General features: G+C 46.1%; 45 protein-coding genes, 1 tRNA gene and 1 riboswitch. Of the genes, 24 read left to right on the forward strand and 22 right to left on the reverse strand.

From position 1 onward, the window contains the following. Both QUA88_RS20550 and QUA88_RS20555 read left to right on the forward strand, forming a co-directional pair. The coding region (locus QUA88_RS20550) for a zinc ribbon domain-containing protein (RefSeq protein WP_333212279.1) at positions 1-306 on the forward strand (306 nt) is incomplete at its 5' end. Positions 307-321: 15 nt separating this feature from the next. Continuing rightward, positions 322-1,143 (forward strand): MBL fold metallo-hydrolase, encoded by an 822-nt coding sequence (locus tag QUA88_RS20555; RefSeq protein WP_333264031.1) that lies wholly within the window; start codon positions 322-324, stop codon positions 1,141-1,143. 357 nt (positions 1,144-1,500) lie between these two features. Here QUA88_RS20555 and hcp read toward each other — a convergent pair whose 3' ends face one another. From hcp to acsF, 4 genes are all read right to left on the reverse strand, one after another. Then, entirely contained in the window at positions 1,501-3,168 is a 1,668-nt protein-coding gene (hcp, locus tag QUA88_RS20560) for a hydroxylamine reductase (protein ID WP_333264028.1), read from the reverse strand. 111 nt (positions 3,169-3,279) lie between these two features. Continuing rightward, positions 3,280-4,677 carry an oxygen-independent coproporphyrinogen III oxidase gene (gene hemN, locus QUA88_RS20565; RefSeq protein WP_333212273.1) on the reverse strand — a complete coding sequence of 466 codons (1,398 nt, stop codon included), beginning with the start codon at positions 4,675-4,677 and terminating at the stop codon, positions 3,280-3,282. An 86-nt stretch (positions 4,678-4,763) separates the two neighbouring features. Next, a complete protein-coding gene (locus QUA88_RS20570) occupies positions 4,764-5,510 on the reverse strand; it encodes a heme oxygenase (biliverdin-producing) (RefSeq protein ID WP_333212271.1) in 747 nt (248 codons plus the stop codon). A gap of 11 nt (positions 5,511-5,521) precedes the next feature. Continuing rightward, positions 5,522-6,598, reverse strand: coding sequence for a magnesium-protoporphyrin IX monomethyl ester (oxidative) cyclase (acsF, locus tag QUA88_RS20575; RefSeq protein WP_333273523.1), 1,077 nt, complete (start codon positions 6,596-6,598; stop codon positions 5,522-5,524). A 177-nt stretch (positions 6,599-6,775) separates the two neighbouring features. On the opposite strand from acsF, the gene QUA88_RS20580 reads away from it, so the two are divergent. Further along, positions 6,776-7,171 (forward strand): helix-turn-helix domain-containing protein, encoded by a 396-nt coding sequence (locus tag QUA88_RS20580; RefSeq protein ID WP_333212269.1) that lies wholly within the window; start codon positions 6,776-6,778, stop codon positions 7,169-7,171. A gap of 562 nt (positions 7,172-7,733) precedes the next feature. Here QUA88_RS20580 and gcvP read toward each other — a convergent pair. After that, positions 7,734-10,727, reverse strand: coding sequence for an aminomethyl-transferring glycine dehydrogenase (gene gcvP, locus QUA88_RS20585; RefSeq protein ID WP_333273526.1), 2,994 nt, complete (start codon positions 10,725-10,727; stop codon positions 7,734-7,736). A 362-nt stretch (positions 10,728-11,089) separates the two neighbouring features. Next, on the reverse strand, positions 11,090-11,479 hold the full coding sequence (gene gcvH, locus QUA88_RS20590) for a glycine cleavage system protein GcvH (protein WP_333058470.1): 390 nt from the start codon (positions 11,477-11,479) through the stop codon (positions 11,090-11,092). Positions 11,480-11,538: 59 nt separating this feature from the next. Between gcvH and QUA88_RS20595 the strand changes: the two genes are divergently transcribed. Continuing rightward, the gene (locus QUA88_RS20595; protein ID WP_333212264.1) at positions 11,539-12,363 is read left to right on the forward strand and encodes an alpha/beta hydrolase; all 825 of its coding nucleotides are present in this window, start codon (positions 11,539-11,541) and stop codon (positions 12,361-12,363) included. A gap of 188 nt (positions 12,364-12,551) precedes the next feature. Here QUA88_RS20595 and gcvT read toward each other — a convergent pair whose 3' ends face one another. From gcvT to QUA88_RS20610, 3 genes are all read right to left on the reverse strand, one after another. Further along, the gene (gene gcvT, locus QUA88_RS20600; RefSeq protein WP_333233811.1) at positions 12,552-13,703 is read right to left on the reverse strand and encodes a glycine cleavage system aminomethyltransferase GcvT; all 1,152 of its coding nucleotides are present in this window, start codon (positions 13,701-13,703) and stop codon (positions 12,552-12,554) included. Positions 13,704-13,896: 193 nt separating this feature from the next. Then, positions 13,897-13,969: transfer RNA gene (locus tag QUA88_RS20605), tRNA-Ala, on the reverse strand. A 153-nt stretch (positions 13,970-14,122) separates the two neighbouring features. Then, positions 14,123-14,326: a hypothetical protein gene (locus QUA88_RS20610; protein ID WP_333058474.1), complete on the reverse strand. Its 204-nt coding sequence runs from the start codon at positions 14,324-14,326 to the stop codon at positions 14,123-14,125. A 201-nt stretch (positions 14,327-14,527) separates the two neighbouring features. On the opposite strand from QUA88_RS20610, the gene QUA88_RS20615 reads away from it, so the two are divergent. The 5 genes from QUA88_RS20615 (at position 14,528) to QUA88_RS20635 (ending at position 19,538) form a co-directional block, all read left to right on the forward strand. Continuing rightward, positions 14,528-14,677 (forward strand): hypothetical protein, encoded by a 150-nt coding sequence (locus QUA88_RS20615; protein ID WP_333212026.1) that lies wholly within the window; start codon positions 14,528-14,530, stop codon positions 14,675-14,677. 53 nt (positions 14,678-14,730) lie between these two features. Further along, a complete protein-coding gene (locus tag QUA88_RS20620; RefSeq protein ID WP_333273529.1) occupies positions 14,731-15,318 on the forward strand; it encodes a Uma2 family endonuclease in 588 nt (195 codons plus the stop codon). 54 nt (positions 15,319-15,372) lie between these two features. Then, positions 15,373-18,753, forward strand: a complete 3,381-nt coding sequence (locus tag QUA88_RS20625; protein ID WP_333273532.1) for an Eco57I restriction-modification methylase domain-containing protein — start codon at positions 15,373-15,375, stop codon at positions 18,751-18,753. Positions 18,754-18,852: 99 nt separating this feature from the next. Continuing rightward, a complete protein-coding gene (locus QUA88_RS20630) occupies positions 18,853-19,122 on the forward strand; it encodes a type II toxin-antitoxin system VapB family antitoxin (protein ID WP_333058477.1) in 270 nt (89 codons plus the stop codon). Beyond that, positions 19,119-19,538, forward strand: a complete 420-nt coding sequence (locus QUA88_RS20635; protein WP_333058478.1) for a type II toxin-antitoxin system VapC family toxin — start codon at positions 19,119-19,121, stop codon at positions 19,536-19,538. The genes QUA88_RS20630 and QUA88_RS20635 overlap by 4 nt, the downstream gene beginning before the upstream one ends. 224 nt (positions 19,539-19,762) lie before the next feature. Here QUA88_RS20635 and QUA88_RS20640 read toward each other — a convergent pair whose 3' ends face one another. Next, positions 19,763-24,490, reverse strand: a complete 4,728-nt coding sequence (locus QUA88_RS20640; RefSeq protein ID WP_333273536.1) for a glutamate synthase-related protein — start codon at positions 24,488-24,490, stop codon at positions 19,763-19,765. Between the two features lie 1,338 nt (positions 24,491-25,828). Here QUA88_RS20640 and QUA88_RS20645 point away from each other — a divergent pair. Further along, positions 25,829-31,321, forward strand: coding sequence for an AAA family ATPase (locus QUA88_RS20645; protein ID WP_333273540.1), 5,493 nt, complete (start codon positions 25,829-25,831; stop codon positions 31,319-31,321). Positions 31,322-31,436: 115 nt separating this feature from the next. After that, complete coding sequence (locus tag QUA88_RS20650) at positions 31,437-33,569, forward strand: phosphodiester glycosidase family protein (RefSeq protein WP_333212185.1); 2,133 nt, start codon at positions 31,437-31,439, stop codon at positions 33,567-33,569. 117 nt (positions 33,570-33,686) lie between these two features. Here the strand turns inward: QUA88_RS20650 and QUA88_RS20655 are convergent, their stop codons facing one another. The 3 genes from QUA88_RS20655 to QUA88_RS20665 form a co-directional block, all read right to left on the reverse strand. Then, on the reverse strand, positions 33,687-34,094 hold the full coding sequence (locus tag QUA88_RS20655; protein WP_333055959.1) for a hypothetical protein: 408 nt from the start codon (positions 34,092-34,094) through the stop codon (positions 33,687-33,689). Beyond that, positions 34,084-34,299: a hypothetical protein gene (locus QUA88_RS20660; RefSeq protein WP_190739384.1), complete on the reverse strand. Its 216-nt coding sequence runs from the start codon at positions 34,297-34,299 to the stop codon at positions 34,084-34,086. Before QUA88_RS20660 ends, QUA88_RS20655 begins: the two co-directional genes overlap by 11 nt. A 204-nt stretch (positions 34,300-34,503) precedes the next feature. Beyond that, positions 34,504-34,719, reverse strand: coding sequence for a plasmid partition protein ParG (locus tag QUA88_RS20665; RefSeq protein WP_333055961.1), 216 nt, complete (start codon positions 34,717-34,719; stop codon positions 34,504-34,506). Positions 34,720-34,946: 227 nt separating this feature from the next. Between QUA88_RS20665 and QUA88_RS20670 the strand changes: the two genes are divergently transcribed. The 3 genes from QUA88_RS20670 (at position 34,947) to QUA88_RS20680 (ending at position 36,660) form a co-directional block, all read left to right on the forward strand. Continuing rightward, positions 34,947-35,159, forward strand: coding sequence for a hypothetical protein (locus tag QUA88_RS20670; protein ID WP_333055962.1), 213 nt, complete (start codon positions 34,947-34,949; stop codon positions 35,157-35,159). 142 nt (positions 35,160-35,301) lie between these two features. After that, positions 35,302-36,153, forward strand: coding sequence for a 3-deoxy-7-phosphoheptulonate synthase (gene aroF, locus QUA88_RS20675; RefSeq protein ID WP_333212182.1), 852 nt, complete (start codon positions 35,302-35,304; stop codon positions 36,151-36,153). A gap of 306 nt (positions 36,154-36,459) precedes the next feature. Beyond that, on the forward strand, positions 36,460-36,660 hold the full coding sequence (locus QUA88_RS20680; RefSeq protein ID WP_333055964.1) for a heavy-metal-associated domain-containing protein: 201 nt from the start codon (positions 36,460-36,462) through the stop codon (positions 36,658-36,660). Between the two features lie 2 nt (positions 36,661-36,662). Here QUA88_RS20680 and QUA88_RS20685 read toward each other — a convergent pair whose 3' ends face one another. Further along, on the reverse strand, positions 36,663-37,070 hold the full coding sequence (locus QUA88_RS20685) for a metalloregulator ArsR/SmtB family transcription factor (protein WP_333056029.1): 408 nt from the start codon (positions 37,068-37,070) through the stop codon (positions 36,663-36,665). Between the two features lie 128 nt (positions 37,071-37,198). Between QUA88_RS20685 and QUA88_RS20690 the strand changes: the two genes are divergently transcribed. The 3 genes from QUA88_RS20690 (at position 37,199) to QUA88_RS20700 (ending at position 39,249) form a co-directional block, all read left to right on the forward strand. Beyond that, the gene (locus QUA88_RS20690) at positions 37,199-38,368 is read left to right on the forward strand and encodes an RNA-guided endonuclease TnpB family protein (RefSeq protein WP_333056030.1); all 1,170 of its coding nucleotides are present in this window, start codon (positions 37,199-37,201) and stop codon (positions 38,366-38,368) included. A gap of 163 nt (positions 38,369-38,531) precedes the next feature. Then, the gene (locus QUA88_RS20695) at positions 38,532-38,699 is read left to right on the forward strand and encodes a metallothionein (protein ID WP_333055965.1); all 168 of its coding nucleotides are present in this window, start codon (positions 38,532-38,534) and stop codon (positions 38,697-38,699) included. A 289-nt stretch (positions 38,700-38,988) separates the two neighbouring features. Then, positions 38,989-39,249, forward strand: coding sequence for a DUF7219 family protein (locus QUA88_RS20700; RefSeq protein ID WP_333055966.1), 261 nt, complete (start codon positions 38,989-38,991; stop codon positions 39,247-39,249). Between the two features lie 113 nt (positions 39,250-39,362). Here QUA88_RS20700 and QUA88_RS20705 read toward each other — a convergent pair whose 3' ends face one another. Next, positions 39,363-40,463 carry a metal ABC transporter solute-binding protein, Zn/Mn family gene (locus QUA88_RS20705; protein ID WP_333055967.1) on the reverse strand — a complete coding sequence of 367 codons (1,101 nt, stop codon included), beginning with the start codon at positions 40,461-40,463 and terminating at the stop codon, positions 39,363-39,365. Between the two features lie 66 nt (positions 40,464-40,529). On the opposite strand from QUA88_RS20705, the gene QUA88_RS20710 reads away from it, so the two are divergent. Then, positions 40,530-41,249 carry a metal ABC transporter ATP-binding protein gene (locus tag QUA88_RS20710; RefSeq protein WP_333055968.1) on the forward strand — a complete coding sequence of 240 codons (720 nt, stop codon included), beginning with the start codon at positions 40,530-40,532 and terminating at the stop codon, positions 41,247-41,249. 256 nt (positions 41,250-41,505) lie between these two features. Continuing rightward, on the forward strand, positions 41,506-42,342 hold the full coding sequence (locus QUA88_RS20715) for a metal ABC transporter permease (protein WP_333055969.1): 837 nt from the start codon (positions 41,506-41,508) through the stop codon (positions 42,340-42,342). A 158-nt stretch (positions 42,343-42,500) separates the two neighbouring features. Here QUA88_RS20715 and QUA88_RS20720 read toward each other — a convergent pair whose 3' ends face one another. From QUA88_RS20720 to cynS, 7 genes are all read right to left on the reverse strand, one after another. Then, entirely contained in the window at positions 42,501-43,607 is a 1,107-nt protein-coding gene (locus tag QUA88_RS20720; RefSeq protein WP_333055970.1) for a WD40 domain-containing protein, read from the reverse strand. Next, on the reverse strand, positions 43,592-43,837 hold the full coding sequence (locus QUA88_RS20725) for a hypothetical protein (RefSeq protein ID WP_333273547.1): 246 nt from the start codon (positions 43,835-43,837) through the stop codon (positions 43,592-43,594). The genes QUA88_RS20720 and QUA88_RS20725 overlap by 16 nt, the downstream gene beginning before the upstream one ends. A 98-nt stretch (positions 43,838-43,935) precedes the next feature. Beyond that, positions 43,936-44,907, reverse strand: coding sequence for a GTP-binding protein (locus QUA88_RS20730; RefSeq protein WP_333055972.1), 972 nt, complete (start codon positions 44,905-44,907; stop codon positions 43,936-43,938). A 238-nt stretch (positions 44,908-45,145) separates the two neighbouring features. Continuing rightward, complete coding sequence (gene cobW / locus QUA88_RS20735; protein ID WP_333055973.1) at positions 45,146-46,180, reverse strand: cobalamin biosynthesis protein CobW; 1,035 nt, start codon at positions 46,178-46,180, stop codon at positions 45,146-45,148. Between the two features lie 266 nt (positions 46,181-46,446). Further along, positions 46,447-46,857: a DUF1636 domain-containing protein gene (locus QUA88_RS20740; RefSeq protein WP_332960812.1), complete on the reverse strand. Its 411-nt coding sequence runs from the start codon at positions 46,855-46,857 to the stop codon at positions 46,447-46,449. Positions 46,858-46,879: 22 nt separating this feature from the next. Further along, positions 46,880-47,026: riboswitch (cobalamin riboswitch) on the reverse strand. A gap of 148 nt (positions 47,027-47,174) precedes the next feature. Beyond that, complete coding sequence (clpX, locus tag QUA88_RS20745) at positions 47,175-48,554, reverse strand: ATP-dependent protease ATP-binding subunit ClpX (protein WP_333055974.1); 1,380 nt, start codon at positions 48,552-48,554, stop codon at positions 47,175-47,177. 359 nt (positions 48,555-48,913) lie between these two features. Further along, positions 48,914-49,357: a cyanase gene (cynS, locus tag QUA88_RS20750; RefSeq protein ID WP_333055975.1), complete on the reverse strand. Its 444-nt coding sequence runs from the start codon at positions 49,355-49,357 to the stop codon at positions 48,914-48,916. Between the two features lie 553 nt (positions 49,358-49,910). On the opposite strand from cynS, the gene QUA88_RS20755 reads away from it, so the two are divergent. The 5 genes from QUA88_RS20755 to QUA88_RS20775 all read left to right on the forward strand — a co-directional run bounded on the left by QUA88_RS20755 (position 49,911) and on the right by QUA88_RS20775 (position 57,364). Beyond that, positions 49,911-51,179 carry a transposase gene (locus QUA88_RS20755; RefSeq protein WP_333055976.1) on the forward strand — a complete coding sequence of 423 codons (1,269 nt, stop codon included), beginning with the start codon at positions 49,911-49,913 and terminating at the stop codon, positions 51,177-51,179. Between the two features lie 17 nt (positions 51,180-51,196). After that, positions 51,197-51,541 carry a slr1659 superfamily regulator gene (locus QUA88_RS20760; RefSeq protein WP_333056031.1) on the forward strand — a complete coding sequence of 115 codons (345 nt, stop codon included), beginning with the start codon at positions 51,197-51,199 and terminating at the stop codon, positions 51,539-51,541. A gap of 147 nt (positions 51,542-51,688) precedes the next feature. After that, positions 51,689-53,827, forward strand: coding sequence for an ATP-binding protein (locus QUA88_RS20765; protein ID WP_333055977.1), 2,139 nt, complete (start codon positions 51,689-51,691; stop codon positions 53,825-53,827). Between the two features lie 544 nt (positions 53,828-54,371). Beyond that, positions 54,372-54,647: a hypothetical protein gene (locus QUA88_RS20770; protein ID WP_333212169.1), complete on the forward strand. Its 276-nt coding sequence runs from the start codon at positions 54,372-54,374 to the stop codon at positions 54,645-54,647. 131 nt (positions 54,648-54,778) lie between these two features. Then, on the forward strand, positions 54,779-57,364 hold the full coding sequence (locus QUA88_RS20775) for a PAS domain S-box protein (RefSeq protein ID WP_333273553.1): 2,586 nt from the start codon (positions 54,779-54,781) through the stop codon (positions 57,362-57,364). The last annotated feature ends 95 nt before the right edge of the window (positions 57,365-57,459 follow it).

Raw genomic sequence — 57,459 nt, forward strand, 5'->3', positions numbered from 1 at the left:
GGTAAAGTATTCGGAAGGATTACAATTGCCGTGCCAGCCCACGGGACGAGTCAAGAATGTTCTAGCTGCGGAACCATTGTTAAGAAAAGTCTATCAACGCGAACTCACGCTTGTCGGTGTGGATGTGTATTAGATCGCGATCACAACGCAGGTAGAAATATCCTAAGTCGGGGATTGAGTACGGCGGGGCACGTCGGAACTTGGATCTTAGATCCGAACGCTTGTGGAGAGTTGACCGCTACCGATGTTGAAGTAATTCTGCATCGGCAAGTCGATTCTGCGAATCAAGAATCCCCTCGGCTTTAGCCAGGGGAGTGTCAAGTGGACAGTACCTGCATTGACTGCGATACTTGTCGGTGGATGGCACCTGAAGTATTTACTCAAGCGGGAGAACAGTCTGCGGTTTACCGCCAGCCAACTAATGAAACTGAAGAAATGCGATCGCTCGCGGCTCTTTTGTCTTGTCCCACAAGTTCGATCGGCACTGTAGAAAAACCCAAAAGCATCAAACAAGCTCAGCAACTGTTACCCGCACTCGTAGCAGAAAATGTCTATCACTGCGGCTACCACTCAGAGAAATCCTACGCTGCAGCCAGCTATTTAATTGTCCGCCCTGAAGGAAACATTTTAGTTGATTCTCCCCGTTTTGTGCCGCCGCTAGTCAAAAACATAGAAGCAATGGGTGGCATTCGCTATATGTACTTGACTCACCGCGATGATGTCGCAGATCATCAACAATACCGCGAGCATTTTGGGTGCGATCGCATCATTCATTATGACGAAATTAACGCTGATACTTGCCGTGTAGAAATGCAATTGTCGCCCACAGAACCGTATCAACTAGCAGATGATTTGTTGATTATATCGGTGCCCGGTCACACGAAAGGTCACACAGTTTTGCTTTACAATAACAAGTTTTTGTTCACCGGCGATCATCTTGCTTGGTCGGAAAGTTTGCAGGAGCTAGTTGGCTTTCACGATGTCTGTTGGTATTCTTGGCCAGAACAAATCAAATCTATGCAGAAGTTGGCTAATTACTCGTTTGAATGGGTGTTGCCGGGACACGGCCGCAGGTATAATGCCGATCGACAAACAATGAGCAATCAAATGCAAAAGTGTATTGCTTGGATGCTCGATGCTTAGTGCGATCGGGTTCATAACTCCGACTCAGCGAGATTCATTTGACTCCGGTAGCCTGTGAAAATCCGACTGCCATCTTTGAGAATATGAATCTCCATCCTATCTCTATTCTCGACAAGCGCGTGAATCTGCGTCAATCCCTTGTCCGGGGCGGTTAATACATTCTCTTTTTTTCACCGCAGATAAACACAGATTAACGCAGATGAATCCCTCTGAATAGACTTAGGATCGCGAATTAAATAATTTACACTCTTGAAAGTGGGGAGTAGGGGTTGGGCTTATAGCCCGCCATTTCTGGACGGGCGGGACGCCCATCCCACAAGAACCATCACGCATTCTAAGTTATTTAATTCTCATTCCTTAGCGAATGACTGCTAATGGGCTCAAGCAAGCTGCTAGATCGGCATCAGGGGTGGTAATGGCCTGCAAGTTATATTTCTCCGACAGAAGCTTGAATACATTGGGAGAAATAAACGCCGGTAATGTCGGCCCTAAACGAATGTTTTTAATCCCCAAATGCAAGAGAGTTAGCAAGACGGCTACTGCCTTTTGTTCATACCACGACAGAATCATGGAAAGGGGTATATCGTTGACACCTACCTCAAAGGCATTGGCTAGGGCTACAGCAATCTGAATCGCTGAGTAGGCATCGTTGCACTGACCAACATCCATCAGGCGGGGTAGTCCGTCAATGTCGCCCATTTGTCGATCGAAGAAGCGAAACTTACCGCAAGCTAGGGTGAGCACGACACAATCATCAGGCACTTTTTCTACGAACTCGGTGTAGTAGTTGCGATCGGGTTTGGCTCCATCACAGCCCCCCACCAGGAAGAAATGGCGGATTTTACGCTGTTTCACAGCCTCAATGATTTTATCTGCCACCCCTAGGACTGTATTGTGGGCAAAACCAACTGTGACTTCCCTGGGGGGTGCATCTTCAGTAAAGCCGGGAAGTGCCAGTGCTTTCTCAATAACGGGAGTAAAATCGGGTGTGTCATTGTCGATCGCACTCAAGTTAATCAGACCCGGATAGCCGACGGGGCCAACGCTAAAGAGTTTATCTTCATAATAGGAATGGGTTGGCATTAAGCAGTTGGTCGTAATCACGATCGCACCGGGGAACTTGCCAAAATCCTTGGTTTGGTTCTGCCAAGCAGTGCCGTAGTGACCGTAGAGATGGGGATACTGCTGTTTTAGTTTGGGATAGCCGTGGGCTGGTAGAAGTTCGCCGTGGGTGTAAACAGTAATTCCCGTGTCTGCTGTTTGCTTGAGTAAGCCTTCGAGTTGTTTGATGTCATGTCCTGAAACCAGAATCGCCTTCCCTTGCCGTGGATTGAGGGGAACAGGCGTGGGAATTGGGTGCCCATAGGTACCGGTATGTCCGGCATCCAATAGTTCCATAGAGCGCAGATTGATGGCTCCCACCTCAAGAGCAAGATTCACCCAATCCTGCAAGCTCAAAGTCTGGTTATCGAGGGCGACAAGTGCCTCATAAATGAAACGATACACCCGCTCGTCTTCCTGGCCCACTTCGTAGGCGTGGAAGGTGTAGGAGGCAAGACCCTTAACCCCATATAGCACTGTGAGTTTGAGTGAGAAAATATCCACATTCAAGCCAGACTGACTGAGGAACTGAGACGAAATCAGCTCACCCTGCTCAACCAGGCTATCCTCAAAGTTGGGTTCAAAGTCGGAAATTGCAGCCCAGGTAGGTGGAGTGTCTGTTGCTTGCTGCACTTGAGCCTTGAGGTTGGCGCGATGGGCGATCGCTTCTTGGAGATACTCAACAAACCGCTTTTCGGAAAAGTTGACATTCGTCATCGTGGCAAAGATCGTTTCGCAGGTGAAGACATCCACTGCATGAGTATCAATGCCTAACTCCTTTGCTTTCAGGGCAATCGGAGCCAACCCGCGCAGATAATAAATCAGCAAATCTTGGATAGCATTCACCTGGGGACTTTTCCCACAAGCACCAAACTGATGGCATCCTTGTCCGCTTGCTGTTTGTTCGCATTGTTCACAGAACATTGATTTTTTCCTTGTTGAATTGGTTAGAATTTACGCAAAAACTCGGTTATGAAAGTATTTATCCGTCCCTGACTATGTTAACTAATCTGAGTTAACAAATCTGACGCTGATTCATAGGGACTTGGAAAACCGTTTGCTTGAGTGGGGGATGAGATAGCTATCAAACACCGATGCAATATTGCGAATTAGCAAGCGCCCGATCGCAGTTACTTCAATGCCATCGCCCCAACGTTTGATTAACCCATCGGCTTCTAAGGCATCAAGTTGTGGCAAAACCTGAGCAAAATAGTCATTAAAATCTAGATCGAATCCGAGATGGTATTTTTCTTCCAAATCCTGCACCGACAGTTGGAATTGACACATCAATTCCATGATTACTGTGCGCCGAATCAGATCGTCATGATTAAGTCTAACACCTTTTTCGATAGGCAATTCACCCCCATCGATCGCCAGATAAAAATCTTTCAATCCCTTGTGGTTTTGGGTATACACATCCTGCAACATACTGATGGAAGTCATGCCAAAGCCCAACAGATCCGATTCTGGCTTAGTGGTATAACCCTGAAAATTCCGATGTAGTTGCCCAGCTTGTTGCGCGATCGCCAGTTCATCATTAGGCTTGGCAAAGTGATCCATACCAATAAACACATAGCCACTTTGCGTCAGTTGGTCGATCGTACTTTGCAGAATTTTCAGCTTTTCCCCCGCAGTGGGCAAAGCAGATTCCGGCATTCGTTTCTGAACCGGTTTGAGCCAGGGAACATAGGCAAAATTAAAGACGGCAATGCGATCGGGATTTAATAGCAAGGTCTTCTGTACAGTTTCCTGGAATGTGGCTTGTGTCTGGAAAGGTAAGCCGTAAATCAAATCTACATTTACACTTTCAAACCCAGCTTCCCGCATCCAATCCATCACATCAAACAACATCGCTTCCGGCTGCACCCGATTGATCGCTTGCTGCACGGTGGGATTAAAGTCTTGAATGCCAAAACTAATCCGATTGAAGCCTAATTGTCGCAAAAATAGAATATATTCGCGATCGATATAGCTAGGGTTGACTTCGATCGATATTTCTGCTGCGTCATCGAACCGAAAATATCGATTTAACTGGTTCCAGAGAAACTCTACCTGAGTGCGATCGAGATAGTTGGGCGTGCCGCCGCCCCAGTGCAACTGATGCACCAGCCGATCGGCATCCACCAAACTGGCAACTTGGCGAATTTGGCGATCGAGATAGCCTAAATAGGGTTCTACCACCTCCTTGCGCTGGGTAATGATGGTATTGCAGCCGCAGAAATAACAGGGCGTTTCACAAAAGGGGATGTGGCAGTAAAGCGATAAGGGGGTTCGTTTGTGATTGCCGACGGCGATCGCGGTTTTAAATGCGTTGCGATCGAAGTCAGTGCTTAATTCTGTGGCGGGTGGATAGCTGGTATAGCGAGGTAAAGGCTGGTTGTATTTATTCAACAATGCAGCATCAAATTCAACCGTTTGTGATAACTGTTTCATTAACTGATGTGTCCTTCTTTTGTTTTGTAGATTCAGAACCCCGGCATATTTTAGAGATACGATCGATCTTGTTTTCCTTGGGCGAGTTATTTCGCGACAGATTCTCGCTTGGCATGAGGGCTGCGGCCTTCTGTGCTACCGGGGCGATCTTGCCGAGTCAGCAAATCAAAGGTATGGTCTCCAATCGCCGCTTTTACATCGGCTTCGAGTTCGTGCATTACATCCTGGTTAAGGGTAAATGCCGTATTTGCTTCGGCGACAATTCGCTCGATCGTGTCAGCATCCACCGGAAACTCATCAAAGGTTTGGCGATAGCGTTCCTTAAATACTCGCCTTGCTTCTGGTGTCGATATTTGGGAAAATTCATAGAAATTTGTTCCCCGATCCGGCGGCAGAGACAACGCCGATCGAATCACGTTTTTCAAGCTTTGTCCGCCGGATAAATCACCCATGTAGCGGGTGTAGGCATGGGCAATCAGCAGGACTGGATCGGTTTTTGAGAGGGTTTGAATGCGATCGCGATACACAGAACCCGCTGGCGAAGCCGTAATTTCCTCCCGCCAATTTTCACCGTAATAAAAAGCTAGATCGCAAGCCAGATTCTCAGTGCGATTTAACTCAGGGAAATAGAGGGTTCCGATTATCGGGTGGTTGACATGGCTCTGCAAAGCCGTTTCTAAGGCGCTGTAAACAAAGTACAAATCGGCAAATAGTTTACGCAAAGGTTCCCGTTCCACAATGCCTTTCATAAAGCATTTCATAAATGCCGTATTTTCGGCTGTGGTGTGGGATTGCATCGTGCCTTCTCGGAGGCGTGTGGATAGATTAGTCATGGCAATATCTCCTAATTAATAGCGGTTCTGGACGATTCAGCATTAATCGAGGGCAGTAAATAAAGGCGCAACAACTGCCACGCGATCGCAGCAATCCAGGGTAATTTTTGGCAAAATTGGATGGCGGCAGGGCGCTGATTAGTTGAGATTTCTGCTAGCTTCTGATTGGCGATCGCACATCGATCCAAACGAGGAAAGAATTCTGGATGGTGAGTATCTAAAATACTGGGAAACGCCCGTTTTGCCGTTTCATTGGTGTGATGAATCACCTGCTTGTTATATTCATCGGGGTCGATGCCGATCGAGTCATAAAATGTGGAGCGTTCCAACACCGTCATTGTGTGGGTGGCAAACACCGTCAGTAGGAAAAAGCGCGCCCAGAGTCTTGCCTTCCAGCTATTCCAAAGCTTAGGCTGCGATCGCAACAAAGCCTTAAAGAAATCCCCATGCCGATTTTCGTCTTGGCACCAATTCTCGAAGTAGCGAAACAGGGGATAAATTTGATGTTCTGGATGTTGTTCTAGATGGCGATACACCAAAATATAGCGCCAGTAGCCAATTTTTTCCGACAGATAAACAGTATAAATTACCCATTCTGGAGGGAAGAATGTGTAGGTACGATTTTTTGTTAAATAGCCCAGATCGAGAGACAACCCAAAATCTGCCATCGCCTTATTCAAGAAACCGGCGTGACGCGCTTCATCCCGTGCCAGTAAGCTAAAGGCTTCCGATAACAACGGTTGGCGATTCTTAAGTTTGCGGGAGAGTTCTTTGAACAACAGAAAACCCGAAAATTCTGAGGTACAGGAGCGCTCTAGAAAGTCAATAAATGCCTTTCGCGTTTCGCCATCAATCTTGTCCCAGCATTGCTCAAACTCTTGATTGCGGACAAAATGGTGGCGGTTATAGTCCGCGCGCAATTCTGCTACAACTGCTTCTAATTCCGCTTGTTGCCCGGACAGATCCATTTCGGCAACGACATCAAAATTGGTGGTGTAAAAGCGTGGTGTTAACAGGGTTTCTTGAACAGGTGCTTTAATGCTGGATGGGAGACCAGCAGACTCCGATTTACTAATTGAACTGACCATAGGAGTGGAGAGTGGATTGTTCGGAATTGATGACTGTGCACCACATTGCCTTAATCCGCGATCGCCCACAAGTCAGTTACCAGTGGTATCCTATAGTTACTTTAGGTAAAGCATTGAAGCCAATAGGACGCTTGAGCCATTTCTAAAGAAATATGGAAATTATAGTGAAGGGAGTTTATGGTGGAAGCGAGTCAGTGCGTAGAGGTTAAATGTCCGATTCAATTTGTGCTGGATTTGTTGGACAATAAATGGTCAATTTTGGTTCTACGCGAACTGTTTGGAGGCGATCGCCGTCCCCACGAATTACTCACAGCACTTCCTGGCATCAGCACCAAAACCCTCACCCAACGCCTACGAGAGTTGGAATCTCAAGGGTTAGTCGATCGGCGTGTGTATGCCGAGATTCCGCCCCGTGTAGAATATTCCCTCACGCCCAAGGGTCGCCAAATTCAACCGGTGATGGCAGCCCTGCATCAAGTAGGATCGCAGTGGCTGGGACAGGAGAGTTGCATTTGTCCCCTAACACACTCGGATGCTAAGGACGATTTAAATGCACAACAGCTTACTCCTTGAGATTGACTCAGAAACCGGGTTTTTTACGACAATATTTCGTTCCCACCGACAGATTCAGTAAAAACCCGGTTTCTTTAGTCAAAGTGCGTAAGCTCAGAAACCGGGTTTTTTACGACAATATTTCGTTCCCACCGACAGATCAAGTAAAAACCCGGTTTCTTGGATGTAGCATGGTGCTCAGAAACCGGGTTTCTTCCTAAATCGGGCGTGAGGATGTTTAGATACTCGTAGAAACCCGGTTTCTTAGATTTTGCGCGGTGCTTATGGAGTTTGGAGGCTGTTGGTGGGGATGTAGAAACCGGGTTTCTTCCTGAATCTGGGTGATGATACATAAATTATCGCAGAAACCCGGTTTCTTGAGGCTTTTTGTGAGGTGGATTTCGGCATCTATCAAACCCGGATATCCCCCTAGCCAAGAGGGCGGGCACGGGGAGTAGGGGTCGCACCGCCCCTACAAGGGGGGACCGGAAGCGTTCTCAAAGTCAACCCCTACTCCCCTTTTTAAGGGGGATTTAGGGGTATCTAGACTCAGATATAAACGAGATTTACATGGATTACACTCTTAAGTGTATGCCTCCATTGGTAAACAAGAACAGACAAAATTACGATCGCCAAACGCATTATCTATCCGGCCCACCGCAGGCCAAAACTTATATTCGCGAGTCCAAGGTGCCGGATAAGCAGCTTGCGCGCGAGTATAAGGACGATTCCACTCATCAACCATCAGAGATTCTGCGGTGTGCGGCGCATTTTTCAAGACGTTATTTTGTGCGTCAACATTACCTTTTTCAATCTCCGCAATTTCGCCTCGAATTGCAATCATTGCCTCGCAAAAACGGTCTAATTCCTGCTTCGATTCGCTTTCCGTCGGTTCCACCATTACCGTACCAGCAACCGGCCAAGAAACCGTCGGCGCGTGATAGCCGTAATCCATCAACCGTTTAGCGATATCTTCTACTTCAATAGTCGCAGATTTTTTGAGCGATCGCAAATCTAGAATACACTCATGCGCCACCAAACCAGCTTTCCCTTTGTACAAAACCGGATAATAAGATTCTAACCGTTTTGCCATGTAATTAGCATTAAGAATTGCTACTTTTGTCGCCTCAGTTAAACCCACTCCTCCCATCATCCGAATGTACATCCAAGAAATAGTCAAAATGCTAGCACTTCCCCAAGGCGCTGCGGAAACAGCACCAACTGATTGGGATATTTCGCCTTTAGGAAGGGGGGGCTGTATGTTGCTCCCCCCCTTAGCAAGGGGGGGTTGGGGGGGGTAAGATTTTGATTCTTCATCAGTAGAAGGTAAGAAAGGCACCAAATGAGACATTACCCCAATCGGTCCCATTCCCGGCCCGCCGCCGCCGTGGGGAATACAGAAAGTTTTGTGCAAATTCAAGTGACAAACATCAGCACCAAAATCACCGGGACGGCACAAACCAACTTGAGCATTCATATTTGCGCCGTCCATATAAACTTGTCCGCCGCAGTTGTGGACAATCTCGCAAATCTCTTTAATTTCTTCCTCAAAAACGCCGTGAGTTGATGGATATGTTACCATCAAAGCCGCCAGTTCTTTTTTGTGCTTGTCTGCTTTTTTATGTAAATCGGCGACATCAATATTGCCCTGGGAATCACACTCGACAGCAACTACTTTCATCCCCGCCATCACCGCGCTAGCCGGATTTGTACCGTGGGCTGACTGGGGAATCAAACAGATATTTCGGTGAGATTCGCCTCGGTGTTCGTGGTATTGGCGAATAACTAACAAGCCCGCGTATTCGCCCTGAGAACCGGCGTTTGGCTGCAAAGAAATTCCCGCAAAACCGGTGATTTCTGCCAGCCACTGTTCTAGTTGCACGAACATCATTTGATAGCCGCGAGTTTGATCGCGGGGTGCAAAGGGATGTATCTTGCCAAATTCTGCCCAAGTCACCGGCATCATCTCTGCTGTTGCATTCAATTTCATTGTGCAAGAACCCAAGGGAATCATCGATGTATTTAACGATAAATCCTTGGCTTCTAAACGGTGCAAATAGCGCAAAAGTTCAGTTTCTGAATGGTAACTGTTGAAAACTGGATGGGCGAGATAGCTGCTGGTGCGATCGCAAAAATCTGGTAAGGTCAAATAGGAATTCAATGCGTCGGCATCCAGCGGAATGTTGAGAGCATTCTGCCCGTCTGCCCTGATATAATCTTTATCCTGTGCAAAAATTTCCCACAACTCTTGCACATCTTCAGCGGTGACTGTTTCATCTAAAGTGATTCCCACTGTCGAATCATCGAAAACTCGGAGATTAATTTTGCGTACTTTAGCAGCTTCTAGAAGTTCTGACAGCGGTTTGTCTCCCAATTCTACTCGCAGAGTATCGAAGAAAGGTTGAGAACCAATTGTGTATCCGAAACTTCTTAAACCGGATGCCAAAAGTGCTGTTAAAGTCCGTACTTTCTCAGCAATGTCTTTCAGTCCAGACGGGCCGTGATAAACAGCATACATACTCGCCATCACTGCTAGCAAAACTTGAGCAGTACAAATATTGCTGGTTGCTTTTTCGCGGCGGATGTGCTGTTCGCGAGTTTGCAAGGCCAGACGCAAAGCAGATTTGCCGTTGGCATCTTTAGAAACGCCAACTATTCTCCCCGGAACTTGCCGTTTAAACTCTTCTCGCGTGGCGAAATAGGCGGCGTGGGGCCCTCCGAATCCCATCGGCACTCCGAAGCGCTGAGTGCTTCCTACGGCTATATCCGCGCCGAATTCGCCGGGGGGTGTGAGCAAGCAAAGGCTCAATATGTCGGCGGCTACTGTGACTAATGCGCCGACTTCGTGTGCCGATCGAATAAAATCGGTATAGTCGTAAATTGCGCCGTCTGTGGCGGGGTATTGCAGGAGAGCGCCGAAGATTGTACGATCGAACTCAAAGCTTTGATGGTCGCCGACAATGACCTCAATTCCCAACGGCTTAGCGCGAGTTTGCACCACTTCCACAGTTTGAGGGTGGCAATCTTGGGAAACAAAAAACGCTTTTGCCTTATTTTTGCTGGCGCCGTAACTCACCGCCATCGCTTCCGCCGCCGCAGTCCCTTCATCCAGCAAAGAAGCGTTGGCAATTTCCAAACCCGTGAGGTCAATTATCATGGTTTGGAAGTTCAGTAAAGCTTCCAATCGCCCTTGAGCAATTTCGGCTTGGTAGGGGGTGTAAGCTGTATACCAGCCGGGATTTTCTAGGATATTCCGCTGAATGACGGGGGGAGTGATGCAGTCGTGATATCCAGTGCCGATGTACGATCGAAATACCTGATTTTTTGCAGCAATTTCTTTCAATTCTGCCAAAGCGCTGTACTCGCTTTGCGCTGCGGGAAGTTGTAAGGGTTGAGAAATGCGAATCGCCGCTGGAACCGTTTTGTCAATCAACTCATCGAGGCTGGAAATGCCCAAAACATTGAGCATTTGCTGGATTTCGCTGGGTGTCGGGCCAATGTGCCGGCCCGCAAAACCATTGATGGAGGAAAGGTTTTGCTGCTGACTGGGTTCAAGTTGAGGGCTGTAGAGTACCAAGGCGGATTCTCCTGAATAGACTTTTGCTTCTTTGTTTGTAACATTTTGCTAAGAAAACCAGGAAGATTTTTTGCGTGTATCAAAGTCCGACAGTCCGACAGTCCGACAGTCCGACAGTCCGACAGTCCGACAGTCCGACAGGGGTTGAAACCCCTGTCTCATAGCTAAAGTCGTCTGAAGACGACTGTAGATTAAGCTGCACTTATCGGAACTCCTCGCCCAACTGCTTGGTATTTCAGTCGTCTTTAGACGACTTGTGCTATTAGCCCCGTGGGTTTCAACCCCTGGCGGATTGTGGAATTATCAACGAGCCCTATGCCCTATGCCCTATGCCCTATGCCCCATGCCCTATGCCCTATGCCCTATTCCCCTTCCACCATTTTGCGATACTCCGGGGCCGAGAAAGCGTCGTCTGCTTCGCTGGGATTGTCAACGCGCACTTTCAGCAGCCACCCAGCGCCATAGGGGTCTTCGGCCAAATTTTCGGGAGACTCTATAATGTCATCATTGCGTTCTACGACTATACCGGTAACTGGTGCTTTCAAGTCTTCAACGGCTTTCACTGACTCGACTGTACCGAAAGCTTCGCCCTTTTCCAACCCTGCACCGACTTCTGGCAAATCTAGAAACACGATATCGCCGAGTTGGTCAACTGCAAAGGCACTAATGCCGATGGTGGCAATTTCGCCTTCGAGTCGGATGTATTCGTGGGTGTCTAGGTATTTCAAGTCATCGGGGTATGTTAGTGCCATGTCTTTTCTCGCAATAAAAAAGTATCAAGTAAATCTTAGTGAACTATGGGCATCTATTGATGACTAAGTGGAACAAAAAAAATATTAAACGCTTGCTTTTTGGAGAATTTTCTGTCAAAAGACTGATGCGCTCTATAATTTTTATTTACGCATTTCTATGTTTTTACGGTTTCTTTTTTTCAGAACGGCTAATTTTTCAACCTCCCCCATCTAGTCAGAGTGAGAACAGGGAAGTTATCAAAGTTAGCTCAGCTAATGGCGTGAAAATTTCTGCTGTTCATTTTCCTAACCCGCAAGCTAAATATACCATACTTTACAGTCACGGAAATGCGGAAGACTTGGAGGGGATTTTGTGGGTACTCAGAGAGATTCGAGATAGTGGCTTTGCTGTGTTTGCCTATGATTATCAAGGTTACGGCACGAGTCAGGGAAATCCTTCTGAGTATAATACTTATCGTGATATTGAGGCTGCTTACAATTATTTAACCCAACAGTTGGGAGTACCTGCAAAGCAAGTTATTCTTTACGGGCGTTCTGTGGGGGGTGGGCCGGCAATTGATTTGGCTTCGCGGCAAAAAGTCGGCGGTTTGGTGGTTGAAAGTTCCTTTGTTTCGGCTTTTCGGGTGTTGACGCGGATTCCGCTTTTACCCTTTGACAAGTTTGTGAATATTGATAAGATTGGCAAAGTTCGATCGCCTGTTTTGGTGATTCATGGTAAGGCTGATGAGGTGGTGCATTTTTGGCATGGAGAGCAGTTGTTTGCCACCGCCAACGAGCCGAAATTGAATTTTTGGGTTGATGGGGCCGGTCATAATGATTTGATGGATGTGGCGGGCGATCGCTATGCTGCAACTTTGCGACAATTTGCTAAGCTAGTAGATTAGTCTTCTTGACCAAGATGAGCAACGGGCTAGAAGCCCGTTCCACAAGAACTCAATCAGTCCTCGACGCACTCCTACTAAAGAAACCGGGTTTTTTACCGAATCTGCGGTCTACAACGAACTATTTTCGTAAAAAAACCCGGTTTCTGGGCCCAGGAGGTAAGTCCTGAATTAAGGCTTACCTACTTAATCTAACTGGGGCGGTTTTGCGATTTATAAAAGGGTTTTTTCACCACACTAGCCGGATAGTTTTTCCCGCGAATTTCGACTTCTAATTGCTGACCGATTTTAGCTAATTTTGCGGGAACAAATGCGAGGGCTACTGGCCGATTCAATGTAGGCGATAATGTACCGCTAGTAACTTCTCCTACTGTTTCGCCTTCAAATATTACCGGATAGCCGTGGCGCGCAATGTGCCGCCCCTGCATTTCTAACCCTACCAACCGCTTTGATACTCCACTCGCTTTCTGCTGTTCCAAAACTTCCCGCCCAATAAAATCGCCTTTGGTGTCGAGGTGAACTACCCAACCCAATCCAGCCTCTAAAGGTGTGATATTGTCGTCGATATCTTGACCGTAAAGAGCCATTGCTGCTTCTAAACGCAAGGTATCTCTCGCACCCAATCCGCAAGGAACAACGCCAGCAGCTAACAATTTTTGCCACAGTTCTTTTCCAACTTCGGCATCCACCATAATTTCAAACCCATCTTCGCCGGTGTAACCAGTTCTGGCGATAAAACTCGGCTGTCCCAACAGATTTGTTTCTAAGTGACCGAATGCCTTAATTGGTGCGAGATTGCCTTCTACAAAAGACTGGAGATAGTTAACAGCTTCTGGCCCTTGAATTGCTATTAAAACTTTATCTTCGGAGATGTCTGTAAAAGTGAGATCGCTCAATTCTAAGTGAGTGGTAATCCATGCTTTGTCTGCGATGCGAGTGGCGGCGTTGACAATGATTACTGCACGTTCTTCGCTAGTGATAGGGTCTGGTTCTTGGCAGTAGAAAATAATGTCGTCTAAGATGCAGCCTTTGGCATTTAGCAAGACTGTATATTGAGCTTGACCGGGTTGCAAGCGGCTCAAGTCTGAGGGTACTAAGGGTTGAAATTTTTCTCTTACTTGTTTCCCTCTCAAACCAAATTTTCCCATGTGGGAAATGTCGAACATTCCTGCTTGCTGGCGTACTGCTTGGTGTTCGCTGCTGATGCCTGCGTACTGTACTGCCATCTCCCACCCGGAAAAGGGCACCATTCGGGCTTTGAGTTCTAATGATAGGTCGTACAGAGGCGTGCGGGCAAGTTGGCTCGGACTCTCTGGATTGTTGGGTTCAGTTGACTTTGCCACTGGTAGCGCTTTGGTTGCGGGTAGACTGTTTTGATTTTACGGGAAAATTGGTTGTCGCGGTGTGTAGGGCGATCGAATTTAAGGACACCGCAATGCTGTTTAGGTACAAGTTGCGATCGAATTTAAGCACGCGCTGGTACTGTTTAGGTACAAATTAGGATACGGCAGTGCTGTATCCCTACTCTAATGTTTATGGAGAATAGCGGGCTCGAACCGCTGACCCCTACAATGCCATTGTAGTGCTCTACCAACTGAGCTAATTCCCCTTTCTTTTCGCGCTCTCAATCATGCCTTAACTGACCAATATTTGTCAAGCTTTTTGGGGAAATTAGTTTTGAGCCTTCGGCTGGCAAGGCTTTCGGCTTTTTTTCCACCAAACTCTCCTCGCTTCTGGACAATGGTCAATCGCCTACTATCATTTAGTAAGTGTGTTGGGATATTTCGCTCAAATGGCTCAAACAAGACCCCATGAGGAAGTAGACGACTAGCAGGGCGGCGGCTGATACCGCAACTAGAGTGCCGGCTAGCATTAGTGAAAATTCCCGTTGCGCGATCGCCTCTTGCATTAAGTGCAAAGACCAGGCAACGAGGGCAACGTCAATTATTAAAATAGGAACCAGCATAAGTTACGATTTGTAACAGCTTACCTATTGTAACAAAACTTTTCACTTCGTGCAGATCGGCTCACCTGTATTTAACTTTTGCTGTAAAACCCGGAGGGAGCAGCGGAAAGCTAGTGAGAAAAAATGATAGCTTTTCTTAATAATTACAATATGCAAAGTAAATGAGAGCTAGCTCAGCTTTAGATGTGGCGCTTTTGACTCTTGAGCGAACGCTCACGCTTTTTTGAGGGGGTAGGGTGCGTTAGCGAAGCCCGCCCCTACGGGGGCTACGCCAACGAAGAGGATCGACCTTGGACTATAACTGATTTGATAGCAGTGCGATCGCACCCTGACCCGATTCAAATTTGGTAAAATAGGTGTACTTTTAATTAAAACAAAATGCACGGCTGTTGAGGATATAAACTATGTTAACCCAAACTCAAAAACTCTACTCGCCAGAGGAATATTTGGCACTAGAGGAAGTGGCCGAGTCTAAAAGTGAATATATTGATGGCGAGATAGTTCCTATGACTGGTGGTACTCCAAATCATAATGATATTGCGGGCAATTTTTATGCACATTTAAAATTTGCGCTCCGGGGGCAAAACTATAAGGCTTTTATCGGTGACTTACGGTTGTCGATACCGCGCTATCATCTCTATACTTATCCAGATGTGATGGTGGTTCAAGGCGAACCAGTGCTTTTAGACGATCGCACAGATACAATAATTAATCCTTTGATGATTGTTGAAGTTTTGTCAAAAAGTACGAAAAATTACGATCAAGGGGATAAGTTTGATTATTATCGATCGATTCCTGAGTTTCGAGAATATATTTTAATCGATCAGTATAAATTTTATGTCGAACAGTTTGTCAAGACTTCGGAAAATAAGTGGCTTTTAAGTGAATACGAATCGGCAGATGCAGTGCTGGCTTTGTCTTCGCTGCCGTTTCAAATTCAATTGGGCGACATTTATGAAGGGATTAGATTTGAAACGACTCCCGCTAGTTAGGATTTCACAACCGCTTTTTTGCTGTAAAATTAACTCGATCGCCTTTTCAACTTTATGACAAATCGCTCTACTCGCGCCCTTTTTCACAGCAAAACACTCAACACTGCTTTGCGTGCTTTTAGCTTTCCGCCAGATATGGAAGTGCGCCACCAAAAATTGGGAAGGTGGATTGCTGCACTTAAAACGGGTACGTTAGACGAAATTAAAGAAGTTTCCCTGCACGGCAGTTTTATTAATGATATTTTTCAGGATATTTTGGGATATTGCTCGGTAATTCAAGGTGCGGGGAAAGCTTGGGAAATTAACGCGGAACAAACGATATCTGATGGCGGCGGTTCTGCTGACGGGGCGATCGGCTTTTTTACTGCTGCTGACAATCCTAAAGGCAAAGCCGTGTCCCTGCAAGGTAAAGTGATTGCTCCGATCGAACTCAAGGGAGCGAAAAATGATTTAGACCGTCCGGCATCTGGGCGATCGGAATCAGCAGTTGACCAAGGTTGGCGGTACGCTAATTATACACCGGATTGTCGCTGGATTATTGTCTCGAATTATCGAGAGTTGCGACTTTATCATACCAATAAAACTCCCGCTTATTACGAACAATTTTTTCTGGCTGACTTGGCGGATATTGAAGCTTTTAAGCGGTTTTACTTTCTGCTGTGTCGCCGCAATTTTTTGCCTAAAAACCAAGAGCAAACAGGTTCTGTTATTGACAGACTGTTAAAAGACTCTGACGAAGCTCAAGAAGAAATTACCAATAAATTATATCAAGAGTACAAAGCAATTCGACTCGCTCTCGTTAAACATTTTCGCTTTTCTGGGCCGCAGGATATCCCCAACCGCGATCGCGTACTTATCGAAAAAGCTCAAAAAACTTTAGACCGCGTTTTATTCATTGCTTTTTGTGAAGATAAAGGATTGCTGCCGCGAAACACCCTCAGCAACGCTCACGACCACAAAGACCAATACAATCCTAGATTAATTTGGGAAAATTATCAATCTGTATTTCGCTGGGTTGATGTGGGAAATGATGACCCTCCTGTACCGGGATACAACGGCGGTTTATTTAAATTCGATCCGGTTTTAGACGTACAATTGACTGTGCCAAATCCTTTATGCAGTCTGCTTAAGAATTTGACGCGATTTGATTTTGATACTGAAGTTTCCGTCGATATTTTGGGGCATATTTTCGAGCAGTCTGTTACAGATTTGGAAGAATTAAATGCTGAAACTACCGGACAGGAATACAATCAGAAAAAGGGCAAGCGGAAAACTCAAGGTGTGTTTTACACGCCAGCTTTTATTACTCAGTATATTGTCGAGGTTTCTCTCGGCGGCTATTTGCAGCGTCGAGAGCAAGAATTGCGCGATTTATTCCTAGGCGAAGTTGCTGAAAAGTCGGTTCAGCCACCCAAGAAAACTGCAATTAAGTTTTGGAAAGCGTATCGAGACGAAGTGCTGCAAAAAACACGCGTCATCGATCCGGCGTGCGGTTCGGGTGCTTTTTTGATTGCGGCTTTTGATTATTTGATGCAGCAGTACGAAAGAGTCGATCGCGAATTGAATGCTTTGGGGTATAAGCCAAAAAACGGCAACTCGCTGGAATTTGACAGAAGCATTTTAAGCAACAACCTGTACGGCGTAGATTTGCTGCCGGAATCGGCGGAAATTACCAAACTTTCCCTGTGGTTGAAGACGGCCCAAGCTGGTAAAACGCTGACTTATTTGGATGATAATATTAAAGCGGGAAACTCGATCGTCGCTGACAGTAATGTAGCAGATACAGCGTTTGATTGGCAAGCTGAATTTCCCCAGATTTTTGCTGATGGCGGTTTTGATGTTGTCCTTGGCAATCCGCCTTATGTGCGGCAGGAGTTGCTATCTCCAATTAAACCATACTTGCAAGCAAATTATGAATCCTATAACGGCGTAGCAGACCTTTATACTTACTTTTATGAACTCGGATTAAAGATTCTCAAACCGGGGGGAGTGCTTTCGTATATTGTCACAAATAAATGGCTGAGGTCTGGATACGGCGAACCTCTACGCAAGTTCTTTGCCAGTCAAGGTTTACTAGAGCAAATTATTGATTTCGGACACGCGCCAATTTTTGAGGAGGCTGATACTTTTCCCTGTATTGTCGCAGTCAGAAAACCTAACGCTTCTCTATGTATCTCTGAAACTGAAAGCGAGATTGAGCCAGGTAAATCTGAACCTAATTCGCCTGTGATTGTTTGTCCGGTTCCGCGCGAAGATATTGCTAATATCAACCTTACACAATACGTTCAACAACACGGTTATCAAATTTCGCGAAATCGTTTCACTGCGAATGCTTGGAGTCTGGAACCTCCGGCTGTTGATGAGTTGATGCAGAAAATTCAACGAGTGGGTTTTCCGCTAAAAGATTTTGCAGGGGTTAAGCCTTTATATGGCATAAAAACAGGATTTAACGAAGCTTTTTTGATTGATGAAGCTACTAAAAATAGTCTGGTTCAAGCAGACCCTAAATCCGCTGAAATCATCAAGCCTTATTTACGAGGTCAAGATATTAAACGCTGGAGTCCAGAGTGGGCAAATCTTTGGATTATTTTGCTGAAGTCTAGCAGCGATAGTGTATGGCCGTGGAGTAAAGCAAACGATCAAGCAGAGGAAATATTTGCACAAACATTTCCATCGGTATATAAGTATATGAAGCCGATGCAAGAAAAACTGTCTAAGCGTTCCGATCAAGGGCGTTACTGGTGGGAACTGCGATCGTGTGCCTACTATAACATTTTTCAAGAACCAAAAATTATCACTCAAGATTTGGCTACTTATTCTTGGTTTTGCATCCTCGATCAAGAGGTATACCCAGTGAATACTTGCTATCTATGGCCAACAGGAAATCTTTATATGCTTGGGTGGCTGTGTTCGCCAATAACTTGGTGGATTTGTCACCACATTTTGCAAAAAGGAATCAATGACACACTCCGAATGTTTAGAGAACAGGTAGAAACTTTACCCATCGCACCACCAACTGACTCAATTCGTGCCGAAGTCGAATTAATTGTCAGCCGTTTAATTGAAATCGCCAAAACTAATCAACAAACTCACCGAGATGTCTTGCACTGGCTGGAAATCACTTATTTAATTGATAAACTAGGACAAAAACTCGAAGATTTTTCTGCCCTTTCCTTTGCCGAGTTTGTAGCAGAAATCAGAAAGCGAATGCCGAAAACTAAATCATCCGATCCTCTCGGTGTTGCTGGACTAAAAGCAGTCCGCGAAACTTATAATGAATATGCACCGGCCATTCAATCTCGCAAAGCTGAGGCGTTGAGACTCGAACACCGTTTATCCGACTTAGTTAATCAAGCTTACGGATTGACACCGGAGGAAATAGATTTGATGTGGAAAACAGCACCTCCGCGAATGCCGATCGCCCGACAGATTTGATAGAATGTTATATTTTAGATTGTCAACCTTTGAGAAAGTCTAGAACAGTTTTGGATTGATTGCATTTATAATAAAACAACGATTAAAAGAGGAAAGCAAATGGTGACGAACCTAAATGTGGATACGGCACTGCTGCAAGAGGCGATCGAACTGGAGCGAGAAATTGCGATCGAAACCTTAGTTGAAATCGCCTTGCGCGAATACATTCAACGCCGCAAACAGCCACAGAATCTCGAACTGAGCTTTGGAGAATCTCTCAGTGCATTTCGTGAAAAATATCAACTGCACGAACTGGGTTTAAATCCTGATGAAATTTGGGGAGAGGTTCGCGATCGAACTTTTGTAGGCCGCGAGGTCATCTTTGAATGACGCTGCGTTATTTACTCGATACCAATATTATCTCCGAACCTCTTCGTCCTCTTCCAAATGCCAATGTGATGACTCAACTAATTGAGGCAAAATCCACTGTTGCGATCGCCTCGATCGTTTGGCAAGAAGTTCTGCTAGGCTGCTATCGAATGCCAGACTCTAAGCGCCGCCGCGCGATCGAAGCCTATCTTCAGGAAGAAGTGAAAGTAAAATTACCAATTTTACCTTATACCCAAGAAGCGGCTGAGTGGTTCGCTAAAGAACGAGCCAGACTTATTCCGATCGGTCTTACACCGTCTTATGCTGATGGGCAAATTGCAGCGATCGCGAAAGTCAATAATCTGATTCTGGTGACACGAAATGTTGCTGATTATGCAAACTTTCAAGATTTGGCCATCGAAAACTGGTTTTCTTAAACTTCCTTCCTGCTTATTAAGCATCCATTGTGGTATAAATCTATCCCAGAAACGGGGTGAAGCATTTGGGCATAAAATCAAAGGAATGATTAAACCGCAGAGAGCGCAGAGGACGCTGAGGAAGAGAAGAGAGAGATGAAAAATTTCGATACCAAGGGATTGGATATGAAGATTAAAAAAGGGGCAACTCGCGTCGCCCCTCCTCTATTTAATCAATTGGAAAATTACACTTCCACAGCAATCTTTTGTTCCGAAGCCTCCGGCGAATTCGCTTCACTTGGCGGCACAACTTGCCAGAACTTAGGCAAATATTCCGACCAATTTGCTAAAATCTTCTCAGCTTTCTTGCTGCCGGTTCGATCGCGCTGAGCCTCAATCAACTCCTTCAATTGCGCCTCCCCAGCCGCCGTACAAACGCGCTGCATCTTCACAATCTCCCCGTTGACGTGAGCCGGGAAAGTCCCATCTTCATCGAGGAAATAAGCCAAGCCGCCCGTCATTCCAGCGCCGACGTTGCGGCCGACTTTTCCTAACACGACGATCGCGCCGCCCGTCATGTACTCGCAGCAGTGATCGCCCGCACCTTCAATGACTGCTTTCGCCATCGAGTTACGCACCGCAAACCTTTCGCCAGCTTTGCCCGCAGCCAACAGAGTTCCGCCCGTCGCACCGTACAAACAAGTGTTACCGACGATCGCATTTTCGGAAGCATCATAAGTCGCACCAGCCGGCGGTGCGATCGCGATTTCGCCGCCGTGCATCCCTTTACCAACGTAGTCGTTGGCTTGGCCTGACAGTACCAGCGTCATCCCTGGCAAATTGAACGCGCCGAAGCTTTGGCCCGCGCTACCAGTGAAGTTGAGGGTGATTTGACCGCTAAAGCCGGTGTTGCCGTGTTGCTGTGCGATCGCACCACTGATTCTTGCGCCTACAGTGCGATCGGTATTCACCAAGTTGACACTCTTGCTAACAGTGCCGTGATTGGCGATCGCACTTTGAATCTCAGCATCCGCCAGCAAATCATCGTCTAACACAGGCCCGTTGGTGTGTACGTCGCCGTGGATCAAGAAAGATCGATCGCTCTTAGTATCCGGTAACTTAGTCAAACAATCCAAATTAATCGCTTGGGTTTTAGTTAGTTGCACCCCCTCGCGCATTTTCAGCAAATCCGCGCGGCCGATGATATCTGCGATCGACTTATAACCCAATTTCGCCAGCAAACTCCGCACTTCTTGTGCTACGAAATAGAAGAAATTAACAACGTGTTCCGGCGTTCCGGGGAACCGTTTCCGCAAGTGTTCTTGTTGAGTTGTTACCCCCACCGGACAACTATTCATGTGGCAAACGCGAGCCATAATGCAGCCTTCTGCAATCATTGCCACCGTGCCGAAACCGTACTCTTCGCCGCCCATCAAAGCGCCTACAATCACGTCCCAGCCGCTTTTAAAGCCACCGTCAACGCGGAGCAAAACTCGATCGCGCAATTTATTTTCCATTAGCACCCGGTGAACTTCTGTCAATCCGAGTTCCCACGGAGAACCTGCGTGCTTAATCGAACTCAGTGGCGAAGCACCGGTGCCGCCATCGTGACCGGAAATTTGAATCACATCAGCATTTGCCTTGGCGACACCGGCGGCTACAGTCCCGATGCCAACTTCCGACACCAACTTCACCGAAACTCCTGCTTTCGGATTGATTTGGTGCAAGTCAAAAATCAACTGTGCCAAATCCTCGATCGAATAAATATCGTGGTGAGGAGGAGGCGAAATCAGCGTGACACCCGGTTTCGATCGGCGCAAATAAGCAATGTACTCGCTCACTTTCGCCCCCGGCAATTGACCGCCTTCACCCGGTTTCGCACCTTGTGCGATTTTAATTTCGATTTGTTGGGCGTTCATCAGGTACTCAGGAGTCACCCCGAAACGCCCGGAAGCTACCTGTTTGATGGATGAAGAAGCTGTATCGCCGTTCTGCAAACCTTTTAAGTGAGGTAGCGTTTGTGAGAAACCTGCCTCGCTCACATCGTTTAGCACTTTGTAGCGCACCGGGTCTTCGCCGCCTTCGCCGGAGTTGGATTTGCCGCCGATGCGGTTCATCGCAATCGCGAGAGTTTCGTGGGCTTCCGGGGACAAGGCGCCGAGGGACATACCGCCGGTGGCGAACCGCTTGACAATATCTGCTACAGATTCTACGTCTTCGATGGGAATGGAAGGGCGATCGCTCTGGAAATCCAGCAAATCGCGCAAAGCCGTTACCGGGCGGTTTTCAAGCTGTTGCTTGTAAACCTCGTAGTGATCGTAAGCCGTTTCCGAATTTTTGACACCCATGGGTGTCATTTTTGGTTCGGCCCCGTTGCCATTACTGTTAGTCTGAGCCTTAAAAGTAGTCACAGCCTTGTGCAAAGCCTTCGCCATTTCCGGGCTGTTCATGTGATATTCACCACCCCGGCGGTACTGCACAAAGCCGTAATTTTCCAGCTTTTTGAGGTGCAATTCTGGGAAAGCCTGACTGTGGAAAGACATTACCTCGTTAGCGAGTTCCGCCACACTCAAACCGCCGATGCGGGAAACAGTGCCTTTGAAACCCAAATCTAGCAAATCACCGCCAATGCCGATCGCCTCAAAGATTTGCGCCCCCTGATAGCTAGACAGCAGCGAAATCCCCATTTTCGACATAATCTTCAGCAAGCCGTTTTCCACCGCTGTGCGGTATCTAGCTTGAGCTTGTGTCACGGTAATATTGGGAACTTTGCCGTGCTGCATCAAATTTTGAGTCTTGGCGTCAGACCACCAGGCGCGCACGCTTTCCAAGGCCAGGTAAGGGCAAACAGCCACCGCCCCGTAACCCATCAAACAAGCGAAGTGGTGAGTGCTCCAACATTGGGCGGTATCGACAACTAGCGAAGTTTGCATCCGCAGCCCGACGCTAATTAAGTGGTGGTGAACCGCGCCAACTGCCAGGAAGGGCGGAATATAAGTACATTCAGCACTCAATCCCACAGAAGATTCGCCTTCTTCCTTCGATGGTCGATCGCTCAAAATCAGAATTCTCGAACCCTCGCGCACCGCTTCAGCCGCCTCTTGACAAAGTTGCTCGACTGCTGTTTTCAAACCAGAAGGCCCGGCAGAAATTTTGTAAAGCGTTGACAATTCGGTTGCGGTGAAAGACTTTTGGTCTTTCAAGAAAGACAATTCAGCCTCGTTGAGTACGGGGGAATCAATTTTTAGCAGCTTGGCATTTTCCGGGATTGCTTGCAGTAAATTGCCCCGCAGGCCCACATTCATCGTCAGGGACATGACCATCCCCTCGCGCAGGGGGTCGATCGGCGGATTTGTGACTTGAGCGAACCGCTGTTTGAAATAGTTGTACAGCAACTGAGGCTTTTCTGACAATACAGCTAAGGGAGCGTCGTCGCCCATGCAGAAAGTCGGTTCTTTTCCAGAACTCGCCATCTCGACGATTACCATGTCCAAATCTTCGGCTGTGTAGCCAAAAGCAGTTTGGGTTGCTAACAGCGTTTGCGAGTCGAGGGTTGCTGTTTCGGCAAAAGGCTGCGGTTGCAAGATTTCGCGGTTTTGTTTCAGCCATTCGCCGTAGGGGTGCCGCTTAGCAATTCGCTGTTTTAGTTGCCAATTTTTGAGAATTTCCTTAGTTTGCAGGTCAACTGCAATCATTTGTCCGGGCCCCAAACGGCCTTTTTCGACAATATCTGCTTCGGGAATATCGACAACTCCGGCTTCGGAAGCGACAATTACCAAACCGTCTTTAGTAATGCAGTAGCGGGCCGGCCGCAAACCGTTGCGATCGAGCGTAGCACCTACTTGTTTGCCGTCGCTGAACACGAGCAGTGCGGGGCCGTCCCAAGGTTCTTGAATGCCACTGTAATACTCGTAAAAATCGACAATTTCTGGGTAGGGAGCCAAATCCGGCTGATTTTTGTAGGCTTCGGGCACCAGAATTGTCAGGGATTCTAGGGGGGTGCGGCCGGAGTGCACCAACAATTCCATCACGTTGTCCAAGTTGGCCGAATCGCTGCTTTCGGGATTGACAATTGGGTTGAACGTGTCGATATCAGCTTGAGTCCAATTCGGGTGAGATAAATTGGCTTGCCGCGCCTTCATCCAGGTAATATTGCCCAACAGCGTGTTAATTTCGCCGTTGTGTCCCAGCAAGCGCATCGGCTGGGCTAAGTGCCACCGGGGCATGGTGTTGGTGCTGAAGCGCCGGTGATAGACGGCAAAGGAGCTTTTATAAGCGGGATTTTTTAGGTCTGGGTAAAATTCTGCCAGTACGGCCGATCGCACCATGCCTTTATAGACGATCGTGCGGCAGGAAAAAGAGCAAGTATAAAAGTCTCGGCGGGTGAAGTTGGGGCGATTTGACAGCGCGTGTCCGATGGTGCGGCGCGCCAAAAATAGATGTTTGTCGAGTTCGTCTCCGGAAGCGTGCGGTGAACTGACTATTACTTGTTCAATTTGAGGTTGATTTTCTAGCGCTTGCTCGCCCAAAACCGATGGTACAATGGGAACTTGGCGCCATCCCAAAAGTTTCAGTCCGCGATCGGTCAGAACTTGCTCAACCACCTGCCGCGCTATAGTCGCTTGAAATTTATCTTGAGACAGAAACAGCATTCCCACGCCACAGTTTTCCCGTGCGGGAGGCACAATTCCCTGTTCGGCGAACCAAGTATCCAGCAATTCCCAAGGAATCGCGGTCATCAAACCCGCACCGTCGCCGGAATCTGAGTCAGCGCTGCAACCGCCGCGATGTTCCAGACAAGTTAAAGCTGGCAGCGCTTTTTCAATAATCGAGTGCGTAGCTTCGCCGCTTTGGTTGGCAATAAACCCCACACCGCAGGCATCTCTTTCTTCCACTAACCAGCTTTGGCCGGCGAATGGAGTTCCTCGCTCTGTTTGATGCACGTTTCTGTTTGGATCGATCGTGTTACCCATGTTGATTGAATGTTATTTCCGTGATTGTGTGGTTGATGTGTTTTTATAGCTCGGAGAGAGAAGGCTGCCGAGCGGTGGGAGCCTAGTAAACTTTAAAACAGCACATTGGAAGCTGATTGGATAAAAATTTACGTCGATGCTGCCTGTACTTAGCACTAAAACCCTGTTGGCAGATTTCAAATTATCTCGCTCGCATCGCCTCGGAGATGTCTCCTAGAATACCTTGCTGTTAAAAAGCTGTGATTCTTTGGGAAATCGCCGCCCTGCAACTATATACATTGCAGGCGATCTAGTTTTTTGTGTGGGTTTTTCCTGAGTTCGGAAGGGTAGCCTTGCGAACACAGGTAGATAGTAACTTTAGCGTAATTTTGCTTGCTGCGCTGTTGAGTTGCTTTCGTCAGCGCCCGCAGACACAAAAGCCACCTGCCCGCTAAGTCGGTAGGTGCAATGTAGCAGCGCGGTTCACAACTGGTGAAACCTGTCTTATTGTGAAGTCAACTCTCAAGCCGCGAACATCAAGTTTATCAAAAAATTGATAAAATTTCACCCATTACAGTCAGAGTTTGCGTGCAAGTCTTGTCAGGGATGTTCAGAACCCTGGCTAAGATGCCTAGCCCAAAAAGGTTGACAATTTTCCCTAAGCCTATTTTGTATTTTTTTACCCACAAACTTTTTTGACACTTTATGGTCTACAGACGCGCTTGATTCTTGATTCGTTGAGGCGATTTGATGATGCAGATTTTATAACCGCAACCGTGTCGGAATTAATACCAAAACTCCTCGTTAATTGACTTAGCTAGGCCAGGATTTTTTCACTACAACAGTTCTCAATCTTGGCGATGTATGCCTTAGACTCTATGCCCACGGAGGCAAAGGCTCGCCGATCAAGCGTGCACATCATGTTACTGAGAATGGCTATATATTTTTCATTCTATTAATTAGGATCTCGAATTAAATAACTTACAATTTTAATTGTTATTGTGGGATGGGCTCTTATAGCCCGTCCACTCATGACGGGCTATAAGAGCCCATCCCACTTTCAAGAGTGGAAGTTATTTAATTCTCATTCCTTAGCGTCTTACCTTCCTCTTCAATAATGAACTGCTGTCATTCAATCAGCGTTAGCATCCTTGATTTTCTACTTAGTATCAAATCCCTTATCAACATTTATTACCTCAAATATTAAGTCTTGTTTTAAAAATTGCATTTTCATAATTTGAGCTACAAAGTAGATTAAACTAAATATAGTTAATCAATAGCACGGCCGATAGAGCGAAAATATTAGATAGTAACTCTAAAAAGCTTCAGGCTTGACAGAAGCAGTAGGAATAGGTAGGTATGGCTAGTATAACAAATATTTTGCGAGGATATCAGATTAACGAGCAAATATACGCAGGCAATCGAACTCTAGTTTATCGTGCCCGTCGGTCTGCCGATCGGCAGCCCGTAGTGATCAAACTGCTGCGAAATGACTTTCCCCGCTTCCACGAACTCGTTCACTTCCGCAATCAGTTTGTCATTACTAAAAACTTAGAGATCCCCGGCACTGTCAAGGCATACAGCCTGGAGACATACCATAACCACTATGCTCTGGTGATGGAAGACTTTGGCGGAATTTCCTTAAATAGCTACCTCGCTAGTCTAGTGTTCGCCAGCAAGGAACCTCTGGAAGGGTTGCCTATTAACGAGTTTCTTCCCATTGCCATTCAAATTGCCAACTCGCTTGACGGACTTTATCGCCACCACGTCATCCATAAAGACCTCAAACCTGCCAATATTTTAATTAACCCTGTCAGCAAACAAGTTAAGCTGATTGACTTCAGCATCGCTTCCCTGTTGCCGCGCCAAACCCAAGAAATTCAAAATCCCAACCTCCTCGAAGGCACTTTACCTTACATATCTCCCGAACAAACTGGGCGAATGAACCGAGGCATTGATTACCGCACGGATTTCTACTCTCTGGGAGTTACATTCTACGAACTGCTGACGAGACAGTTGCCTTTCCAAAGCGAAGATCCGATAGAGTTAGTACACTGTCACCTTGCCAAGCAGCCTATCCCACTCCATCACCTCAACAAAAGCGTTCCATTGGTGCTGTCTGAAATTGTTAGCAAACTGATGGCGAAGAATGCTGAAGATAGGTATCAAAGTGCGATCGGACTCAAGTTTGATTTGGAAACTTGTTTGTACCAGTGGCAAGAAACTGGAGAAATCGCCTCTTTTAAGCTAGGGCAGCGAGATTTGTGCGATCGCTTCATCATTCCCGAAAAATTATATGGTAGAGAGAACGAAGTATTCTCCCTACTAGCAGCCTTCGATCGCGTGAGTGCAGGAAGCGCCGAAATGATGCTGGTGGCTGGCTTCTCAGGTATTGGCAAAACCGCCGTCGTCAACGAAGTTCACAAACCGATTGTCGCAGCGAGAGGCTACTTCATCAAAGGCAAATTCGACCAATTTGGACGCAGCCAACCATTCTCAGCTTTTGTACAAGCTTTTCGCGATTTAATGGGTCAATTGTTGAGTGAAACCGACGCTAAAGTTGAACAGTGGAAGACTCAAATTATGACAGCATTGGGCGAGAATGCTCAGGTAATCGTTGAGGTAATTCCTGAACTAGAACGGATTATCGGAGAGCAACCACCCGCACCAGAGCTTTCGGGCAGTGCTGCCCAAAATCGCTTCAATCGCTTATTAGAGAAGTTCATTCAACTGTTCACAACCAAAGAACATCCCCTCGTCATCTTCTTAGACGACTTGCAATGGGCAGACTCAGCCTCATTAAACTTGATTCAACTTTTGACGAGCGATCGCGATCGGCACTATCTCTTTTTAATAGGAGCATATCGAGATAACGAAGTCAGTCCCGTGCACCCTTTAATGCTGACATTATCCGACATTCAACAAACCGGAGCCACAGTCAACACTATTACTCTCGCGCCACTCGATTGTTTCAATTTAAATTGTTTGATTGCCGATACTTTAGTTTGTTCTAGAGCGTTGGCCATGCCCTTAACAGAACTGGTCGATCAAAAAACCCAAGGCAATCCATTTTTCAGCACACAATTTCTCAAATCTTTGCATGAAGATGGGCTAATTACCTTTAATTTTGACGAGCGGTATTGGCAGTGCGATATCGCCACAGTGCGAACCTTAGCTCTGACAGATGATGTTGTCGAGTTCATGGCGATTCAATTGCAAAAGTTGCCGATCCAGACGCAAGAAGTTTTAAAGTTAGCGGCCTGCATTGGCAACGAATTCGATTTGGCAACGCTGGCGGTAGTGTGTGAAAAATCTTCTTCAGATACGGCAGCCAACTTGTGGCCAGCTTTGCAAGCAGGGTTGATTCTGCCACTAACTGAAGTTTATAAATTTTTCAGTTCAGAGGAGTTTGAATTCACAAATCAGAATTCAGAAGAAGAAAGCAATACTTCTGACTCGTGGTTCCAGAATCCCGACTCCTGTTATTACAAATTTTTGCACGATCGCGTACAGCAAGCAGCTTACGTTTTGATTCCAGAATCCCAGAAACAATCCACTCACCTCAATATTGGTCAACTTTTGTTGATTAATACTCCAACAACAGAAAGAGAAGAGAAAATTTTTAATATAGTCAACCAGTTGAATTATGGTGTTGATTTAATTACCGAACCAACAGAGCGTTACCAACTGGCTGAGTTGAATTTAATCGCTGGACGCAAGGCGAAGAATTCTACTGCTTATGCTGCAGCACGCAAATATTTAAGTTTTGGCAGGCAAATCCTAGCTCCCGATAGCTGGCACACTCACTATGAAACAGCCCTGGAACTGCACGTATTAGCGGCCGAAACCGCATACCTGAGCTATGATTTTCAGGAAATGGAGGAATTAGCAGCTTTAGTCCTGCACAATGCCAAAACGCTGCTGGATAAGGTCAAAGTTTATGAAATCGAGCTTTCTGCTTGTACGGCGCAAGTCAAACCTCAACAAGCCGTTGAAATGGGCTTAGCAGTTCTCAAACTCTTGGGAATTTGCTTCCCAAAAAATCCAACTCCGGCAGATATTCAGCAGGGACTAGGACAAACCGCATCACTTTTTGCTGGCAAAAAAATTGCCGACTTTATTGATTTGCCAGAAATGGAAAATCTCCAAAAACAAGCAGCCTTGCGAATTTTATCAGGTTTAGTTTCTCCAGCCTACATCACGGCTCCACTTCTCCTGCCACTGGTTATTGTCGAAATGGTTAATTTGTCGGTTAGTTATGGCAATGCGCCCTTATCTGCTTTTGCTTACGGCTTGTATGGATTGGTATTAAGCGGTGTAGTTCAAGACATTGAAACAGGGTTTGAATTTGGAAAACTAGCGTTAAATATTGTAGATTTATTTAATGCTAATTATCTCAAAACTAAAGTATATTATACAGTCGGCGTTCACATCATACATGGTAAACATCATGTTAAAGAAACCATCCCTCTTTTAAAAGAGGGTTACGCCAGAGGACTGGAAACAGGAGAGCTAGAATTAGGATATTCTGCCAAAGAAATCTCTCAATATTCATATTTAATCGGTCGGGAAATTGCGGGACTCGAACAGGAGGTGGCGACTTACTGCAATGCGCTGGTTCAATTTAAACAAGAAGCAGCTTTAAATTATACTAAAATCGTTCATCAGGCTTTATTAAATCTGCTGGGGCGATCGGAAAATCCCTGTCAATTTGTGGGAAATGCTTACAATGAAGAAACAATGCTCCCCTTTCACATCCAAGCAAACGATCGCAACGGACTCCACTATTTTTATTTCCATAAATTGCTTGTGTGTTACCTGTTTGGAGAAACCGAGCAAGCTTTAGAAAATGCTCGGCAAGCCGAACAGTATTTAGACGCGGTTATGGGTATGCTTAATGTGCCGATATTCTATTTTTATGACTCTCTAGCACGGCTGGGAGTTTGTAGCGATGTGGGTTCATCCCAAGAGAAACAAGAACATCTGCAAAAAGTGAGAAGCAACCAGGAAACCCTTCATAAATGGGCACATCACGCCCCCATGAATTTTTCGCACAAATGTTACCTAGTGGAAGCCGAACTGTTCCGAGTGCTGGGTGAGAATGTGCAGGCGATGGAGGCATACGATCGCGCCATTTTTCTGGCTAAAGAAAACGATTATCTCAACGAAGAAGCTCTGGCGAATGAATTGGCTGCTAAATTCTACCTGGCATGGGGGAAAGAAAAAGTTGCCCAGGTATATTTAATAGATGCTTACTATGCTTATGCTCGTTGGGGAGCGAAAGCAAAAATCGACGCTCTAGAACAACGCTATCCCGAACTTCTGGCTCCTATATTCAAACAGGAAAACGCTCGTTCATTGGAGAAAGGTACTACCTCCCATGAGACTTCATTGATTTCTATTCATCGCCAAACAATTGCTGGCAGTACGAGTACCACAGTCATAGATTTACCAACTGTTATCAAAGCTTATCAAGCTTTGTCTAGCGAAATTAAGCTGGAACAATTGCTCACTACCCTGATGGAAGTGGCGATTCAGAATGCAGGCGCTCAAACAGGAGTATTAATTTTAAAAGAAGACGACAACTGGACTATCGCCGTCCACTGTAGCGATCGCCAAGGCTGTCTTCTGCAAGAAACTATTGGGATTGAGGAGAGCGAATCTATTCCCCAGACTGTGATTAATTACGTTAAACGTAGCAATAAAACCCTAGTTTTCGATGATGTCAAGACTGAATTAATATTTACTTCTGACCCCTATATCCAGCAGCACCAACCTAAGAGCATCCTATGTACTCCGATTATCCATCAAGGCAAAATGATGGCAATTCTGTATTTGGAAAATAATCTGACGACGGGGGCATTCACTGGCGATCGCGTCGCCCTCCTCAACATCCTCTGCTCCCAAGCTGCCATCTCGCTGGAAAACGCCCGCTTGTATCAGCAATCTCAACAGCTTTATCAACAATCTCAGGATTATGCCCAAAAACTGGAGCAGTCTATTCAGAATCTCAAACAGATGCAGTTGCAATTGGTACAGGGTGAAAAGATGTCTGCTTTGGGAAATTTAGTCGCAGGGGTAGCCCACGAAATTAACAATCCCGTAGGCTTTATCGCCGGCAACTTGCAACCTGCTCAAGACTACGTGGGGGATTTATTCAATTTGATTGATTTGTATCAAGAAAAATTTCCCAATCCGGGAGGGGAAATTGAAGCCGAAATAGAGGATATGGACTTGGAGTATTTGCGAGAAGATTTGCCCAAATTGATTGGTTCAATGCAGGAGGGAGTCGAGCGCATCCGCAATATCAGTACAAGTTTGAGAACGTTTTCTAGGGCTGATAGCGATCGACCAGTTTCTTTCAATATTCACGATGGACTAGAGAGCACTCTGCTAATTCTCAAGCACCGTTTAAAAGCCAGCGAGTTCCGCCCTGCCATTGAAGTTGTGAGAGAGTATGGTAAATTGCCTCTAGTGAAATGCTTTCCCGGACAGTTAAACCAGGTATTTATGAATATACTGGCTAATGCCATTGATGCTCTGGAGGAGTCAAATAAGGGGCGCAGTTTTAGTGAAATTAAAGCCATACCTAATCAAATCACGGTTCAAACTGCTCTGAGCGAAGACAACAATCAGGTTTTGATTCGGATTAAGGATAATGGAGTGGGGATGTCGAAGGAAGTCCAAGAAAATATCTTTAACCACTTATTCACAACCAAGCCTGTGGGTCAAGGAACGGGATTAGGATTGTCGATCGCCCATCAAATTGTGGTGGAAAAACATGGAGGTACGTTACTCGTGAATTCTTCTTTGGGGGAGGGTTCGGAGTTTGTGATTTCTATTCCGGTGTGAGCCTTTTGTAGTAAGGCTTGAGGGCAATTAGTGCCGTTGAGTAAGAAGAGACATACGGATTTTCCGGGTTTCTAAATCCCCATGTGTTTAGAAGTGAAATTGTGAGTGGTAAGCTGTGAAACGTAATTTTTTCTATTGGCGTCTAATATTGTTAGTCTCGATTTTACCCGTAATGGCGATCGTCCCGTCTTTAGTCTGGAATCAACCCGCAAGAGCACAAGAGGGGGAAAGGGCTGGGTTGATTCATGCTTCGAGATCCCGCCAGGGAATTCATTCCCTGGCTGATAGCGAAAGTCGGTTAAAACCGACTGAAATATTGACAGATAGTCCTCTTGAGAGGACTTCAGCTATGAGACAGGGAATTCATTCCCTGTCGGAATATAGGTTTTTGGCTCAATCTCTACCGCCAGATTCCAGAATCAAACAAGGCCGCCAAGTGTCTCTAAACGGCCGCATTCTCCCCCTAAGTTGGACTCAGCAGCCGGCAAACAGCACTTCTGCGAATTTCCGAACTTGGATTGCTGATGTTGGATTGATGCAAGGTGCGGGAGTGGATTTGCTTAGCAGCGCCGACAGTACCAAACAACCTGTGCAGTGGTTTTCGGTATCTTTAACCGGTGATCAAAGCTTAGCAACCTGGGCAACAGGCCCGTATCGTTACTTAGATGTTACCGATTTTGCTAGACTTGCGGGCTGGGAGATATCTGCTGATGGGAATATTCTAAAAATTACTTCTCAAACTGCAAGTGTTACCGGAATTCGGCAAGCAGAAATAGAATCGGGCGATCGCATTGTAGTAGATATCGATCGACCCGCCCCTTGGCAAGTCAACTTTGTCAATAAACCAATCCCGTCGCCGACACCCACACCCAACCCCCCGGACGACCCCACAAAGCCCGCTATCCCACTGCCAAACCTCCGCGCAGCGCCAAACCTCGAAACACCAGACGACCCGACCAAACCCGCTCTCCCGCTGCCAATAACGCCCGCAGCGCCGATCGCCGGTCAAGAATGGTCGATCGCGATCGATGCCAAAGTCGATCCGGCGTTACTTCAGGAAACTTTTCAAACCAGCCAACAATTGCTATCACTAAAAGTCGAACCTGACGGAGATCGAACCAAAGTCAAAGTGAAGATTCCTTTAGGTTGGCGGCCGCAAGTTTTGGGCTTGGGAAATCCCAATCGATTAGTTATCGACATTCGGCCAGATTCGCTAGTAGAAAAAAACATCGTTTGGGCGCCCGGTGTGCAGTGGCGGCAGCAGTATCAAAATTTAGGAACCGATCGTTTTCCGGTAGTTTGGTTAGAAGTTAATCCGCGTCAAGCGGGTGTGAAAATTCGACCAATTCTCAGCAATCCGCCGACAGATCAAGGCACTGCACCTTTATTGCAAACAGCAGAAGTGTCGGGTGCTGCTGCTGCGATTAATGCAGGGTTTTTTAATCGAATTAATCGCTTAGCTTTAGGGGCAATTCGGCGCGACAATAAATGGCTTTCCGGGCCGATATTGAACCGGGGGGCGATCGCGTGGAACGATCGGGGAGAATTTGCGATCGATCGTTTAACTTTGCAAGAAACTGTGATGACTCCGGCCAATCAACTTTTGCCTGTTTCTCATCTCAATAGTGCCTACGTACAACCGGGAATCGGTCGCTACAATTCTGATTGGGGAACAACTTATACTCCGTTGTCTGGCAATGAAATAGTTGTGACAGTTGCTGGCGATAGAGTTGTCAGCCAATCCCCCGGAGGTGCGCCGGGAACAACAACTTTTCCCATTCCAGCTAACGGTTATATTTTGGCTTTGCGTGCCGATTTGTTCCCGGCATCTGAACTTTCTATCGGCACTTTATTGCGTTTGGAAACTAACACTTTTCCTGCTGATTTCAACCGTTTTCCTTACATTATCGGCGGCGGCCCGGTGTTGGTACAAAACAGTCAAGTTGTGCTGGATGCTAAGGCGGAAGGGTTTAGCGATGCGTTTGTTAGACAGACAGCAATTAGAAGTGCGATCGGGCGAAATGCTGCGGGGAATTTGCTGATTGTAGCGGTGCACAATCGCGCGGGCGGGGCGGGGCCAAATTTCGCAGAACTGGCGCAGATTTTGCAGCAAATGGGTGCTGTGGATGCTTTAAATTTGGATGGGGGAAGTTCGACGGGTTTGTATTTGGGAGGTAGTTTGCTCGATCGACCTCCGTCAACTGCTGCGAGAGTTCATAATGCGATCGGTATTTTCATTCAACCATAAGTAGTTAAAGATTTTTGAGGCACATAGTTGCCAAGAGAGCGCTCTTTCATAGATATTAAGAGCGCTTAAACGCAACTACATACCTTTTTTGTGCCAGTTGCGCTCAGGACTAAAATATTAAGCAGCGGCCGTAGCATTTGCTTCCAGAGGCTCGATTTCCTCCGGCGTAGCGTGACGGCGCGGATCATTAAAGCTGCGTGCCGCTAGCCAGTTAGAATTTTGCGCCGCCTCGCAACCAATCACGTAAAGCGAAGATTGGTTAAAAGCAGCCCAGAGAGCATCACAAGCCTGTTTATCCATCAGTGAATCGGCGATCGGGCGATCGTGAATCAGAGCAAATAAATCAAACTCATTTCGTTTTGGATTCCACTGATATTGCAAAATAGGAGCATAACCCATTTCGATCAATTGTGCGATCGCGCGATCGGGCGTATATCCGTCTAAATGCACCCGATTGAGATAGATAGACACTTGCACATACTCATCTCTGGCAGGTAGCAGTCGGTAATTCGAGTTAGTCATCATTATTTGTCTCCGTGCAGTAGTAATAAGAACGGCCTGCAATATCGGGGCGTTTTTCAGCCTTCATTTTATGCTGAGCACATCGTCGCTTAGCATAAAGGTCTTTTTCAATTTCAGTCTCGCCGGGGGCATAAAAAGGACGGTGAGGAAGCAGTTCCGCTTCTAAATCCTCCCAAGATTTCTCTGGGTTGTCTGAATCTCTCAGCATTTGTCCCTCGCGGTTGGTTCGAGGATGCCATTTATTCGATATAGTCGATCGGTCATTCGATTTTAGATTTTAGATTTTGGATTTTGGATTGACTTGCGCGAGATAAATTCGGGGGACGCAAGGATTTGAGATTTGAGATGCTTTCGATTGATTTGCGCGAGATAAATCACGTGGCGGCTACCACATGAAGAAATTCGCTTGTCATCAGTGTGTTTCCTCAGTTTTGGCGATCGTCTTGACGCGCTGGGGCTTTGGCTCTAAAACGGGTTCGTTTTCCTGTAACCAAGTTTCGATATACTCCAACAGAACCTCATTCATGCTGAGGCTACGCATGGCGCAAGATGCTTTGAACTTGGCTCTTGTCTCTTCAGGTAGATAGATTTTTACGGACACAGTTTTACTTGTAGTCAAAGTTTCCATATCGCTATATCGATTTGTCTATGTGTCTAGCCTGACACACAGGCGCGCGATCGGATAGGGTCGCTTGTCGATATAAGGACTTGTCGCCTTGTCCCTATATCGATATAATAACAGACATAGCCAAAAAACGACAACCGCGCCGAGTTAAACGCCATTGCCGTTTCCATACATTTTGCAAACAATGCTTGACATCCCAGTCTCCCTGTGCTAGCTTGTCGAATAGTATTGTGTTTAATCCACAAATCGCAGCACTTCAGCTATGTTCACAGCCAACAGCTATTTTTATTTTTGGTACAGCCAAGTTCGCCCGGAGTGAATTTGCAATTCACTGTGAACATCCGGGCGAACCGCAGATTAACACCTGCGGTTTTGTTTTTTCTACTTCTTTCCCCAACAACCAATCGAGTACAAGCGAAAACAGCAATGACATTATTCAGTAACTGGTACTACAGCTTTTATTTTTGGCCCAACAAGAGTTCTGGGTAAATTGTCGCGCTGTCTTTTCGCACGAACCCGGAACTCCTAAAAGTTCCGGGTTTTTTGTTGTCAACCACCCACTTAATTTTGCTGGAAAATATCCTCATGTTAGAAGCCAAACTCGTAACCAAATCTCATCCCGAACACCAAACAATTGTCAAACTTTCAGAAACAGTCTCAGTCGGCGGCACAGAATTATTAATCATCGGTGGCCCCTGTACCGTAGAAAGTTCCGCACAAATGGAAACAGTTGCCCGCCAACTATCCGCCGCCTCCGTGCAAGCTTTGCGAGGCGGAGTCTACAAACCCCGCACTTCTCCCTATTCTTTCCAAGGGATGGGAATTGAGGGACTGGAAATTTTAGCCGATGTCAGCCGGCGTTACGGTTTGCCCGTGGTGACAGAGGTAATGTCGAGCGCCCAAATTGAGCCAGTTGTCACCTATGCTGATATGCTGCAATTAGGCAGTCGGAATATGCAAAACTTCGAGTTACTAAAGGCGATCGGTCAAGCCGGAAAACCAGTTTTGTTAAAACGCGGCTTGTCAGCCACAATCGAAGAATTTGTGATGGCCGCCGAATACATTGTCAGTCACGGAAATCCTCATGTAGTTCTCTGCGAAAGAGGCATCCGCAGCTTCGACAATTACACCCGGAATGTATTAGATTTAGGTGCAGTCGTAGCCCTCAAACAGTTAACTCATTTGCCAGTAATTGTAGACCCTTCTCACGCCGTCGGCAAGCGAGAATTAGTCGCACCACTCGCCAAAGCAGCGGTTGCTTGCGGTGCAGACGGATTAATTATTGAATGTCACCCGCAACCAGAAAAATCGGTTTCTGACGCGCGGCAAGCTCTTTCTTTACCAGATATGGTAGATTTAGTTGCGAGTTTACGGCCTGTAGCCGCCGCCGTTGGCCGGTGCATACCAGATATTAAGTCATTAGTCATCAGTCATTAGTCATTAGTTATTAGTTATTAGTCATCAGTCATTAGTCATCAGTCATCAGTCATATTATGTCCGGTCGATTACCCCTAATACGGTAGGGGCGGGTTCACCCACAATATCTGCCAATAATTAACAATCTCAAAAACCCGCCCTTTTAATCGCTCGATCGGAGATGATATCCTTAGTCATTAGTTGGCGCCGCAGGACTTGGCTTTTGTAGGGTCAGAATTTATTCTGGCGCACTTTTGCGGGGAAAGCGAAATTAGATTAAAATAAAAGCACAATCAACACTGTCATCTACAATATTTGGCTTTTATTATGGCAATACTACTTAAGGTTCCCTCGATCGTCTGTTCTGGCTGCGGTGATACAATTACCAAAGCCATCAAAACTGTTGACTCCGAAGCTACTGTCAATGTGGATGTCGCAGCTAAGACTGTTACTGTTGAAGCCCAAGCTTCTGATGAGTCAATCAAACAAGCTGTGGTAGCTACGGGCCACACCATCCAAGGAGAATAAGATTAGGTTTCGTCTAAGTGTTCGGCGACTGCTTGGTAAAGTTCAAAAACGTGGCGATCGAGTAAACTATAAAAAACTTGTCTCCCAACCTTGCGGTAACTTACCAACCGCATCGCCCGCAATGCCCGCAACTGGTGCGATACTGCTGACTCACTCATACTCAACGCCGCAGCTAAGTCACACACGCACAGTTCTTGTTTTGCCAAAACCGACAGCAGCCGCAGGCGATTCGCATCTCCCAAAAGACTGAAAAACTCAGCCATCCGCTGGGCTTTTGCGGTGTTGAGAACTTGTGTTTGGATGTCCCCGACCCGCCAACAGTCAACTAGGTGCGATGGATCGCACGTTGGTGTATCGTTTTGTTCGTGAGGCTGACTTATCGCTCCATTAACAGCAGAGTTGGGTGACATCTTTTCCAGGCTGGTTTTAGTTCTCATCAAAAAAACTGGGTGGAAACCCCGTCCTTATAGGACGGCTTGACAAAAATATACAACACTCAGCCAACTCTATCACAAAAGACGTGTTAGACTGTGACGATATGGAAAAAGCCTATCGCTACCGAATCTACCCCACCACCGAGCAAGAAAAACTCTTGCGACGGACAATGGGTTGTACTCGGTTAGTGTACAACAAGGCTTTGGCTTACCGGACAGAATCTTGGTACGAACGCCAAGAAAGAGTTGGCTACGGCGAAACTTCCTCTATGCTAACGAACTGGAAGAAAGAGGAAGAACTTGATTTTTTGAATGAAGTTAGCTGCGTGCCTCTTCAACAAGGACTGCGCCACCTCCAAACAGCGTTCACCAATTTCTTTGCAGGACGAGCCAAGTATCCTAATTTCAAGAAAAAGCATAACGGCGGTAGTGCTGAATTTACCAAATCTGCCTTCCGCTGGAAAAACGGGCAGGTATTTTTGGCTAAATGTAATGAGCCATTACCTATTCGCTGGAGCAAACAAATTCCTGAAGGGTGCATTCCCTCTACTCTTACGGTGAAATTAACACCCGCTGGACTTTGGTTTGTCTCTATATTGGTAGATGACTACACAATCCAACCACTTCCCCGAACAGATAAAACTATCGGATTGGATGTGGGAATTACAAGTTTGATTGCTACTAGCGACGGCGATAAAATCTCCAATCCCAAGCCTTTTAAAAAGCTTCGGAAAAAGTTGAAAAGAAAGCAAAAAGCTTTAGCTCGTAAACATCCGGGAAGCAACAATCGAGAGAAAGCCCGGAGACAGGTGGCAAAAGTCCACGCACAGATAGTCGATGTGCGTAAGGATTTTCTTCATAAGCTAACGACTCAACTCGTTCGTGAAAACCAAACGATTGTAGTTGAGGATTTGGCTATCAAAAATATGGTAAAGAACCATAGGTTAGCTCTGGCTATTAGTGACGCTAGTTGGAGTGAACTGATTCGCCAACTAAGCTACAAGTGCGATTGGTACGGGCGAAATTTAATAAAAATAGACCGCTGGTTTCCTAGTTCTAAGCGCTGTGGAAACTGCGGTCACATTGTTGAGAAATTGCCTTTGAATATTCGCGCATGGGAATGCCCTAAGTGCGGGACAAACCACGATCGCGATATCAATGCGGCAAAGAATATTTTGGCGGCTGGGCTAGCCGTTTCAGTCTGTGGAGCAACTGTAAGACCCGAAGAGAGTAAGTCTCGGAAGGCTGGTGCTATGAAGCAGAAACCCAATTAGTGATGATTGGGAATCCCCGCACTTCAGGGCGGGGTGGATGCCAATTTCATTTTAGTGCGATCGGCAAACCTTTTGTAACAAAACTTTTACATTCCCTTGACTTATATCTGAATATGTGTTCATATATAAGTATAGACAAACAACCCCACCAGGAGAAGCTCAAATGACTACCGCCACCCAAACAAAATGTGCCTGCCCTTCATGTTCGTGCGTTGTCAGTCCCAGCGAAGCCATTGAAAAAGACGGCAAAACATATTGTTCCAGTGCTTGCGCTGACGGACACCCCAACGGCCAAGGCTGCGGCCATACAGGCTGCGAGTGCAACAAATAAATATTCGGCTTCAGAAAAGGTTAATCACCCACTGCCAAATATCTCTAAAGGGAGATGCGAACCGCGCATTTCCCAATTTTTTTGCTTTTAGGTTAAAGAAAAGTTAAAATAAAGCTAACTTAAGGTTAAGACTGCATTAATAGACTAAATACAGAGCGAAAAAGCACAATTGCTACTTACGCAATACAATAGAAGCAAGTTGGCGCCGCGATACAGAGTACAAATAGTGCTATTAACAGCAGAGACCGAACCAAAAGTTGAATACCAAAAGTTAAATTAGGAGGGGGCAATGAAAGAGCGGGAAGATTTTTTACATCCTCGCAATCGCTACTACGGTGATTTCACGCCAGAAAACTTGGCGTTTAATGCCAATTTGCAGGAGTTTGCTCAAAAAATAACTTATATTTGCTCGCTGGAAACAGGGGGGAAAATTAGTGCTGAGAAAGCCTATAAAGATATTAAGATGCTTTGGAAAGACTTAAAATCCTCTAAGAAGCAATTGGGAATTGGCCAAAACCCCCCCAGTACCGAGGAGCAAAATTCACCTTAAAGTCATCGCAGCCAACGCAGCGTTTGCAATCGAAAACCCCTGCGATTGCAAACGCTGCGTTTTGCTGCGTATCCAGCAAATGTAAGGTGCTTGCTAGGCGAACTTTAGAAAGTCTATGGTTTGGGATTTGGTGCAGTTTCTCCTGCAAAGGAAGTACAATTGCCGCCGAGGCCAGAAATAATCGTGCAAGTATTAGTTTTCAGCATTCCCTGATAAGTATCAGCACCGGTGCCGGGGCCGCCCAACTCGTCGCTGTAAAGTTCCTTGTCCCAAATTTTGACATTTGCCTCCCTCGCCACAGTCTCCATCAACTTCGGATTAGTTGTAGTTTCGGCAAAAATAGTCGGCACTCCTGTACTCTTAATTTCTGAGGACAATTCGGCAATTCTTGCGGCCGTGGGCTGTTCCTCTGTCGTCACACCCTGTAAAGCTCCAGCCATCTCCAAACCGTAAGCATCGGCATAGTAACTCAGAGCATCGTGAGTTGTTACTAACTTGCGTTTTTGGGCTGGAATAGTCGCAATTTGAGCTTTGATCCAAGTATCTACTTTTTGCAACTCATCTGTTAAGGCGGCTGCATTTTTTGTATAAAGTTGAGCATTGGTGGGAGAAACTTCGATCAATTGGTCGCGAATTGTTTCTACCATACGGATGCCATTTTGAGGGTTATGCCAAACGTGAGGGTCAGGGACTTTTTCGCCTTCTGCATGGGCTTCATTTTCCGCTTTCTCTTCGCCGTGTTCGTGCTCGTGTTCGCCTATCAGCGGTTTGGGAACTGCGAGTTCGTGTACGGCGATTTTGGGTGCGGAATTACTGCTAGATTCAATTAACTTAATGATGCTGGGTTCGTGGTTGTAGCCGCCGTATAAAATCAGATTTGCGGTTTCAATCGCTTTGCGGTCTTCCGGCTTAGTTTGATAGGCGTGGGGGTCGTCTCCCGGCTTGATTAGACAGGTGGTGTCGATCGAACTTTGAGCGATTTCTCTAGTTAGGTTGCAGATAACGCCAGTCGTGGCGACGACTTTGGGCAAGTTGGCGGCCTGACTGGCTGGAGTTTGAGTTGCGGCGGGACTCTCTGACACCGGATTGGTTGCGTTCTGTCCTCCACTGCAGCCAACCAGCCCGCAGCCAATTGCCAAAACAGTGGCACCGCAAAATCTGCGGGTTTTTCCAGGCAAGTTCTTTAACATTTTCACCTTTGGAACGATAATCATTATTGCTTTTTCGAGTTATCCTATTGTAGTAGCTACGAACAAGAATCGTTCTCAAAATCTCTAATTATGCTAGAAGTGCAAGACTTGGCTGTCAATTATCGCGGAATTGCAGCCCTCAACAGCGTGAATTTCCAGTTAGATCCCGGACAATTAACGGGTGTGTTCGGCCCCAACGGCGCGGGGAAAAGCACGATGGTGAAAGCGATGCTGGGATTGATCCCGGCTTGTCGCGGTTTGGTGAAATATCAGGGGCGGTTGTTGAAGCAGCAGTTATCGCGGGTGGCTTATGTGCCCCAGCGATCGCAAATTGACTGGGATTATCCGATTACGGTGTGGAATGCGGTGATGATGGCGCGAACCGTTAAGACTGGCTGGTTTCGCAGCCCCTCGAAGCAGTCCCAAGAATTGGTCAAAGCCGCTTTGCTGCGGGTGGGAATGTGGGATTTGCGCGATCGACAAATTGGCGAACTGTCTGGCGGACAGCAACAGCGGATTTTTTTAGCAAGGTCGATCGCCCAACAAGCCGATTTATTTTTCTTCGACGAACCTTTTAACGCGATCGACAAAGCAACCGAAGAAATTATTTTCGATATTTTTGCCGAACTAAAAGCAGAAAATAAAACATTGCTAGTAATCAGTCACGATTTAGGCGAAACGTTAAAACAGTACGACAATTTATTATTGCTCAACAAGCAGTTAATTGCGAGCGGTTCCTGCCAGGAAGTGCTCACCGCAGCCAATATTCAAAAAGCCTATGGATACGATTTAAGTTTAGTGTCAGCGTAAGCCAAAAAAGATTTATCTTTAAAATTGATTGTGGCACAGGCGTCCCGCCTGTGCAATTGATTGTGGCACAGGCGGGACGCCTGTGCAATTGATTGTGGCACAGGCGTCCCGCCTGTGAAGTAGATTGTGGGACAGGCGTCCCGCCTGTGAAGTGGATTGTGGCACAGGCGTCCCGCCTGTGAAGTGGATTGTGGCACAGGCGTCCCGCCTGTGCAATTGATTGTAGTTAAAAAAAACCTATTATTAACCTAATTCAATGTTAAACCTACTAATTGAGCCGCTACAATTCGAGTTCATGCGAAATGCGATCGCCGTCGGCATTTTGCTAGGAATTCTCTGCGCCGTTGTCGGTTCATACCTAATTGTACAGCAAATGGGAATGATGGTTGACATGATTGCCCATTCAGTATTAGCAGGATTGCCCGTAGCTTTTTCTTTAGGTTTCAATATTTCGATCGGTGCCTTTATATCGGGAATTATCAGCGCCGTGATTATGGCGTGGATTCAATCCCAATCGCGCCTAAAAATTGATGCAGTCATGGCATTAATTTTATCGACATTTTTAGCAATTAGCGTCACCTTAATTAGCCTGTTGCGGACAACAAAATTAGACCTAGATGGGTTTTTGTTTGGGAATATATTGTCAGTTGCACCTGCTGACGTGCAGCAGACTTTTGTGATAACTTTGATTATTTTGGCGATCGTTAAAATCTTTTACAAAGAACTGCTATTCTATACTTTTGACCCCCTGGGGGCGCAAGCCTGCGGTTTGCCTGTAAACTGGATTTATTTGGGGATGATTTCGGCGATTACGCTGACGATTGTTGCGAGTTTGCAAACCGTGGGAGCGCTGTTAGTAATTTCGCTGTTAATCGGGCCGGGAATGACGGCGTATTTGTTGGTAAAAGAGCTACATTTAATGATGGGATTAGGAGCTATTATTGGGATTACAGCTAGCGTGACTGGTATGTATCTCAGCTATTATTGGAATATGCCGTCTGGTGCGGCAATTGTATTAGTTGTTTTTGGGTTATTTTTAGTAGCTTTGCTGTTCAGTCCCAGTCAAGGGATTTTGACAAGAAAGAGAGGATAACACTCCAGGACGCACTTCGACGCTTAGAAACCGGGTTTTTTACTCGATGCGGTATGCAACGAAGTAGACGCTCGAAAAAGCCGGTTTCTCGGCATCCATGGGTAAATCCTAAAGTTTTCAATTGTTTATGTTTTGGTCAAACCGGCGCCTATGCGAACTTAGCGCCCCCCGAAGCCTTTGCCACGCATAGACTTTGACCAAACCAGCAATTCGCCTCCACAGCCGCCAGCCACGAGAAACTGGCCTTCGGGATGCCATGCGAGACAGGAAAAACCGCCCTCTGCACCTTTGAGAATTTGCAGCAATTGTTCTGCTTCATACCACAAACAAACTTGACCATCTGCGGCTGCAGAAGCTAATAAAAATGTGGTAGGTTGAAAGGCGATCGCATTTACAACTTTTTCATGCACTTCTAACGCCCAACCTTCCCAACCGACTCTTTCATCAGCGTCTCTTTCCCAGACAGAAATGCCTTGAGAACTCGAAGCAGCTAACAAAGGTGCACCCAAAGAATTAGTTTTACCCGACCAAGCTAACTGCCGAACTTTCCCCGGAAAACCCTGCATTATCCACGGTTGAGAACTGCCCCATTCATTAACAATTAGGGTGTTGTCAATATTACCGCAAGCTAAATATTTCCCTGACGTATCCCAAGAAATTGCACCTGTTGCAGACGGTACTGACAAGACGTGCGGGTCTTCGTCCCAGTCTTCGCCGTCCCAAACTTTGACACCTTGATAGCCGCTAACTGCCAGATATTTAACAACAGGATGCCATGCTAAATCGAGGATAGATGATGAGTCGAAATTCAGCGTTACTTCAACAACATCATCATCAGCATTCCAAACTTGAACGCAGCGGCCCATACTAAAAGCTAACTGATTGCAGTTCGGACTCCAAACTAACTTGTCCACCCAGACGCGCTGGTTGTCCAAATTAGCAATTAATTCCCCAGAATTAACGCGCCAAATTTGCACCCGTCCGTCTTGTCCGCCAGCAGCTAGGAATTGACTGTCGCGTGAAAAAGACAAGCAATCGGCTGATTTACCCGTAGCAGTTTGTAGCGGTTGCAAGGACAATTCATTCATTGTCCCTACAGTCCCTAACATCACTTCGCCCGCAGCGGAACAGACTGCTAAAGTTTTGCCATCCGGCGACCAAGTAACAGCAGTTACGTAGTCAGACAGCATTTTTTTAGCGTGAAATTGCAGGGTTAGTTCACTTTTATTTGTCTTTTTGTTACCCATATTTATTGAATCTGACATATTGTACTATTCTTAAGAACGGGCAAGATGCCCGTTCCACAAGAGATGAATTCTCTTCTTGTGGAACAGGCATCTTGCCTGTTCCCTTCCACAAAAGATGAATTTTCATCTTGTGGAACAGGCATCTTGCCTGTTCCCTTCCACAAAAAGATGAATTCTCTTCTTGTGGAACAGGCATCTTGCCTGTTCCCTTCCACAAAAGATGAATTTTCTTCTTGTGGAACAGGCATCTTGCCTGTTCCCTTCCACAAGAGATGAATTCTCTTCTTGTGGAACAGGCATCTTGCCTGTTGCTAAAAGGCTTATTGAAAATGCTTCAATATGTCAGTTAAACCAGACATTTACGAAAATCCTCTCGCAATTGATTTTCGTTTAAATTCCGACCGATAAATACAAGCTCATTTTTCGGAATTTCTGTATCTTTCCAAGGTCGATCCGGTCTGCCATCGAACAACATATGCACTCCTTGAAACACAAATCTGTTGTTTTCTCCAGCCATATTCAAAATGCCTTTTGTCCGAAAGATATTCGTGCCTTGAGTTCGCAACAATTCGCCGACCCAATCGCTAAATTTGTTGCCGTCAATGGCGCCGGATTCTACTATTGCTACCGAGGTAACAGTTTCGTCGTGTTCGTGAGTGTCTTCGCCCAAAAAGTCGGGTTCTATTTCTAATGCCCGGTTTAAATCAAATGCTTTGACGCCCAACAAAGCATCCATTTGTAATTCAGCGTTGTGAGTACGGTAAATTTTTGCCATTGCATTCATGGCGCGAATTCGCTTTTCTAATTCTGCCAATTCTTCCTCAGTCACTAAATCTGTTTTGTTGAGCAAAACTACATCGGCGAATGCAATTTGCTCTTGAGCTTCGTCTGCGTCCCAGTGCTGCCAGATGTGCTTGGCATCGACTACGGTGACAACTGCATCTAGCAGTAATGTGTCCCGCATATCTTCGTCTACAAAAAATGTCTGAATGACGGGTGCGGGGTCGGCTAAACCTGTGGTTTCGATGACTATGTGGTCGAATTTGTCTCGCCGCTTCATCAAGTTGCCGATAATCCGAATTAAATCGCCTCGCACTGTACAGCAAATGCAGCCGTTGTTCATCTCGAAAATTTCTTCGTCGGCATCAATTATCAGTTGGTTGTCGATGCCTACTTCGCCGAACTCGTTGACGATGACTGCAACTTTTTTGCCGTGTTCCTCTGTTAAAATTCGGTTCAGTAGCGTAGTTTTGCCTGCACCCAGATAGCCTGTGAGAACGGTAACAGGAACTGATTCGATCGCCCCAGCACTCACCATACTTGACCTCGATTAGTGTACAATGATAACCATTATCGTTATTTTACACCAAACTTGCTGGTAGTAGCAAGTTTATTAAAAAATGTTAAGAGTTTTTAACTACAGGAATACGCAGTCTTTGGTTCAGGGCTTACCCATAGGGCTAGAAACCGGGTTTCTACGAGTTTTGGAAGAACGAGAAATATAGGAAGAAACCCGGTTTCTGAGGTCAGCGTGTGTGGCTAATGACTGATGACAATTAATTGTTAATCATAGCTGCAATTCGATCGCGCTCTAACTCTCGACCGATCAGCACTAATTTGGTTTGACGGATCTCGGAAGATTGCCAAGGGCGATCGTAAAAATATTCTATCCGAGAGCCCACACCTTGCAACACCATCCTCATCGGTTTCTTGGGAACCGCCACAAACCCTTTAATCCGATAGATTTCCTCCTGCTGCATCAAGGATTGCAGTTTTTTCACCAAAGCTTCAGGTTCAAATTCGCGATCGGCAATAAAGTAAGTCGAGTTAATATCATCATCGTGCTCGTGTTCCTCCTCAGTGTCGTGGTGACTTGGGCGAGACTCCAAATCATCCTCAACCGCCGCATTAAATCCCATTAACACATCCGGGTTAATTTCGCCACCTTTGCAGGGCACAATTTTCACACTCGGACGTAACTCTTGCTGCAACCAGCTTTGGACTTTCTTGTGAGTTTCCACATCTACGCGATCGACCTTCGTTAAAAGTACCATATCGGCACAGGCTAACTGGTCTTCAAACAATTCCTCGATCGGAGTTTCGTGATCTAAACTATCATCAGCCTGCCGCTGTGCCATCAAAGCATCGATATCACCGACAAAAGAACCGCTAGCAATAGCTTCGCAATCGACAACAGCAACCACACCGTCTACAGTAGCACCCGTGCGAATTTCCGGCCAGCGAAAAGCTTGAATCAAAGGTTTAGGAAGTGCGAGGCCCGAAGTCTCAATTAAGATACAATCTATTTGCTCTCTACGCTTCAACAATTCCTGCATAGTGGGCAAGAATTCCTCTTGAACAGTGCAGCAAAGACAACCATTTGTTAGTTCAACAATATTGCTGCTGACATTTTCTTCTTCGTCGCAAACTTGGCAATCGCGCAGCAGTTCTCCGTCAATTCCGATTTCGCCAAATTCGTTAACCAGAACAGCAATGCGGCGACCTTGATTATTTTGCAATAAGTGGCGAATTAAGGTAGTTTTACCGCTACCAAGAAAACCAGTGATGACAGTAACAGGAATTTTGTGCATTGATAATTTAGTTGTTGTACTGTGATTGAATATCTTTCAATTTTGGGTCAGTCAATTGCTGACAGGAAACTCGTTAAACCGACATTCCGGCAGGGGTTTAAACCCCTGCCTCAAAGCGAAAGTCCTCTCAAGAGGACTAATGAGTTTAAATTTTTTATTCTCAGTCCTCTTTAGAGGACTTTCGCTATTAGCCAGGGACTTAAGTCCCTGGCGGATTGGTGGTCTTAGTTATCGCCGATGGGCCGAGCATGGTAAGGAGAAAAACTCTAATTTGGTAGTGGTGGAATCTTTGCTAAAACACCTTTTTTCAGAGCTTGAGGACGCTCAGACCAAGGCAACAAACCGTCTGGTTTAGCATAGTATTGACCCGCGCATTCGAGTACCGCCTCGACGCTTTCCGACTCATTTGCTGGTAAATCGCCAAACAGATAAGTGTACTTTCCAACAGCAGCAAAAGACACCGCACAAGAGTGACTACAAGCACTCATGCACTCAACCTCTTGAATCTCAAACTTATCAGAAAACTCCCAATCTTTAGCGAGTTGCGACAAATTTTCCATAAATTGTTGACCGCCGCTTTTACCTTCGCGCTTGCCGTTTTTCCAAACACTAGCGCAAGCAGTGCAAACAAATAGACTGTGCTTTGTGCGTACAGCCGTGTTAATTCCATCCATCATCCGTACCTCGCAGATGCGTTCAAAAGTGAGTTATATATCGGCGGGCATTCTGACTTGAGAAACCCCAAGGGTTTCATTACAGTTGCGGGACAGCGCCGGACTTGCACCGAACTTTCCCCGTTTCCTCTAACGGCTGCTCCCCGCTAGAACCGATCGCGAAATCACATCATACCGCACTTACCGCCAATCGATTTTAGATTTTAGATTTTAGATTTTAGATTTTAGATTTTAGATGGGAGAAAGCGAGCCCAGGGATAAATCTGGGGGCTGGTTTAGTAGTTTGTAGGATGCGCCACAAGCACCCTACAGATTACAAATTATGCAGTTTCGTGCTGCCGCCATGCGGGATGCCACAGCAATTCAGCAGTCGATCGCTTCTCGACCATTTCAGGAGTAATCATACAGTTAGCCACATCCTTGCGAGAAGGCAACTCGTACATCACATCCAGCATTAACTCTTCTAAAATGCTGCGGAGAGCTCTCGCGCCAGTTTTACGACGATAGGCCTCTTGGGCGATCGCCCGTAGCGCTTCCGGCTGGAATTCCAACTCCACGCTGTCCATCTTCAACAGCTTTTGATACTGCTTCACCAGCGCATTCCGGGGCTCGGTCAATATCTGCATCAAAGCTGCTTCATCCAGGGGCGAAATCACCGTCACCACCGGTATCCGCCCCACAAACTCAGGAATTAAACCAAACTTGACTAAATCGTCCGGCTGTACCTGCTGCAAAATATCAGCGGCCCGCTTATCCTTCGCCGGCAAAGTTGAGTTGGTGTCGCTTTCTGTTGGCTGAATAAAGCCCAAGGATTTTTTACCCAAACGCTGTTCAACTATTTTTTCCAAACCGACAAAAGCACCGCCACAAATAAATAGAATTTTGCTAGTGTCAACTTGAATAAAATCTTGGTAAGGATGTTTGCGGCCGCCTTGCGGGGGCACGTTAACCACTGTTCCTTCCAACATTTTTAGCAGCGCTTGCTGCACTCCTTCTCCCGATACATCTCTAGTGATCGAAGTGTTTTCGCTTTTGCGAGCAATCTTGTCAATTTCATCAATATAAATAATGCCCCGCTGCGCCGCTTCCACATCAAAATCGGACATTTGCAACAGCCGCAGCAAGATATTTTCTACATCGTCGCCGACATATCCAGCTTCTGTCAGTGTCGTCGCATCAGCTACGGCAAACGGAACTTCGAGCATTTGCGCCAAACTTTGCGCTAACAAAGTTTTGCCACAACCTGTGGGTCCTACTAGCAGGATGTTGGATTTTTGCAATTCTACATCGCTGTCAGGGGAAGACTTGTCGCTATCTTTTACTTGGTCAACGCTCAAGCGCTTGTAGTGGTTATAAACTGCTACAGAAAGGACTTTTTTTGCTGAGTGCTGGCCGATGACGTGGTTGTCTAAATGCTGCTTAATCTCTGTTGGTTTCGGAATTTGACCTAAAACAATTTTCGATTTATTCGATCGACCTGGGCGCCTGGTTCCTTGTCCCTGAGACTCTCGCACCTCTGATTGGGGAATCTGTTGGCCAATTGTTTTACTGGAGTCAAAGAACTCCTCCTCTAAAATTTCATTGCACAGTTCCACGCATTCATCGCAAATGTAGACGCCGGGCCCAGCTATTAACTTGCGGACGTACTCTTGCGACTTGCCGCAAAAGGAGCATCTGAGATGGGAGTCATATTTTGACATATTTGCCTCTTACTTTACGGTTGCGGTTGCTTGTTTCGACTGGGGAAGTTGCCGCGGGAGTTACCTTAGCTGTGCCCTAGAGGGGTTTCCCGATCGGACACCCAAGCCAGTCAGTCGATTTTAGATTTTAGATTTTAGATTTTAGATTTACTCCACAGATGAATTTTGGAGCTGAACTAGGGTCTAAAATTTGGGGCTCTGCACGACTTAAGTCGGGGGCTTGTCTCGGTTTTTTGGCGCAGTCAAGCTTCGCGATCTCTGTTTCTAAGTTAACACTTTTGAGGCTTTAGTGATTAGTCATGAGTCATGGGAGCCAATTTTAATTTTTCATTTTCACTTGAAAATAAAGCCGCACGGGCTTACCATTTTTTGTATTCCAAAAATTTTCCCGACATAATTATTTTCACTCGATCGCCTTTTGGGTCTGCTTCTTTCTCGACATCCAAAGTAAAGTCGATCGCGCTCATAATCCCGTCACCAAATTTTTCGTGAATCACTGCTTTGAGTGGCATCCCGTAAACCTGCATAATTTCATAGAAACGATAAATCAGCGGGTCAACCGGAACCGAGGATTCCAAAGAACCTTTTAACGGAGGTTCACAGAGAACCGCAGCCGTCTCGCTATCTAGTCCCAAAGCCGATACAATTTTCTCGGCTTCATCTGCTGATGCGGTAGCTTGACGGTAAAGAACCGCCGCAATCCAAACTTCGTCGCGCCCCAAAACTTTTTCCAAATCTGCAAAACTAATTCCCTTAGCTTTTTTAGCAGCCAAAAGCTTTTCTGTAATTCCTGAAATTGCCATTAAATATTCTCCCCTTCACTTCAGTGCCAGATGTGCAATATGTCTCACATTTTGGGGATTTTGTCAATACCAAATTGATAAAAAAAATCAAATTGATAGCTCGGAACTTCAGCAAAAGCTGGTCTCGTCTACCCCCACAACTCATACAATTTGAGATTTGAGATTGGAAATGTTAGATTGGCAATGACTGATGACTACCAGGGTTGAGAGCTAGTCAACAGTTGCATTATTTTTGCCAACTCGTATCACAACCGCTAAATCCTAAAATAACTCCTAACTGCCCAGGGGCAATCGTACAGTTGGCAGTATATGTAACAAAAGTTACACACGCCAAGGCCTTCGGCATTCGGCAAACGGGTGAATTTTGATCGTGCTAGCCTGAAGCTCAATCCTCGCTCACGCAGCCAAAGCCCCTTTACCACTCAAAATCGGCAACTGACAAAAGTATTGTAAAACTTCATTGAGTTTATAAGCAATTATAAACAATAATGGTATTCTATTGTTGTGAGTGTTGAACAAGGAATACGCATCGCCCAAAAAACGCAACTCTCAAATGCAACTAACACAGAGGCACATCATTAAATCAACGTCACACCGTTTCGCCCAAATAGACGAACTAGCTTTCAAGTCCAAAAACCTCTACAATGCCGCCAATTACGTCATTCGTCAGAGCTTTATTTATGGATGGGGTTATGTCAATTACAACGAAATGAACCGATTGATGAAGTCTCACGAAGCATATAAGGCTTTGCCTGCTAAAGTAAGTCAGCAAATCTTAATGGTGCTAGACAAGAATTGGAAATCGTTTTTTGAAGCCATTAAAGCTTACAAAGCTGACTCTTCAAGATTCACGGGTAGCCCAAAATTGCCAAAGTACAAAGATAAGACTAAAGGGCGAAACCTTCTCGTCTACACGATTCAAGCAATTAGCAGCAAACAGTTGAAGAAAGGAATCATTAAACTTTCCGGCACTGAACTTTCAATTAAAACCCAACTCAATCCCAACCAGATTTGTCAAGTTAGACTGGTTCCGAAATGTGATTCCTATGTAATTGAGGTGATTTATGATGAAGCGGAGTCCACCCTTGGCAATGCCAACTCTGTAGCTAGTATTGATTTAGGACTGGATAATTTAGTGGCGTTAACTTCAAATCAGCCGGGATTTATCCCTTTGTTGATTAACGGGCGACCATTAAAATCGATTAACCAGTTCTACAACAAACGCTGTTCACGATTACAATCCCAGTTGAAAGGGAATCGCAAAACTTCACCCCGGATTCAGCGCTTAACTCGCTGTCGCAATCAGAAAGTTGACAATTACTTACATCATGCCAGCCGCCTAATTATTGACATTTTAACGGCCAAGCAGATTGGGACGCTAGTAATTGGCAAGAATGCACAGTGGAAAACTGGAATTTATCTAGGGAAGCAAACCAACCAAAACTTTGTCAGTCTCCCTCACGCTCGACTAATTGAGATGTTGGAAAACAAAGCTTGGTTGGCGGGAATTAAGGTAATCGTGCAGGAGGAATCCTACACGTCGCGGTCAAGTTTTTTGGACTTAGACCCAATCCCTGTTTACGGAAAAACTGATAAAGAGCCTGTGTTCACTGGTAAGCGGCTCAAGCGAGGTTTGTACAAAACATCGACTGGTCAGTTAATTAATTCTGATATCAACGCTTCGTACAACATCCTCAGAAAAGCAATCCCAAATGCCTTCAGCGATGGGATAGGGAGCTGCGTAGTTCAGCCGAGGCGGGTTAATCCGCTCAAAGTAAAAGTGAAGGGGGAGGGACTTGAAGCCTCCCATGCCTATAAATGACTATACTTTTACCAGCTATGGAGATTCAGACCAAAGATTACACGATCCAGTACGATCGCACTACGCAAACAGTCACCTGTAGCGGGTCGTTCCGACTCAGCCAGGTGGAAGAATACGCACCGATCGTCGATCTGCTCAACGAAGTGGCTGACTCCTGCCCAAACACGGTGACTCTAGACTTGCGAAAGCTAGAATTTTTAAATAGTTCTGGAATTAATATTCTCTCAAAATTTGTGATCAAAGTGCGCCAGCAAAAAAATATTCAAATCGCCATCAAAGGTTCTAAACAGATCCCCTGGCAGATAAAATCCCTGAAAAACTTGCAGCGGCTGATGCCTTCCTTGCACTTAGAATTGGAATAATAGCGAAAAAGGTAGACAGTAATCCCCGGCTAAGTCCGCGAACCAGGATCGGGGTGGCTGAAGTTAATCGGAATAAGTCATAGTTAAACTAGCACAAAACCATAAAAAACTTCAGAACCGACTAAAATTTACCAATTTTCAATTGCTATGCAGGAAGAACCATCGACAGAACAGCTACTTTTCGACGTTCAGCGGCTGAGTGCGGAACTTGAAAACTTGAAGCGCGAAAAGGTTGACCTAGAACTTTTGCTGGAGACTACCACCGAACATTCAGATACGATGGAAGCTCACTTGCTGAGCAAAGCTCAGTTGGCGCTGCGTTCCAGCGAAGAGCAGTTTCGGGCGATCGCCTCGGCAACTCCCGTGCCGATATTAGTTTCTCGCCTCTGTGACGGCTTGATTATGTATGCGAACGCTCAATTGGCTTCTCTCCTGAGCATACCTCTAGAAAAATTGATCGGCTGCAGCACTCCAGACTTTTACTTCAACCCCGCCGATCGCCCAAAGGTACTTGAGGCACTTGCTAAAGAGGGATACCTGCAAAACTACGAACTCCACTGTAAAAAATCAGACGGCACCGCTTTCTGGGCCATGATCTCGGTTCAGTCGCTGGTGTTTAACGGCCAGCCGACGGCATTGTGCGCCTTGTACGACCTCACCCAGCGCAAGGAAGCAGAACAAACCCTCCAAGAGAGCGAAAAGCGCCTCCGCCGCCAGAGTTTGGCTTTGTTGCAGCTAGGTAGGCAGAGGACTCTCAACAGCGGTGCGCTGAATGTGGGAATTCGCGAAATTACCGAGGCTGCAGCCCGGACTTTGGATGTCGAAAAAGTCAGCGTCTGGCTTTACAACCATGGAAGATTTGGAAATCGCTACCCCAGCGATCCCCAGCTAAATTTTACTGAGAGATTACTCGCCCACAACCAAACAGAGGCAATCGAGACAGATACCGCTGCCCCAGAGCAACACGAGGGAGTTAATCATTCTAAGTTTAAAATCCCCAACCTCAAATTAGTTTGTCTCGACGTGTACGATCGCACCCAGGAGAATCATTTGAGCCGGGAGTGCATATCGGCAAGCGATTTAAATTTATCAATTTTAGATGTTGAAGGCGACGCACCGCGCGAAAATTTGCGATCGGACAATGGTTTAGAACCTACGACAAAGACTCAAAACTCTCTACAAACAAATTTGTCCCACTCATCTTCCCTCGCCGAACATTCCGGTGTGCTGCCAAATGCCAGCAAGCCGAATTCATCCATATTAAATGTAGCAATTAGGCTCGGTGGCCAGATCGTGGGCATTCTCTCTCTCGAACATATCGGCGCGCCCCGCCAGTGGGCTCTGGAGGAGCGCACCTTCGCTGATTCTTTGGCAAATTTGGTAGCACTGGCGATCGAAGGATTTGAGCGCCAGCGGGCTCAGGAAGCCCTTTCCAAAGCCAAAGCACAGCTAGAAATGACCGTCGATCAGCGCACCGCTCAACTCACCACCGCCAATAAACTGCTCCGCATCGAAATTGCCGAGCGCAAAAGAGCCGAAATAGCCTTGCAAGAAGCCTTACACAAAGCTGAAGCAGCTTCGAGAGCTAAAAGCACTTTTTTAGCCAATATGAGCCACGAGCTGCGGACACCGCTCAACGCGATTATCGGTTACAGCGAAATGCTACAAGAAGAAGCACGGGAATCGGGACTCGAAGAAATCATTCCCGATACCCAAAAAATTTATAACGCCGGCAAACACTTGCTGACTTTAATTAACGATATTCTAGACCTTTCTAAGATAGAAGCCGGTCGGATGGAGCTTTATTTAGAAAAATTTGACCTCTGTAATTTAATAGAAGAAGTTGTTGCTACTTTGCACCCTTTGGTCGAAAAAAATCACAATCAATTGCAAGTTTCTTGCTCTGAAAATTTGGGAGTGATGTATGCAGATTTGACTAAAGTCCGGCAAATTCTGTTCAATTTGCTCTCGAATGCCCTGAAGTTTACCGAAGGTGGAACGGTGCTGTTGAGCGCGACTCGCGAACCCGCAGGCGACAGCGATTGGGTTTATTTACAGGTATCTGATACGGGGATTGGAATGTCGGCCGAACAGCAGCAGGGTTTGTTTCAACCTTTTATTCAAGGGGACGCTTCGACTACTCGCAAGTACGGCGGCACCGGTTTAGGATTGGCCATTAGTCGCTTGTTTTGCCAGATGATGGGCGGCGATATTACTGTTGAGAGTGAGTTGGATGTTGGCTCTACTTTTACGGTGCATTTAAATGCAAAAGTTGATATTAGTTAGAAACAAGTTGGGCAACTAGCAATGTAGGGGATTTAAGGGATTTAACGGGTGGGAATTTTTCCCGAAATTGTGTACCGGATTTAACGGATTTAACGGATGGCAAAAGATGGAATAATTTCCCCATTACCAATTTTCCAATTACCAATTACCCATTACCAATTACCCATTCCCTTTTTAATTGTGACACCGATCGCGATCGACCTCTGTTGTCGATCACACAGTAGCATTTTTTTTCAGCCTAGAATACCTATATTATTCCAAGATTGTCCTGCAGGCACGATCGGGGGCCTCGCTGCATTCACAAGTCCCACCTCAACCTAATTAAGGCGGTGGGGGGTTGCTTCCAGAAAGGCAATTTGGTAAAAGTAATGCTATGGTCGCGAAGCAGTAGAAGGCAAAATTTAACAGGAAATCAGGAAGTTTCAAAAGTCTCTGGACGCAGAAACACAATTCTGCTTTTTGCCTTCATACTGCTTCTACGGGCGAGATAGCATTGCTGCTGAAAGCAATGCACAATTTCTCAGAATCAAAGGAGTGCATCTACATGATTAAACCTTGCAGTCAACCGCTAAAAATAAACCCTTTTACTTGTTATCGCGATCCGGCTACAGGCAGGTGGACTACTGTAGTTACAAGTGTTCCAAACACTGGCGAAACAGACTCTAGTTTAAAAGCAGAAGCCGAAGGCGAAAACGAAGGTAAAACAGAAACGATCCTTTCTGCTTCGCCTGCTGTCTCGGTGTCGAAAAAAGTCCTTTCTTTCTCCCTGCCTCCGTTTAAACACCGTGCCAAAAAATCTGCTGTTAGTGTCAGCAGGTAGCTATAGCAGGGGTCTAATCTAGTTTCCACGGTTAGTCCCCAACGCTCGCCCAACTAAACAAAACAAACTTATCCATAGCCTAAACGACCAAAAAGCGATATACTGGCAGCAAACTTTCTCCTTCAATATTCGTGAAGTATTTGCTCGATCGCTGCCTCCACTTTGTATGGACAGACCGACCAATTCGCCAGCGGGGAACAATCATCGTTGCTATCCCCATTATTTTTCTGTTTGCTTCACTGCTAGCAATTGCACGCCTCCGGCAGATTACCATACAGATAAGAGAACGAGCAGATACTAATAGGGCAATACTTCAGGAAACTAACCGCTTGTTAACCCTCGTGGTAGATGCGGAAACGGGCATTCGAGGTTACGGGTTGACGAAGCGCCGCGCATTTCTCTCACCCTACTTAGAAGCCAAGAAGAGTTTGCCTCCGCTGCTGGCTGAACTCAAGGTTATGGTTCAAGAAAATACACTGCAAGCTCAGCGATTTGAAGATATCAAAAAAAGTACCGAACAGCATATAAATTTCTTGCAAAACACTTTGAATAAGCTCGACAGTTCGGCAACAAGCGTGCCGTCGCCGGAAATAATTGAGGTGTTCACTCAAGGCAAATTGAGGAGGGATAACCTGCGTGCAAAAATTAATGTGTTTGCTAATGCAGGCGAAGCCTACCAGAAAGCTCTAGATCGGCAAAGACGGGGTTTGATAGATTTCACTAATTTTGTGCAAGTTGCTGGTTTGCTTTGCGGCTGTTTTGGTGCCGGGGCTTCCTGGTATTTATTTGATGGTTTAGAGAAGGAATTAAGGAAGCGGGAAGCAGGCTTGGAAGAAAGTAAAAGTCGCATTCAAGCTGTGGTAGACAATGCGGCTGACGGGATTATCACTTTGGACGCACGGGGAAATATTGAGTCTTTTAATAGGGCAGCAGAAAAGATTTTTGGCGAGAAAGCCGATCGAATAATTGGCTCTAACTTGCGGCGACTGATAGCTCAACCCCAGCCTTACAGCACCGTGGGGGATTATTCGATCGAATATTTTGTGTTACATCCAGATACTACGCTGAAGACTTACCAACAAGAAACAGTTGGAATTCGCCACGACGGAACTAAGTTTCCGATGGATTTAGCTATCAGCGAAATGCGTCTGGCAAATCAACACTTGTTTATTGCGATTTGCCGCGATGCCAGAGGACGCAAACAAGCCGAGGAAACTCTGCGAAAGCAAGCGCAAATGCTGGATTTGGCCAACGATACGATCGCGGTACTAGACTTGAATGGAGCGATTTCTTATTGGAATTTAGGGGCCAAGTGGCTCTACGGGTGGCGGAAGTCGCAAGCAGTAGGAAAAAATATTCACAAGCTTTTACAAACAGAATGGGTTCAACCTTTTGAGGCAATTCAAAAAGTATTTTTCGAGAAGGGTTCTTGGCAAGGAGAACTGGTGCGAACTAAGAAAGACGGGACAAAAATAACGGTGGCCAGCCGGTGGACTTTGCAGCGCGACGAGCAAGATCGACCGATCGCTATTTTGGAAATCAGCAACGATATTAGCGATCGCAAACGCTCAGAAATTGCTTTAGCCCAAAGCGCCCAGCGGTTTCGCGCTACTTTTGAGCAGGCGGCAGTCGGCATGGTGCAAGCGAGTGTGGAAGGCAAATTTCTGTTAGTCAATCAAAAACTTTGCGATATTTTGGGCTACAGCAGGCAAGAATTGCTGGAGAAAAGATTTCAGGAGATTACTTGGCCTGGAGATTTGGCAAGTGAACAGGAACTTGTGCGCCAATTGTTAGCAGGAGAAATTGAAAATTTCTCTTTGGAAAAGCGCTACATCCGCAAAGACGGAGAGTTGGTGTGGGCAAACTTGACGGTTTCGCTGCTGCGAGAAGAAAATGGCACTCAATTTTTGATGAGTGTGGTTGAAGATATTAGGGATCGCAAACAAGCGCAGGAATCGCTGCGGTTGCGCGCTCAAGAATTGAGGTTAACAGCCCAAAATCTGGCTCAAACGACGAATGTTTTAAGAAAGCGGAATCAAGAATTAGACCAGTTTGCTTATGTAGTTTCTCACGATTTGAAAGCGCCACTCAGGGCGATCGCCAATCTCAGCAGTTGGATAGAAGAAGACCTCAGCGAGTCGATGACAGAGGATACTCTGCACCAAATGAACCTGCTGCGGGGCAGAGTTTACCGCATGGAAGGTTTGATTGAGGGACTGCTGCAATATTCCCGCGTCGGACGGATTCAAGTGCCTTCGGAAATGGTAAAAGTTGAGAATTTATTAGCCGAAATTATTGATTCGTTGGCGCCGCCGTCTGGATTTGAGGTGAAAGTTGAACCGGAAATGCCAACTTTTGTGGCAGAAAGATTGCTGTTGCAGCAGGTTTTTTCTAATTTAATTAGCAACGCAATTAAGCACAACCGAGCTGAATCGGGTCACGTAAACATATCGGTTAAAGAGTTAGATGATTTTTACGAGTTTTCTGTAGAGGATGACGGGCCGGGAATTGATCCTCAATATCACGATAAAGTTTTTGTGATTTTTCAGACCTTGGAAGCTCGTGATAAAGTTGAAAATACTGGGATTGGTTTGTCGCTGGTGAAAAAAATTGTCGAAGGTCAAGGGGGCACTATTTCCCTAGAATCTGCCGAAGGTGAGGGAGCAACTTTTCGGTTTACTTGGCCGAAGCAACCTATTAGCCAAGACGGAAAATAAAACAACTTTAAAGGTAGGATGTTTAGGAATGAGAATTAAATAACTTCCACTCTTGAAAGTGGGATGGGCGTCCCGCCCGTCCAAAAAGGACGGGC

The sequence above is a fragment of the Microcoleus sp. D3_18_C2 genome (assembly GCF_036702395.1).
In the GTDB taxonomy this organism is placed as follows: Bacteria; Cyanobacteriota; Cyanobacteriia; order Cyanobacteriales; family Microcoleaceae; genus Microcoleus.

What these genes read in the sequence shown, in the direction of transcription:
- QUA88_RS20680 (WP_333055964.1), top strand. Translation starts at nt 36,460, where the DNA reads ATGGCAATACTACTTAAGGTTCCCTCGATCGTCTGTTCTGGCTGCGGT.
- aroF (WP_333212182.1), top strand. Translation starts at nt 35,302, where the DNA reads ATGTTAGAAGCCAAACTCGTAACCAAATCTCATCCCGAACACCAAACA.
- gcvH (WP_333058470.1), bottom strand. Translation starts at nt 11,479, where the DNA reads ATGGCACTAACATACCCCGATGACTTGAAATACCTAGACACCCACGAA.
- QUA88_RS20770 (WP_333212169.1), top strand. Translation starts at nt 54,372, where the DNA reads ATGATTAAACCTTGCAGTCAACCGCTAAAAATAAACCCTTTTACTTGT.
- QUA88_RS20635 (WP_333058478.1), top strand. Translation starts at nt 19,119, where the DNA reads ATGACGCTGCGTTATTTACTCGATACCAATATTATCTCCGAACCTCTT.
- QUA88_RS20660 (WP_190739384.1), bottom strand. Translation starts at nt 34,299, where the DNA reads ATGCTGAGAGATTCAGACAACCCAGAGAAATCTTGGGAGGATTTAGAA.
- QUA88_RS20755 (WP_333055976.1), top strand. Translation starts at nt 49,911, where the DNA reads ATGCAACTAACACAGAGGCACATCATTAAATCAACGTCACACCGTTTC.
- clpX (WP_333055974.1), bottom strand. Translation starts at nt 48,554, where the DNA reads ATGTCAAAATATGACTCCCATCTCAGATGCTCCTTTTGCGGCAAGTCG.
- QUA88_RS20655 (WP_333055959.1), bottom strand. Translation starts at nt 34,094, where the DNA reads ATGATGACTAACTCGAATTACCGACTGCTACCTGCCAGAGATGAGTAT.
- QUA88_RS20690 (WP_333056030.1), top strand. Translation starts at nt 37,199, where the DNA reads ATGGAAAAAGCCTATCGCTACCGAATCTACCCCACCACCGAGCAAGAA.
- QUA88_RS20640 (WP_333273536.1), bottom strand. Translation starts at nt 24,490, where the DNA reads ATGGGTAACACGATCGATCCAAACAGAAACGTGCATCAAACAGAGCGA.
- cynS (WP_333055975.1), bottom strand. Translation starts at nt 49,357, where the DNA reads ATGGCAATTTCAGGAATTACAGAAAAGCTTTTGGCTGCTAAAAAAGCT.
- hcp (WP_333264028.1), bottom strand. Translation starts at nt 3,168, where the DNA reads ATGTTCTGTGAACAATGCGAACAAACAGCAAGCGGACAAGGATGCCAT.
- QUA88_RS20720 (WP_333055970.1), bottom strand. Translation starts at nt 43,607, where the DNA reads ATGTCAGATTCAATAAATATGGGTAACAAAAAGACAAATAAAAGTGAA.
- QUA88_RS20695 (WP_333055965.1), top strand. Translation starts at nt 38,532, where the DNA reads ATGACTACCGCCACCCAAACAAAATGTGCCTGCCCTTCATGTTCGTGC.
- cobW (WP_333055973.1), bottom strand. Translation starts at nt 46,180, where the DNA reads ATGCACAAAATTCCTGTTACTGTCATCACTGGTTTTCTTGGTAGCGGT.
- QUA88_RS20730 (WP_333055972.1), bottom strand. Translation starts at nt 44,907, where the DNA reads ATGGTGAGTGCTGGGGCGATCGAATCAGTTCCTGTTACCGTTCTCACA.
- QUA88_RS20645 (WP_333273540.1), top strand. Translation starts at nt 25,829, where the DNA reads ATGGCTAGTATAACAAATATTTTGCGAGGATATCAGATTAACGAGCAA.
- QUA88_RS20700 (WP_333055966.1), top strand. Translation starts at nt 38,989, where the DNA reads ATGAAAGAGCGGGAAGATTTTTTACATCCTCGCAATCGCTACTACGGT.
- QUA88_RS20610 (WP_333058474.1), bottom strand. Translation starts at nt 14,326, where the DNA reads ATGCTGGTTCCTATTTTAATAATTGACGTTGCCCTCGTTGCCTGGTCT.
- QUA88_RS20705 (WP_333055967.1), bottom strand. Translation starts at nt 40,463, where the DNA reads ATGATTATCGTTCCAAAGGTGAAAATGTTAAAGAACTTGCCTGGAAAA.
- QUA88_RS20715 (WP_333055969.1), top strand. Translation starts at nt 41,506, where the DNA reads ATGTTAAACCTACTAATTGAGCCGCTACAATTCGAGTTCATGCGAAAT.
- QUA88_RS20570 (WP_333212271.1), bottom strand. Translation starts at nt 5,510, where the DNA reads ATGACTAATCTATCCACACGCCTCCGAGAAGGCACGATGCAATCCCAC.
- QUA88_RS20760 (WP_333056031.1), top strand. Translation starts at nt 51,197, where the DNA reads ATGGAGATTCAGACCAAAGATTACACGATCCAGTACGATCGCACTACG.
- QUA88_RS20685 (WP_333056029.1), bottom strand. Translation starts at nt 37,070, where the DNA reads ATGTCACCCAACTCTGCTGTTAATGGAGCGATAAGTCAGCCTCACGAA.
- QUA88_RS20580 (WP_333212269.1), top strand. Translation starts at nt 6,776, where the DNA reads ATGGTGGAAGCGAGTCAGTGCGTAGAGGTTAAATGTCCGATTCAATTT.
- acsF (WP_333273523.1), bottom strand. Translation starts at nt 6,598, where the DNA reads ATGGTCAGTTCAATTAGTAAATCGGAGTCTGCTGGTCTCCCATCCAGC.
- QUA88_RS20665 (WP_333055961.1), bottom strand. Translation starts at nt 34,719, where the DNA reads ATGGAAACTTTGACTACAAGTAAAACTGTGTCCGTAAAAATCTATCTA.
- QUA88_RS20620 (WP_333273529.1), top strand. Translation starts at nt 14,731, where the DNA reads ATGTTAACCCAAACTCAAAAACTCTACTCGCCAGAGGAATATTTGGCA.
- QUA88_RS20740 (WP_332960812.1), bottom strand. Translation starts at nt 46,857, where the DNA reads ATGATGGATGGAATTAACACGGCTGTACGCACAAAGCACAGTCTATTT.
- QUA88_RS20725 (WP_333273547.1), bottom strand. Translation starts at nt 43,837, where the DNA reads ATGCCTGTTCCACAAGAAGAAAATTCATCTTTTGTGGAAGGGAACAGG.
- QUA88_RS20710 (WP_333055968.1), top strand. Translation starts at nt 40,530, where the DNA reads ATGCTAGAAGTGCAAGACTTGGCTGTCAATTATCGCGGAATTGCAGCC.
- QUA88_RS20630 (WP_333058477.1), top strand. Translation starts at nt 18,853, where the DNA reads ATGGTGACGAACCTAAATGTGGATACGGCACTGCTGCAAGAGGCGATC.
- hemN (WP_333212273.1), bottom strand. Translation starts at nt 4,677, where the DNA reads ATGAAACAGTTATCACAAACGGTTGAATTTGATGCTGCATTGTTGAAT.
- QUA88_RS20765 (WP_333055977.1), top strand. Translation starts at nt 51,689, where the DNA reads ATGCAGGAAGAACCATCGACAGAACAGCTACTTTTCGACGTTCAGCGG.
- QUA88_RS20595 (WP_333212264.1), top strand. Translation starts at nt 11,539, where the DNA reads ATGACTAAGTGGAACAAAAAAAATATTAAACGCTTGCTTTTTGGAGAA.
- QUA88_RS20625 (WP_333273532.1), top strand. Translation starts at nt 15,373, where the DNA reads ATGACAAATCGCTCTACTCGCGCCCTTTTTCACAGCAAAACACTCAAC.